Genomic DNA, 57,671 nt, shown 5'->3' with positions numbered 1-57,671 from the left:
TGACCTCCACTTCTCCCCTTCCCCAGGACCGGCAGAGCCTCGCAGAGGGTCTTCGGGCCGACGCCCTGATGGAAGAGGACGTCGCCTGGAGCCACGAGATCGACGGGGAGCGCGACGGCGACCAGTACGACCGCTCCGAGCGCGCGGCCCTGCGGCGCGTCGCCGGCCTCTCCACCGAGCTGGAGGACGTCACCGAGGTCGAGTACCGGCAGCTGCGCCTGGAGCGCGTGGTGCTGGTCGGCGTCTGGACGTCCGGCACGGTCCAGGAGGCCGACAACTCCCTCGCGGAGCTGGCCGCACTCGCCGAGACCGCCGGCGCCCTCGTCCTGGACGGCGTGACCCAGCGCCGCGACAAGCCCGACCCGGCCACGTACATCGGCTCCGGTAAGGCGCAGGAGCTGCGCGACATCGTCCTGGAGTCCGGCGCCGACACCGTCGTCTGCGACGGTGAGCTGAGCCCCGGCCAGCTCATCCACCTCGAGGACGTCGTCAAGGTCAAGGTGGTCGACCGCACCGCCCTGATCCTCGACATCTTCGCCCAGCACGCCAAGTCCCGCGAGGGCAAGGCGCAGGTGGCCCTGGCACAGATGCAGTACATGCTGCCGAGGCTGCGCGGCTGGGGCCAGTCGCTGTCCCGGCAGATGGGCGGCGGCGGCTCCGGTTCGTCCGGCGGTGGCATGGCCACCCGCGGTCCCGGTGAGACCAAGATCGAGACGGACCGCCGGCGGATCCGCGAGAAGATGGCGAAGATGCGCCGGGAGATCGCGGAGATGAAGACCGGCCGCGACATCAAGCGCCAGGAGCGCAAGCGCAACAAGGTGCCCTCGGTCGCCATCGCCGGCTACACCAACGCGGGCAAGTCCTCGCTGCTCAACCGCCTCACCGGCGCCGGAGTCCTGGTGGAGAACGCGCTGTTCGCCACCCTCGACCCCACCGTGCGCCGGGCCGAGACGCCCGGCGGGCGGCTCTACACCCTCGCCGACACCGTCGGCTTCGTGCGTCACCTGCCGCACCACCTCGTCGAGGCGTTCCGCTCCACCATGGAGGAGGTCGGCGACTCCGACCTGATCCTGCACGTGGTGGACGGCTCGCACCCGGCGCCGGAGGAGCAGCTGGCCGCCGTGCGCGAGGTGATCCGCGACGTGGGCGCGACCGACGTGCCCGAGATCGTCGTGATCAACAAGGCGGACGCGGCCGACCCGCTGGTCCTCCAGCGGCTGCTGCGCATCGAGAAGCACTCGATCGCCGTGTCCGCGCGGACCGGCAAGGGCATCGACGAGCTGCTCGAGCTCATCGACGCCAACCTGCCGCGCCCCGCGGTCGAGGTCGAGGCCCTCGTGCCGTACACGCACGGGGCGCTGACCGCCCGGATCCACTCCGACGGCGAGGTGATCTCCGAGGAGCACACCGCGGAGGGCACCCTGGTCAAGGCCCGGGTCCACGAGGAACTGGCCGCGGAGCTGCGGCAGTTCGTCCCGGCCGTCTGAGGTTTCCGTACGCGGAAGGGCCCGTCTCCCCCGGGGAGACGGGCCCTTCCGCGCGCCGGCGGGTCGCGTGCTCAGCGGGTCGCGGCGAACTTGCGGCTGACGGCGTCGTAGACGCCCTTCGCCTCCGGGCCCAGGTGCGGTCCGGCCAGCCAGCGGCTGTCGGACGGGCCGATGGAGGTGTTCGAGACGAGCACCGCCTTGCCGTCGGGGCCGGGGGCGAACCAGCCGCCGCCCGACGAACCGCCGGTCATCGTGCAGCCGATGCGGTACATCGTGGGCTGGGCGGCGTCCAGTGACAGCCGGCCCGGCTTGTCGATGCAGTCGTACATCATCTGGCCGTTGAAGGGCGGTGCGGCCGGGTAGCCCCAAGCCCCCATCGTGCGGATGGACTTCACCTGCGGGGCGTCGAAGTCCACGGCCAGCGCGGTGCCGACGGTCTCCTCCAGGGACTTGCCCGTGCCCCGCTCCGGCTTCACGTGCAGCACGGAGAAGTCGTACGGCGCGCCCGCTCCGCCGCTCTCGGAACCCTGGGTGATCCACTGGGTGGACGTCTGCGCCCAGTCCGCCCACCACACGCCGTAGGGCGCAACGTCCTGCGCCGGGGCGGTGTTGACCCGCGATGCGGGCAGGCCCTTGTCGTTGTAGGAGGGAACGAAGGCGATGTTGCGGTACCAGCCGCCCTTCTTGCCGGCGTGGACGCAGTGGCCCGCGGTCCACACGAGGTTGGACTTGCCCGGGTGGGCCGGATCCTTGACGACCGTCGCCGAGCAGACCATGTGGCCCTGCGGGCTGTCGAAGAAGACCTTGCCGACCGGGGCCGCGTGCTGCCGGTAGGGCTTCTGGACCTCCTTGGCCCGCACCGGGCGCGGCTCGGGGTCGGTGACACCCTGGTCGCCCTGTCCGACGCCGCCGGGCGCGGTGCCCGGGGCGTCCTTGAGCGTCTTGTCGCTCGCGTGGGCGTCCTTCATCGAACCGGGCTTCCAGTGGCCCTCGATGATGGGGTTGATGAAGTCGCGGGCCTCACGCAGCCACTGTTCCTTGTCCCACGTCTTCCAGGCGCCGCCCTTCCACTTGTCCAGGTCCTTGAGCGTGAGGCCCTTGGGAAGCTTGAGGGTGGTGTCGCCCTGCTGGGCGGCCGAGGCGCTGGGTTTGTCGCCGCCGGCCGCCTCGTCGTCGGACGGGCCGCAGGCCGCGGCCGTCAGCGCCAGCACGGACGCCACGGCGGCCGCGGCCAGGGCACGCGGTCCTCGCCGGCGGGCCAGGGACGGGCGTTGGGATGGCATGGAGTGGATTCCCCCGATCTGTGACACATGTACGGGCGCACGTCTGCTCGTTGGAGCGCACGGTTGACGAACTTGTCATGCACCGCCCCGGCGACGGGGCAGGGACACCCTACGCCGACGCCGCAGGGCGGGGCGGCGCGTCCGCCTCCCCGTGTGGCATACCGCACCTTCTCGTCGTCCGCCCGTGTTCCCCCGGCCCCGGCGTCGTTGGTACGTACGGGGGACCCTCGACGTTCGCCGGGGTTGCCTTGCGCTGCCGGTCCTGCGTGCCCCGTGGGCCTGTGGTGCCGGCCGGGGGTTCGGGGGTGTCCCCGGAGAAAACGCAGTATCAGGAGGAGGACACAGGACGTGCCCTTGACCCAGCCGTCGGCGGCGCTCCCGGCGACGCGCGGCGGTCCGCGCAGGGAGCGGGCCCGTGCGCACGCCCGCGCCCTGCCCATCGTGCCGGTGCGCGCCCGCGGACTGACGATCGAAGGGGCCGACGGGCGCCGCTACTTGGACTGCTTCCCCGGCGCCGGTTCCCTCGTGCTGGGCCACAACCACCCCGTGGCGCTGGAGGCCGTCCGCTCCGTCCTCGCCGCGCCCGGCCCGGGCCGTCCCGTGCACGACGCCTTCACCGACGAGCTGCGCGCCATGCTGCCCGGGCCGCTCGCCGCCCGGGCCCGCGTCCGGTTCTGCGCCCCGACCCGCGCCGCCGCCCTGACCGCCGCCCTGGAGCTCGCCCCCGGCGGGGAGACCGTCGAGGCGGTGCGCGACGAGGACGGGGTGCTCGTCACCGGCGCCGAACGGCTGCGCCGGGCGCGCGACGCGGCCGCCGCCCGGTCCGTCCCCCTGATCGCCGACGAGACCCGCACCGGGCCGGGGCGCACCGGGACGTTCTGGGGCATCGAGCACGGCGGCGTCGTCCCCGATGTGATGGCCCTGTCCGGCGCGGTCGGCGGCGGTCTGCCGCTGGCCCTCGTCGTCCACGGCGACGGGGTGCCCGCCGGCCCGCCGGAACCCTTCCGCGGCAACCGGCTCGCCCTCGCGGCCGGCGCCGCCACCCTGCGCCACCTCAGGGAGAACGGCCTGGCCGGCCGCGCCCGCGCGCTGGGCGCCCGCCTCCTGGCGCGGCTGCGCCGCGACGTGCTCGCCCACGAGGGCGTACGGGACGTGCGCGGCCTCGGGCTCGTCCTCGGCGTCGAGTTCGCCGACGCCGCGACGGCCGCCGCCGTGCGCCACGCCTGCCTGCGGCGCGGCCTGCTCGTCGGGCCCTGCGACGCCCGGCCCGCCGTGCTCCGCCTGCTGCCGCCCCTGACCATCACGGACGAACAGGCGGAGGCCGTGCTGGACCGGCTCTCCGACGCGATCGCCGCGGCCCCGCGCGGCGAACCGCCCACCGTCAGTACGCGGAAGGAGGCAGGCGCGGCCCCGGCCTGACGCCGGCGGCGCGGCGCCGCACCGCATGAAGGCATCCCTGTTGAAGGCACCCCTGACCACCGCCGCGACGGCCGCCGCCCGGGCCGTCGTCCCCCGCGGACGCGTCCCCGCCGACCGCCCCGGCGGGGACCCCCTCGACCACCCCGACCCCCGGGCCGCCGCCGACAGCGCCGCCCGTGACAACCTGCTGCGCTGCTGGGTCCACGAGCAGGACGTTCCCCGGCCCCGGGGCAACTGCCTGCAACTGCCGCTCCCCGCGTGCGGCACCGTGCTCCACGTCCCCGTCCGCTACTGGTCCGCGACCGGCGCCCACCGCTTCGGCGCCCCCACCCTGACGGGCGCCCCCGGTGACGCCCCCGTCCTCGACGCCGTCACGCTCGCCGCCCTGCTCGGCCACCAGGCCGCGCACGCCGTGTCCCGGGCGGGCCGCCCGGCGGGCGCCGCGAGCGCCGCCCTCGTCGTCCGCGTCGCCGACTCGGTGCGCCGCACCGCCTCCTTCCTCGGACACCGCCGCGCCCGCCCCGAAGACCCCGACGGCGCCGCCCTCTTCCTCCACGGCGAACAGTCCTCGCTCCTCGGGCACCCCCTGCACCCCGCGCCCAAGAGCCGCGAGGGACTCTCCGCCGCCGAGGCGCCGCACTGCTCGCCCGAGACCCGGGGCGGCTTCCCGCTCCACTGGCTCGCCGTCCACCGCTCCGTCCTCGTCACGGACTCGGCCTGGACCGAACGCGGCCGTCCCGTCGAGGCGGCGGCGCTCACCGCGCGGCTCCTCCCGCCCGGCGTGCGGCTGCCCGACGGGACCGTGCCGCTGCCGCTGCACCCCTGGCAGGCCCGCACCGTCCGGCACCACCCGGCCGTCGCACGCCTGCTGGACGACGGGCTGCTCCACGACCTGGGGCCCCGGGGCGAGGTCTGGCACCCCACCTCCTCGGTCCGCACCGTGCACCGCCCCGGCGCGCCCGCGATGCTCCGCCTCTCCCTGGACCTGGACGTCGCCGGATCCGGCCGGGAGCCGGTGCGCGCCGGCGCCCGCCGCGGCGTCGAGCTGCACCGGCTGCTGCGCAGCGGTCTGGCCGAGCGGTGGCGCGCGGCCTGCCCCGGCTTCGACGTGGTCCGCGACCCGGCCTGGCTCGCGGCCGACGCCCCGGACGGCACACCGGTGCCCGGCCTGGACGCCGTCGTCCGGCACAACCCGTTCGGCCCCGGCGACGACGCCGTCTGCCTGGCGGGCCTCACCGCGCTCCGCCCCTGGCCGGGCCGCGGGACGCCGGCCGGCCACCCCGCCGTGGCCTCGCGGCTCGCCGACGTCGTCGCCCGGCTCGCCCTGCGCACCGGCAGGCCGGAGCCCGTGGTCGCCGCGGAGTGGTTCCTGCGGTACCTGTCCGCGGTCGTCCGCCCCGTGCTGTGGCTGGACGGCGCGGCCGGCGTCGTCCTCGACGCCCACCAGCAGAACACCCTCGTCCTCCTGGACCCGGACGGCTGGCCGGCCGGCGGCCGGTACCGGGGCGGCCACCGCTTCCGGGAGGCGCGGCGGGCGGAGCTGGAGGCGCGGCTCCCGGGGATCGGCGGAGAGAGCGAGGCGTTCGTGCCCGACGCGAGCGCCGACGAGCGGCTCGCCCACCACCTGGGCCGCGACAACGTCCTCGGGCTGGTCGGGGCGCTGGGCGCCCAGCGGCTGCTGGACGAGCGGGTCGCGCTGGCCGCGTTCCGCCGGTTCCTCGCCCGGAGCGACACCGCCTCCTCCACGCTGCCCGGATTCCTGCTGGAGGCCCCCGCGCTCCGCTCCCCGGCGCTGCTGGCGGACGGGCCGGGGCACGTCATGGCCGCCAACCCCCTTGCCGTGCCGGGCGGATGAGCAGCCGGGCGGCAGGCCGGGGCGGGGCCGGTGTCGCGGAGGGGGCCCGCGATGTCGGTGCCGCCCCGTAGGGTGGAAGCGCTATGACTGCCACCTCCTCCCCGCCCCCACTGACCGATCTGCTGCACGCCGCCGTCACCGCGGTCGGCGGCACCGAGCGACCCGGTCAGGTCGCCATGGCCGAAGCCGTGGCCGAGGCCATCGACGGCACCTCCCACCTGCTCGTGCAGGCCGGCACCGGCACCGGCAAGTCCCTCGGCTACCTGGTGCCCGCCCTCGCCCACGGCGAGCGCGTGGTGGTCGCCACCGCGACGCTGGCGCTCCAGCGCCAGCTCGTCGAGCGCGACCTGCCCCGCACGGTGGACGCGCTGCACCCGCTGCTGCGCCGCCGCCCCGAGTTCGCCATGCTCAAGGGCCGGTCCAACTACCTGTGCCTGCACCGGCTCCACGAGGGCGTCCCGCAGGACGAGGAGGAGGGGCTCTTCGACCCGGTGGAGGCCGCGGCCCCCACCAGCCGCCTCGGCAAGGACCTGCTGCGGCTGCGCGACTGGGCGGACGAGACGGAGACCGGCGACCGCGACGACCTGACCCCCGGCGTCTCCGACCGGGCCTGGTCCCAGGTCTCGGTCACCTCGCGGGAGTGCCTGTCGGCCTCCAAGTGCGCCTACGGTGCCGAGTGCTTCGCGGAGGCGGCCCGCGAGCGCGCCAAGCTGGCCGACGTGGTGGTCACCAACCACGCGCTGCTGGCCATCGACGCCATCGAGGGCGCCCCGGTCCTGCCGGGCCACGAGGTGCTGATCGTCGACGAGGCCCATGAGCTGGTCTCCCGGGTGACCGGCGTCGCCACCGGCGAGCTCACCCCGGGCCAGGTCAACCGGGCCGTGCGGCGCACGGCCAAGCTGGTCGACGAGAAGGCGGCCGACGCGCTCCAGACCGCCTCGGAGAGCTTCGAGCGGCTGATGGAGCTGGCCCTGCCGGGCCGCCTGGAGGAGATCCCCGAGGACCTGGGGTACGCCCTGGCGGCCCTGCGGGACGCCGCGCGCACGGTGATCACGGCCATCGGGAACACCCGGGACAAGTCCGTCCAGGACGAGGACGCCGTCCGCAAGCAGGCCCTGGCCATGGTCGAGAACGTGCACGGCGTGGCCGAGCGCATCCTGGAGGGCTCGGAGTACGACGTCGTCTGGTACGAGCGGCACGACCGCTTCGGGGCGTCGCTCAGGGTCGCGCCGCTGTCCGTCTCGGGGCTGCTGCGCGAGAAGCTCTTCAACGAGCGCTCCGTGGTGCTCACTTCGGCCACGCTCAAGCTCGGCGGGGACTTCAACGGGGTCGGCGCCTCGCTGGGCCTGGCCCCCGAGGGCGTCGCGGGGGAGGACCTGCCGGAGTGGAAGGGCGTGGACGTCGGGTCCCCCTTCGACTACCGCAAGCAGGGCATCCTCTACGTCGCCAAGCACCTGGCCCAGCCCGGCAGGGAGGGCGGCCGGGCCGACATGCTCGACGAGCTCGCCGAGCTGATCGAGGCGGCCGGGGGCCGCACCCTCGGCCTCTTCTCCTCGATGCGGGCGGCGCAGGCTGCGGCCGAGGAGCTGCGCGGCCGGCTCGACCTGCCGATCCTCCTCCAAGGCGAGGAGACGCTCGGCGAGCTGATCAAGACCTTCGCCGGTGATGACCGTACGTGTCTGTTCGGCACGCTCTCCCTGTGGCAGGGCGTCGATGTGCCGGGGCCCAGCTGCCAGCTCGTGGTCATGGACCGGGTGCCCTTCCCTCGCCCCGACGACCCTCTGATGAGCGCCCGGCAGCGGGCGGTGGAGCAGGCCGGGGGCAACGGCTTCATGGCGGTCGCCGCGACCCACGCGGCCCTGCTGATGGCCCAGGGCGCCGGCCGGCTCGTCCGGGCCTCCGGCGACCGCGGCGTGGTCGCGGTGCTCGATCCGCGGCTGGAGAAGGCCCGTTACGGATCGTTCCTGCGCGCTTCCCTGCCGGATTTCTGGTACACGACGGACCGGAATCAGGTGCGTCGTTCGCTGGCCGCCATTGACGCTGCCGCTAAGGAGACGAAGAGCTGAGCCCCGGGCCGGGCGGCGGCCATTTCCTTTCGCAATGCGCCGGACGCATAACTCGGCGGGCAATGCGCGGTGGCCGGAACCGGCCGTGCCGGTGACGGGGCCGACGGGAATAGCGTTACGGGATTCGGCCGGTTGTCCCGGGTTTCGCGGGCCGCCCGGGTTTCGCGGGGCTTCCGGGACGTCGTGGGGCCGGGCGCGGCACCCGGTGCCGACGCGCCCGGCGAAGAAGCTGTTCGGGCGGCACGAGGCCCCGGAACCGGCGCAGAGGTCCCGGGGCCCGCCGCCGGCGGCGACGCGGCGCGTCACACCCGCCGCAGCACCGCCACGACCTTGCCGAGGATCGTGGCCTCGTCGCCGGGAATCGGCTGGTAGGCGGCGTTGTGCGGGAGGAGCCAGACGTGGCCGTCCTCGCGCCGGAAGCGCTTGACCGTGGCCTCCCCGTCGAGCATGGCGGCCACGATGTCGCCGTTCTCCGCGACGGGCTGGCGGCGGACGGTCACCCAGTCCCCGTCGCAGATGGCCGCCTCGATCATGGAGTCGCCGACCACCTTGAGGACGAACAGCTCGCCGTCGCCCACCAGCTGGCGGGGGAGGGGGAAGACGTCCTCGACGGACTCCTCGGCGAGGATCGGGCCGCCGGCCGCGATCCGGCCGACCAGGGGCACGTAGGAGGCGGCCGGTTTGCCGGTGGTGTCCGTGGGCTGGGAGCTGGGCTGGTCGGAGCCGCGCACCTCGTAGGCGCGGGGGCGGTGCGGGTCGCGGCGGAGGAAGCCCTTGCGCTCCAGCGCCATCAGCTGGTGCGCCACGGAGGAGGTGCTGGAGAGCCCGACGGCCTGCCCGATCTCGCGCATGGACGGTGGGTAGCCGCGCCGCTGGACGGAGTCCCGGATGACCTCGATCACGCGTCGCTGCCGGTCGGTGAGGCCGGAGCTGTCCGCGCGGATCCCCGGTGGGCGGCCGGGGAGCGAGCGGGCCGGCTTCTGCCCCTCGGCGTTCATGGCTGAATCGTTCATCGGGTGTGTCTGGTCGAGTCGGTTCTGGGAGCGGTCCTGGGCGGTGATGGTGGCGCTGTTTGCGGTGGTGGTCACGTCGGCCCCTCTCGAAATGTTCTCCCTAGCTGGACAACGGTAGTTGCTTTCGAAAGGTTGCGCCAAACACACGTTCGAGTGAAATATCGCCGATTCGCTGACGTGATCAGCTCGGAGGGTGTACGAGCGAAGATCAATTTCGCTCGTTCCTGTCTCCGTCCGGCACCGTTCCCGTGAATTCGGTCGCCGCGCCCGACGTTTTTCCCGCAATTCCGAGGGCCCGCCCGGGATCCGGTCCCGGGATCGCCGGGCCGGATATGTGGAGGCGGTGATCGACGGCGGACGGTGCCGCGGCCCGCCCTCCGCCGCGCGTGCGGGCCACCAGTGTGTCATCCACGGCCCCGTGGGGCCGCCACCGCGCCCCTCGCGTAGGCTCTCCAGCGGTTCCGCGCGGCGGCCGCCGCGCGACACGCGTCGGGCCCGCTTGGTCGCCGGACACCAGATCTAGTGGTTTGATGGCCTGCGCCGCCCACAAGTTGTGGTCGGTGACCGATCCCGGTCATCCCCACCCGTGGCCATCGCCTATGCTTGGGGACTGCTTCGAGGAGCCTGTCGCCAGGCCGGCCGAAGCCGCGGATCGTGCACAGTTTTCCCGAGGTTCCCGGGTCGGGCTCCTCGCGGGTCATCCGAGGGTGAAGAAGGAGGGTGGAGAGCCATGCACTGCCCCTTCTGCAGGCACCCCGACAGCAGGGTCGTCGACAGCCGGACCACGGACGACGGCTGCTCGATCCGGCGGCGCCGCCAGTGCCCCGACTGCTCCCGGCGGTTCACGACGGTCGAGACCGCGTCACTGATGGTGATCAAGCGCAGCGGGGTCACCGAACCCTTCAGCCGCACCAAGGTCATCTCCGGTGTGCGGAAGGCGTGTCAGGGACGGCCCGTGACGGAGGACGCCCTGGCCCTGCTCGGCCAGCGGGTCGAGGAGGCCGTGCGCGCCACCGGCAGCGCCGAGCTCACCACGCACGACGTCGGGCTGGCCATACTCGGCCCGCTCAAGGACCTCGACCTCGTGGCCTACCTGCGCTTCGCGTCCGTGTACCAGGCGTTCGACTCGCTCGAGGACTTCGAGGCCGCCGTCGCGGAACTGCGCGACAGCATCCCCGGCGCCACCGGCGGGACGGGCCGGGAGGGCCGGGACGGGCCCGCGCAGCACGCCGGCGGACGCGGCGGGGACCTCGAAGTCCCCGCGCCCGCCGCGGCCGTCGACTAGCGGCGACACATCAGACCTACCCGGTGCGCCCCGTGCGCACCCGGGTGAAAGACACACATCGCGCCATGGAAGAAATGTGCGCACAAGGGCGTTTTGCCCGGTAGAGGGAGGCGGCATGACAGAGACGACGAGCGGCCCGGCACGAGGTTCCCGCTCCAAGGGGAACAAGGGCGGCAAGGGTCTGCGCATCGAACGCGTCCACACCACCCCCGGCGTGCACCCGTACGACGAGGTGGTCTGGGAGCGTCGTGACGTCGTCATGACCAACTGGCGTGACGGCTCCATCAACTTCGAGCAGCGCGGCGTCGAGTTCCCCGACTTCTGGTCGGTGAACGCGGTCAACATCGTCACCAGCAAGTACTTCCGGGGCGCCGTCGGCTCCCCCGAGCGCGAGTCCGGTCTCAAGCAGCTGATCGACCGCGTGGTGAGCACCTACCGCAAGGCCGGTGAGGAGCACGGGTACTTCGCCTCCCCGGCGGACGCCGAGATCTTCGACCACGAGCTGACCTACGCCCTGCTGCACCAGGTCTTCAGCTTCAACTCGCCGGTCTGGTTCAACGTCGGCACCGCCCAGCCGCAGCAGGTCTCCGCCTGCTTCATCCTCTCCGTCGACGACTCCATGGAGTCGATCCTCGACTGGTACAAGGAAGAGGGGATGATCTTCAAGGGCGGCTCCGGCGCCGGCCTGAACCTCTCCCGCATCCGTTCCTCCAAGGAGCTGCTCTCCTCCGGCGGCAACGCCTCCGGCCCGGTCTCCTTCATGCGCGGCGCCGACGCGTCCGCCGGAACGATCAAGTCGGGCGGCGCCACCCGCCGCGCGGCCAAGATGGTCGTCCTCGACGTGGACCACCCGGACGTCGAGGCCTTCATCGACACCAAGGTGAAGGAGGAGGAGAAGGTCCGAGCCCTGCGCGACGCCGGGTTCGACATGGACCTGGGCGGCGACGACATCACCTCCGTCCAGTACCAGAACGCCAACAACTCCGTCCGCGTCAACGACGAGTTCATGAAGGCCGTCGAGACCGCGTCGAAGTTCGGGCTGCGCTCCCGCCTGTCCGGTGAGGTCATCGAGGAGGTCGACGCCAAGGCGCTCTTCCGCAAGATGGCCGAGGCCGCCTGGGCCTGCGCCGACCCCGGCATCCAGTACGACGACACCATCAACCACTGGCACACCTCGCCGGAGTCGGGCCGGATCACCGCGTCCAACCCGTGCAGCGAGTACATGCACCTGGACAACTCCTCGTGCAACCTCGCCTCCCTGAACCTGATGAAGTTCCTCCGCGCCGACGACCAGGGCCACCAGTCGTTCGACGCCGAGCGCTTCGCCAAGGTCGTCGAGCTGGTCATCACGGCGATGGACATCTCCATCTGCTTCGCCGACTTCCCGACCGAGAAGATCGGCGAGACCACCCGCGCCTTCCGCCAGCTGGGCATCGGCTACGCCAACCTCGGCGCCCTGCTGATGGCCACCGGCCACGCCTACGACAGCGAGGGCGGCCGGGCCCTGGCCGGCGCCATCACCTCGCTGATGACCGGCACTTCCTACCGCCGCTCGGCCGAGCTGGCCGCGATCGTCGGTCCGTACGACGGTTACGCCCGCAACGCCGAGGCCCACCAGCGCGTCATGAAGCAGCACGCGGACGCCAACGCGGCCGCCAAGCGCATGGACGACCTGGACAACCCGGTCTGGGCCGCGGCCACCGAGGCGTGGCAGGACGTCATCCGCCTCGGCGGGAAGAACGGCTTCCGCAACGCCCAGGCGTCGGTGCTGGCCCCGACCGGCACCATCGGCCTGATGATGGACTGCGACACCACGGGCGTCGAGCCGGACCTGGCCCTGGTCAAGTTCAAGAAGCTCGTCGGCGGCGGCTCGATGCAGATCGTGAACAACACGGTCCCCAAGGCCCTCAAGCGCCTCGGCTACCAGGCCGAGCAGGTCGAGGCGATCGTCGCCCACATCGCCGAGCACGGCAACGTGATCGACGCCCCGGGCCTGAAGCCCGAGCACTACGAGGTCTTCGACTGCGCCATGGGCGAGCGGGCGATCTCGGCCATGGGCCATGTGCGCATGATGGCCGCCGCGCAGCCCTTCCTCTCCGGCGCGATCTCCAAGACCGTGAACCTGCCCGAGACGGCCACCGTCGAGGAGGTCGAGGAGGTCTACTTCGAGGGCTGGAAGATGGGCCTGAAGGCCCTCGCGATCTACCGCGACAACTGCAAGGTCGGCCAGCCGCTCTCCGCCAAGAAGAAGGAGGAGGAGAAGAAGGCCGAGGTCGTTCCCGTCGCGGCGGAGAAGGTGGTCGAGTACCGCCCGGTCCGCAAGCGCCTCCCGAAGGGTCGTCCCGGCATCACCACCTCCTTCACGGTCGGCGGCGCCGAGGGCTACATGACCGCCAACTCCTACCCGGACGACGGTCTGGGCGAGGTCTTCCTGAAGATGTCCAAGCAGGGCTCGACCCTCGCGGGCATGATGGACGCCTTCTCCATCGCCGTCTCGGTGGGCCTGCAGTACGGCGTGCCGCTGGAGACCTACGTCTCGAAGTTCACCAACATGCGCTTCGAGCCGGCCGGCATGACCGACGACCCGGACGTGCGGATGGCGCAGTCGATCGTCGACTACATCTTCCGCCGCCTGGCGCTGGACTTCCTGCCGTTCGAGACCCGTTCGGCGCTCGGCATCCACTCCGCCGAGGAGCGTCAGCGCCACCTGGACACCGGTTCGTACGAGCCGGCCGACGAGGACATGGACGTCGAGGGCCTGGCCCAGTCCGCTCCGCGCCAGGTCGAGGCCCCGAAGGCCGAGGTCCAGGAGCGTCCCGCGGCCGCCGTCCCGGCCCCGAAGCAGCCCCACAACTCCACCGAACTGATGGAGATGCAGCTGGGGCTCAACGCCGACGCGCCGCTGTGCTTCTCCTGCGGCACGAAGATGCGCCGCGCGGGCAGCTGCTACCTGTGCGAGGGTTGCGGCTCGACCAGCGGCTGCAGCTGATCGCAGCCGGTCAGGGCGGTGGTGCCGGTTTCCGGCGCCACCGCCCTGCGGTGTTTTCGGGGGCGTTCCTCGTTTCCCCGGGGGTTCGTGGTCCGCTTGTGGTTCAGGACGGCCGGGACTCCGCGTACGACTGGAGCTCGATCAACGTCCCGTCGGGCGCCCGCAGATGACCGGTGCGCAGGCCGGCGCCCCACTCCGGGCGGTCCCGCGCCGGGGCCAGCACGGTGGCGCCGTGGCGGACGAGCACGGCGCAGGCGGCCTCGACGTCCTGCACCGGCAGGGCCAGCATCGCCGCGTCCTGGGCCGCGGCGGGGGAGGGCAGGCCGGCGGTGCCGATGACCTCGGTGATGGCGGAGCGCGTGAAGACGACCAGAAGGGCCTCGTCGCCGACGGCCCACTTGGCGTAGCCGTCCTCCGGAAGGATTTTGACGGGCGCTATGCCGAGCAGATCGCGGAGTGCCGCTTCCCAGAACCGGGTGGAGGTTTCGAAGTCTTCCACGAGCAGGCGCGGGTAAAGGACGTTCATGGGCCGAGGCTAGCAAGTGACCCCGGATACAAGCCATATGACATGGGTGACGCGGATTCGGGCGGGCGTGCGCGGAATGATCGAGTCCGTGTGGAATGGCGGGAGCGCCGGCCCGGGTACGCGCCTTATGTGTACAGGGCCGGGTGAGGGGCCGCGGCCGGACGCCCGGTGCCGTCGTCCCGGCCGCCGGGTGCGGGGGCGGACCGCCGCATCTCGGCGCACGCGAGTTTCCCCGTTCGTCTCGTGGGCGGTGGTACAGAAGACGGAGTCGGGTGTGCGAAGGACGCTCACGGGCTCGGTGCTGCCGGTTGTGCGCCCCGGGGGTTCGGCCGCCGAACGGTAAGCCGGGGAAGGGGAGTTGCGCGAGTTGTCGGCGGAGTGGTTCGGGAGCGGGCCGGCCTGCGGCGGCGCGGCGACGCCCGGCCGGGTGGACTCCTCGCGTACGTGATGCGCGCCACTGTGCGCACCGTACGATGGCCCGGTGCTGGTCAAGTGGATCCGCTGCACCGTGGTGGACCGCCGCGGTTTCGAACGGGGGCAGCGGAAATGGGCGGGATTGCTGGGCGAGCCGGGATTCCGGGGGCAGGGGGGAGGATGGAGCCGGGGCCGCCATGATGTGGCGCACCTCTTCAACTTCTGGGAGAGCCGGGCCTTTTACGACTCCTTCATGGCGCGCTCGCACGACAGGCTGGCGGCCGCGCAGGCCGGCACGTACAGGAATGCCCAAGTGCGGCTCTTCGAGCACCGTTTCGACGTCAAGGTGGGATTCAGTCCGCAATTCACCGACGCGGACGTGGTGCGGGTGGCCCACTGCCGGGTCCGCGCGGATCGGGAGGAACACTTCCGGCTGATGCAGGAGAAGGTCTGGAACCCGGCGATGGCGGGTTCTCCGGGAATGCTGCGCGGTTTGTTCGGCGAGGCGCCCGGCCCGGAATTCCTGGTGCTGTCGATGTGGGATTCCGGGGCCGAGCACGGCAAATACCGGGTGGAGCGGGTGGAGCGCCTGGCACTGCGGGCCCAGACCGAGGCGGACGTCGAGGCGATCACCGGCGACGTGGTCGGGATAGATCCCGCGTGGACGGTGTGAGGGGCGGGTTCCGTTCTTTTCGTGTCTTTTCGTGGTGTCGTCGTGCCGTTCGCTTTCGGGTTTCAGGGTGTCGTCTTCGGGTTTCAGGGCGTCGTGCCGTCCGGCGTCGTCGTGCCGTCCTGCTCCGGCGGTGTCGCCGTGAAGGCGCCCGCCCGGGTGGCCGCGAGTGCGGCCGCCACGGCCTGGTCGGCGGCGGCCTCGTCGAGGGGCTCCCGGGTGATGAACAGCCGGAAGAACAGCGGGGCGCTGACGGCCCGCGCCACGGCGCCCGCGTCGGTGCCGGTCGGGGCCTCGCCCCGCGCGACGGCGCGCTCGACGAGCGGGGCGCAGCGGCCGAAGCGTTCGTCGTAGAAGGCGCTGAGCGCGGTGGCGGCGCGCTCGGACTGGAAGGCGGCGGCGACGAAGGCGGCCGGTGCTGCCGCGGCGGCGGGGTCGGCGAAGGTGTCGAGCACTTCGCGGGCGAGGGCCGTCAGGTCGCCGTGGAGGGAGCCGGTGTCCGGCGGGGTCCAGGTGTCCTCGCCGGCCAGGTCCAGGGCGTCGGCCACCAGTCCCTCGACGCCGCCCCAGCGCCGGTAGAGGGTGGTCTTGTGGACGCCGGAGTGCTCGGCGACGTATTCGACGGTGAGGCCCGGGTAGCCGTACTCGACCAGTCCGGAGAGGACGGCGTCGCGGACGGCGGCGCGGGTACGCGCGGTGCGGCCGCCGGGCCGGACGGTGCCCGGCGTTCTCGGGGACTCGGCATCCGAAGTCAACTGCAACTCCCGTTGTGTTAGGCGGTGGAGTGTGCCATCCTGATCGTAACGCGACGGTGGTTGCGTTTGATTGCCGGGTCGTCGAGTGCGGACGGGGGAGGGCGCATGTTCGCTCGGCTGGTTCTGATGGTGCTGGCGCTGCTGCGGGGGACGGTGGCGCGGGAGGCGGTCGTGGCGCACGGTGTGGTCGCGCCGCACGGTGTGCGCGGTGCGGTCGTGGTGCAGGGGGTGAGGCCGGGCGTGATCGGCCGGTACGCCCTAGGGTGGCGCCATGGCACGGCCCCGGCGCATCGTCCTCCTCCGGCACGGAGAGTCGGAGGGCAATGTCGACGATTCCGTCTACGAGCGCGAGCCCGACCACGCGCTGAGCCTGACGCCCCTGGGCCGGCGCCAGGCCGAGGAGGCCGGGGTCCGGCTGCGCGAGCTCTTCGGCGACGAACGGGTCTCCGCGTACGTCTCGCCCTACCGCCGCACCCACCAGACCTTCCGGGCCCTGGGCCTCGACCCGCGCCGGGTCAGGGTCCGCGAGGAGCCGCGGCTGCGCGAACAGGACTGGGGGAACTGGCAGGACCGCGAGGACGTGCGCCGGCAGAAGGCCCGCCGGGACGCCTACGGCCACTTCTTCTACCGCTTCGCGCAGGGGGAGTCCGGGGCCGACGTCTACGACCGCGTCGGGTCCTTCCTGGAGAGCCTGTGGCGCAGCTTCGATGACCCGCGGCACCCGCCGAACGTCCTGCTGGTCACCCACGGGCTGACCATGAGGCTGTTCTGCATGCGCTGGCTGCACTGGTCCGTGGCGGAGTTCGAGAGCCTGTCCAACCCGGGCAACGGGGAGACCCGCGCCCTGCTGCCGGGGGACGACGGACGGTACTACCTGGACCGGCCGTTCGAGCGTTGGTGTACCCCAGAGTCGTATGGCTTCACCGATTAGAGTTCGCTGCGATGACCGCTGACCGATTCCACCGAGCCCTCGCGAGCCTGCGCGGGCTGGCCGTGGGCGACGCCCTCGGCTCCCAGTTCTTCGTCCCCGCCAACTACCCCTCCCTCCAGCGCCGCGAGGTGCCCCGAGCGCCCTGGCAGTGGACCGACGACACCGAGATGGCCTGCTCCGTGCTGGCCGTCCTCGCGGACCACGGGCGCGTCGACCAGGACGCCCTGGCACGGTCGTTCGCGGAGCACCACGACTTCGACCGGGGCTACGGTCCCACCGTGGGCCGCATGCTGCGGCTGATCAGGGAGGGCGGCGACTGGCGGGAGCTGGCGGCCTCGGTGTTCCAGGGGCAGGGGTCCTGGGGCAACGGCGCGGCCATGCGCATCGCCCCGCTGGGCGCCTGGTACGCGGACGACCCCGAGCAGGCCACCCACCAGGCCGAGATCTCGGCGTACACCACGCACCAGCACCGCGAGGCCGTGGCCGGCGCCATGGCCGTCGCCGCCGCCGCGGCGATCGCGGCCGAGGCGGACGGGGCGCCGGTCACCGGCGAGACGCTGCTGGACGGTGTGATCGCGCTCGTGCCGCGCAGCGCGGTGCAGGCCGGGCTGCGCCGCGCCCGCGACATGCTCGACTACGGCGACGCGAGCACCGTCGCCGCCGTTCTCGGCTGCGGCCGCCGGACCAGTGCCCACGACACGGTGCCGTTCGCCCTGTGGTCCGCCGCCCGCCATCTCGGCTCCTTCGAGGCCGGGTTCTGGACGACGGCGCTGGTGGGCGGCGATGTGGACACCACCTGCGCCATCGTCGGCGGAGTGGTCGCGGCGGCCGGCCGGGGCGCGCCGCCCGCCGCGTGGCTGCGCGACACGGAGGGGCTGCCCGGCTGGCTCCCGGACGCCCCGCGCTGACCGGGTCGTCCCAGAAGGCTGACCGGGTCGCTCCAGGAGGGGGCCGGGGAGCCGCGCGCGGCTCCCGGGGCGTACCCTTGCTGGCGCCATGCCCTACCAACCGCCCACCCACAGCGTCGAGCGCTCCCTGCGAGCGACGACGGGAGCCAAGGTCGTCGCCGGCGTCGACGAGGTCGGCCGGGGCGCCTGGGCCGGGCCGGTCACGGTGTGCGCGGCCGTCACGGGCCTGCGCCGGCCGCCGGAGGGGCTCACCGACTCCAAGCTGATCACCCCCAGGCGACGCCTCGTGCTCGCCCGGGAGCTGGAGTCCTGGGTCACCGCCTACGCCCTGGGCGAAGCCTCCCCCGAGGAGATCGACGCCCAGGGGATGACGGCGGCGCTCCGGCTGGCGGCCACCCGCGCGCTGGAGGCCCTGCCGGTGCGGCCGGACGCGGTCATCCTCGACGGCAAGCACGACTACCTCGGTGATCCCTGGAGGGTCCGCACGGTCATCAAGGGCGACCAGTCCTGCGTGGCCGTGGCCGCCGCGTCGGTGATCGCCAAGGTCCGGCGCGACATGCTGATGGCCGAACTGGGCGACGGACACGCCGACTTCGGGTTCCCGGACAACGCCGGGTACCCCTCGCCGGTGCACAAGGCCGCCCTGGAGCGGCTGGGGCCCACGCCGTACCACCGGTTGTCGTGGGCCTACCTCGACGCGCTGCCGCAATGGCAGCATCTCAAGCGGCCGCGCCTCGTCCCCGGAGGACCGGCGGCGGCCCGTGAGAACGCTTTGGAGGCCGGTGGCCAGCTCGGCTTCGACTTCTGACAGCCTTCTGATCGCCTTCCGGCCGCCAAAGCACCACCCGCCGACGCGACTCGCACCGGCGTTTGATAGACATCAATCCATGCCTCTCATCCCCGAGGAGCCTCAGATTCACGAGAGTGTCCCGGGTCCCCGCACTGTGCCGGCCGCCGGCCGCACCGCGCCGACCCCCCGACCCGTTCCTGGCCCCCGTCCGGCGGCTCCCCGCCCCGGCAACCCCGGTGCGCGCCCGGTGCCGGCGCCCCCGGACCGGCGCACCGCGCCCGGGCCGGAGGACGCCGCACCCGCCTCCGCCCCCGGTCCGCAGATCCAGCTGATCCCCGCCTCGGCGGAGGGCGCCCTGGACGCCGCGGACGAGGCCGTCGACCTGCTGCTCGACAGCGGCCGCGGCCCCGGCGAGATCCTGGTGCTCACCACCGGCGGCCCGCACCCCTGGGCCGCGCACGAGCTGTCCTTCGGCGAGGCGTCCTACTGGGCGCAGCACGACGCCGCGGACGACGTCTTCTACGCCGACGCCATGGCGGACCGGGCGGCCGCCCGGCCGGTCGTGGTCGTCGCCGTCAACGGCGGCGCGGACGCCGAGGTGACCCGGGCGCTGCCCGCGGCGCTGACGCGGGCCGGTGCCCTGCTGGTCGTCTGCGGCGACCCCCAGCGGGTCAACGCCCTGCTGTCCGTGGGCGTCTGACGGCCGGACCGCGCGGCGGCGCCCCCACGGGCACACGGTCCGCGGGGCGCTCTCGCGTGCCCTGGGGCGTGTCCGACGGGTCGGCGCGGGCCCTGCGACGCCCGGCGCGGTACCGCGCCGCGTGGTCGCATCACCCGAGTACGCCCGGTACGCGGGTGATGCTCCCCCAGCTGTCGCCGGGAGGTGCCCCCGGCACCGGACGCCGCAGGAGCCGCACCGATTCCATCGGACACGCCCCAGGACCGCACGCCGTCCGGCCGGCGCGTCACCGCGCCGCGGCGCGGCGGTGCACGACGTGCTCCGGGCAACCGGTGTCCAGGGGCACGGCGGGGCGCGCGGCCGTCCGCGGGCGCCGTCCGCTGCGGCCCTCGCCGAGGATCCGCCAGCCCGCTCCCGTCAGCGTGATGTACGCGCCGCAGCGCAGCCCGTGCAGGATGCAGGCGTCGCGCAGCCCCCACATCCAGGCGCCGTCCTCCTCGGTCCAACGACCGTCCCCCTCCCGGCAGTAGAGCAGTACGGCCGTCCGTACCGGCGAGCGTCTGCGCAGGTCGTGCGGGATCACCCGGCGCAACTGGGCGAGGAGTTCGTTGCGCAGCTCCCAGCCGTCGGGCGCGGTGGCCCCGCGGGTGAACGAGGCGCTGGCCGCCAGCCGTTCGTCGGGACCGAGGACGGCCACCACGGCCGTGAGGGGCGTCGGCAGGTGCCGGGCGTGCAGCCCGGTGACGACCTCACGGGGGTTGCGCAGCAAGGGAATTCCCGCGGCGGCCCACTCGGCGGGCTCGAGCAGCCGGCCGGGACGCGGAGCCGGTCCGGCGGACCGGGGCGGAGCGGGACCGAAGGCCATGGTTCTCCCTTCGTCTGCGCCCCCGGCGCGTCCGCACGGGGAATCGGCAACGAGGAGCAGGAGACGGCAGCCCGGCGGGCCGTGAAGGGGCGGGATCGGGAAGCCGGTTCAATTCTCGCGGCCCCGCCCGCCGTACGGCAACGATCAATTGACGCCACTGACCGGTATCCGGTGGTCCGCATCCGGCCTTCCGCCGCCCCCTCTCCCGGGCCGGCCAAGATGATTCGGGAACCGGACAGCCCGGCGGGACGGCCGACGGGCCGGGCCCGGCCGGTGGGCTCCGCGCACAGGACTGCCGCCCCGGGCCGCGGAACGGGGAGGGCCCTCCCGTCCCAACCTTCCCGTCCCCAGCAGAGGCGTTGGCCCTGACCTGCACAAACACGTCGATCAAGGAAGATCGCGGCCGAGCGCTCCGTGAGTGAATTGGCCTGTTGCCCGTGCCATCGGGTTGCATGGGGGCATGGACGATCTGGAGCTGCGCGCCGAAGCCGATGCCATCCTCGCCGAGCTCGTCGGCGCCCCCGAGGGCGCGGCGCGGCTGCGCGAGGACCAGTGGCAGGCGGTGGCGGCTCTCGTGCGGGAACGCCGGCGCGCCCTGGTGGTGCAGCGCACCGGCTGGGGCAAGTCGGCGGTGTACTTCGTCGCCACCGCTCTGCTGCGCCGCCGCGGCTCCGGTCCCACGGTGATCGTCTCGCCGCTGCTGGCGCTGATGCGCAACCAGGTCGACTCGGCGGCGCGGGCCGGCATCCGGGCGCGCACCATCAACTCGGCCAACCCGGAGGAGTGGGACACCATCCACGGGGAGATCGGGCAGGGCGCGATCGACGTTCTCCTGGTGAGCCCGGAACGGCTCAACTCCGTGGACTTCCGCGAGCAGGTGCTGCCCGGGCTCGCGGCCACGACCGGTCTGCTGGTGGTCGACGAGGCGCACTGCATCTCCGACTGGGGACACGACTTCCGCCCCGACTACCGCCGGCTGCGGGCGATGCTCGCCGAGCTGCCCGCCGGGGTGCCGGTGCTGGCCACCACCGCGACCGCCAACGCGCGCGTGACGGCCGACGTGGCCGAGCAACTGGGCACGGGCGCCGGTGAGGCCCTGGTGCTCCGCGGCCCGCTGGAGCGGGAGAGCCTCCGGCTGGGCGTGGTCCGGCTGCCGGACGCCGCGCACCGCCTGGGCTGGCTCGCCGAGCACCTGGACGAGCTGCCGGGGTCCGGGATCGTCTACGCCCTCACGGTGGCCGCCGCCGAGGAGGCCACCGCCTTCCTGCGGCAGCGCGGCTTCCGGGTGGCCTCCTACACGGGCCGCACGGAGAACGCGGACCGCCTGCAGGCCGAGGAGGACCTGCTCGCGAACCGGGTCAAGGCGCTCGTCGCGACGTCCGCGCTGGGCATGGGCTTCGACAAGCCGGACCTGGGCTTTGTCGTCCACCTCGGCTCGCCGTCCTCGCCGATCGCGTACTACCAGCAGGTCGGACGCGCGGGCCGCGGTGTGAAGCACGCCGACGTGCTGCTGCTGCCGGGCAAGGAGGACGAGGCCATCTGGCGCTACTTCGCCGACACCGCCTTCCCGCCCGAGGCACAGGTCCGGCAGGTCCTCTCGGCCCTCGCCGACGCGGGGAGGCCGTTGTCCGTGCCGGCCCTGGAGGCCGTGGTCGACCTGCGGCGCACCCGGCTGGAGACCATGCTCAAGGTGATCGACGTCGACGGCGCGGTCAAGCGGGTGAAGGGCGGCTGGATCTCCACGGGGGAGCCGTGGGTCTACGACGCCGAGCGGTACGCGTGGGTGGCGCGGCAGCGGGCGGCCGAGCAGCAGGCCATGCGCGACTACGTGAGCACGTCCGGATGCCGGATGGAGTTCCTGCGCCGGCAGCTGGACGACGAAGGGGCCGCGCCGTGCGGCCGCTGCGACAACTGCGCGGGAGCCTGGGCCGATTCCTCGGTCTCGGCGGAGACGCTGACGGGGGCGGCCAAGGAACTGGACCGCCCGGGCGTGGAGATCGAGCCGCGCCGCATGTGGCCGACGGGCATGCCCGCACTGGGCATCGACCTCAAGGGCCGCATCCCGGCCAAGGAGCAGTGCTCCACCGGGCGCGCCCTCGGGCGGCTCTCGGACATCGGCTGGGGCAACCGGCTGCGCCCGCTGCTGGACGGGAACGCGCCCGACGGGCCGGTCCCCGACGACGTCCTGCGGGCCGCGGTGGCGGTCCTCGCCGACTGGGCGCGCTCCCCGGGCGGCTGGGCGCCGAACGTTCCGGACGCCGCTCCCCGGCCGGTGGGCGTCGTCGCCGTGCCGTCCCTGACCCGTCCGCGGCTGGTCGGTTCGCTCGCCGAGGGCATCGCGTCCGTCGGCCGCCTCCCCTTCCTGGGCACCTTGACGTACACCGGCCCGGACGGCGCGCACGCGGCGCGGCGCAGCAACTCCGCCCAACGCCTCCGGGCGCTCACCGGTGCCTTCGCCGTCCCCGGGGAACTGGCCGCCGCCCTCGCAAGCACTCCCGGCCCCGTCCTGCTCGTGGACGACTTCACCGAATCCGGCTGGACCCTCGCGGTCGCCGCCCGGCTGCTCCGCAGGTCGGGTAGCGAGCGGGTCCTGCCGCTGGTCCTCGCCTCGGCGGGCTGAGCTCGGGGCGGGGTCCGGTCAGAAGTCCGTGGGGCGGCCGGTCAGATAGCCGCCCATGGAGGTGAAGTACTCCGCCGCGGGCAACTCCCGGCCGTCCTCGGTCCGTACGCGCGTGATGGCCAGGCCGTGGTTGCGGCCGGTGCGGGCGTCGGCTCCGGCGACGATCACCACGCCGTCGCCCTCGCGGTAGAAGACGCGGCCGGGCGTGCCGCCGTAGCGCCCCCGGGACACCACCGCGGCGAGGACCTCCAGCCGCCTGCCCTTGTGGAAGGTGAAGGCGCTGGGGTACGGCTCGGACTGGGCGCGGACCAGGCGTTCGAGGTCCTCGGCCGGCCAGGTCCAGTCGATGCGGATGTCCTCGACGGACCGCTTGTGGAAGAAGCTCGCCCGGGAACGGTCCTGGTGGATGAACTCCGTTTGCCCGGAGGCGATGAGGCCGAGTGCGCCGATGGTGACCGGGGCGATCAGGTCGACGGTCTTGTGGAAGAGGTCGGTGGCGGTGTCCGTCGGTCCGACCGGCACCGCTTCCTGCCGGACGATGTCGCCGGCGTCGAGTTCGTCGTTCATCATGTGCGCGGTCACGCCCACTTCGGATTCCCCGTTGATCAGGGCCCAGATCAGCGGGGAGAAGCCGGCGTACTTCGGCAGCAGCGAGTCGTGGATGTTCAGCGTGCCGTGGCGCGGGAGGCCGAAGATCCGCGGGGGGATCCACGTCCGCCAGTTGTTCGCCACGATGATGTCCGGATCGGCCTCCTTGAGGCGCTCGAACAGCTCGTCGTCGTCAGGGCGGTTGCGGATCAGCACCGGGACGTCGTGTGCTTCGGCGAGGTCGGCTACGGAGTCGCTCCAGATCTTCTCGTAGGCGTGTTCGCTCCTGGGGTGCGTCACGACCAGCGCCACGTCGTGCTCGGAGTCCAGGAGGGCTCGCAGGGTGCGGTGCCCCCAGGTCTGGTAACCGAACATGACGACCCGCATGGGGTTCCTCCTCAACGGCAGGGATGGACCGAGAGGAAGTAAAGCAAGGCTTACCTTACTTTGCAATGGGTGTACGCGGAGCCCCAGTTGACCGGCTCCGGCGTCCGTACCCGATCCGACCCATCGACAGTTCCGTAGTATTAGCTTAGGCTTACCTAAGTTTCAGTGGGTCGCTCCGTCGGCGTGCCCATCTTCCGCAGTTTCCCCGCGCCTGACAGGCGGCTTCCCCGCACGATGGGAGTGACATGTCACGGGTACTTCCTGACGACGCACCACCGGTCCATGACCTCATCGGCATCGGCTTCGGACCGTCCAACGTGGCCATGGCGATCGCGATCGGCGAGCACAACGCACGCGTCGGCAGGCGGGAGACGGTCACCGCTCGCTTCTTCGAGCAGCAGCCGCGCTTCGGCTGGCACCGCGGCATGCTGATCGACGACGCGACCATGCAGGTGTCCTTCCTCAAGGACCTGGTGACGCTCCGGAACCCGGCGAGCGAGTTCAGCTTCCTGTGCTACCTGAAGAGCAAGGGGCGGCTGATCGACTTCATCAACCACAAGAACCTCTTCCCGCTGCGGGTCGAGTTCCACGACTACTTCGAGTGGGCCGCGGCCAAGGTCGACGGCATGGTCTCCTACGGCCACGAGGTCGTCGGCGTCACGCCCGTCGTCCGCGACGGAGCCGTGGAGTACCTGGACGTGACGGTCCGGTCGGGGGAGGGGCTCGAGGTCCACCGCGCCCGCAACCTCGTCATCGGCACCGGGCTGCGCCCGGTGATGCCGGAGGGCGTGGAGCGCGGCGACCGCGTCTGGCACAACTCCGAACTGCTGAAGAAGGTCGACGGATTGGAGGGCGCCCCGCCCTCCCGGTTCGTCGTCGTGGGCGCCGGGCAGAGCGCCGCCGAGAACGTCGCCTACCTGCACCACCGCTTCCCGCGGGCCGAGATCTGCGCGGTCTTCTCCCGCTACGGCTACAGCCCAGCCGACGACAGCGGCTTCGCCAACCGGATCTTCGACCCCGAAGCCGTCGACGAGTACTTCGCGGCGCCCGAGAACGTCAAGAACCGGCTGATGGACTACCACGGCAACACCAACTACTCCGTGGTGGACATCGACTTGATCGACGACCTGTACCGGCAGATGTACCGGGAGAAGGTCCTCGGCACCGAGCGGCTGCGCTTCCTCAACGTGTCCCGGCTCGCCGGCGTCGAGGAGACGCCGGACAAGGTCCGCGCCACCGTGAAGTACCTCGTCACGGGCGAGGAGACCCTCCTGGACGCCGACGTCGTGGTGTTCGCCACCGGCTACAGCCCCGCCGACCCCCTCGGCCTCCTCGGCGAGGTCGCGGACCACTGCCTGCGCGACGACGAGGGCCGCGTCCGCGTCGAACGCGACTACCGCGTCGCGACGGACCCCGGCCTGCGCTGCGGCATCTACCTGCAGGGCGGCACGGAGCACACGCACGGCATCACGTCGTCGCTGCTGTCCAACACCGCGATCCGGGTGGGCGAGATCCTGGACTCGCTGCTCGACCGGGGCGTCAAGGCCGCCTCCGACGAGGCCCGGCCGGTCACCGGCGGAACCGGCACCACCGCCCGTTAGGGATGGCGTGAGCCCGCCCGTTCCTGTTTCCTGGCATGAGGCCTTCCCGGCATGAGGCGCTCAACCGGCCATGCGCCACCGGCAGATCGAAGGAACAGCGTAAGTCGACATGCGCACGACCACAGTTGAGCGCCCCGCGCCCCGGGGCGGCACGGAAGCCCGCCGGCGGCGGGTGGTGGGTTTGGGCACGCTTGTGGCGGTCCTCGTGATCGCGGGGGTGGCGTCGCTGGCCGTCGGCGCGCGCGCGTTGAGCCCCGCCGAGGTGTGGCACGGGCTGTTCGCGGGGCCGGAGTCCGACCAGGGGCTCAACGAGATCAGACTCATCGTGCAGACCGTACGGGTGCCCCGGACGGTGCTCGCGATCGTGGCGGGCATCGCCCTGGGGGCCGGCGGGGCGCTGATCCAGGGGTACACGCGCAACCCGATCGCCGACACGGGCCTGTTGGGGGTGAACGCCGGCGCCTCGTTCGCCGTGGTGACGGCGATCACCGTGTTCGGGTTCGCCGACCCGTTCCAGTACGTCTGGTTCGCCTTCCTGGGAGCGGCGGTCGCCGGCGTCGTCGTCTTCGGGCTCGCGAGCATCGGCCGGGGAGCCGGCAATCCGCTGACGCTCGCGCTGGCCGGGCAAGGGGTCACGGTGTTCCTCGCGGCGATGACCAAGGCGGTCGCGCTGTCGGACCAGAAGTCGCTGAACGCGCTGCGGGTCTGGGACTCGGGTTCCGTGGACGGCGTGAAGTTCGACGTCATCTGGCCGATGACCGCGTTCATCGCGGCCGGGCTGGTGCTGGCGCTGACCACGCTGCCCGCCCTCAACCTGCTCAACCTGGGCGACGACGTGGCGCGGGGGCTCGGGGTGAACGTCGCGCTGAGCCGGACCGTCGGCATCGCCGCCGTCACCCTGCTGGCGGGCGCGGCGACGGCGGCGTGCGGCCCGATCGCGTTCCTCGGGCTCATGGTGGCCCACCTGGCCCGCCATCTGACCGGGCCGGACTATCGCTGGCTGGTGCCGTACGCGGGGCTGCTCGGCGCCGTCGTCCTCCTGGTCTGCGACATCGTGGGGCGCCTGGTGGCGCGGCCGGGCGAGCTGGACGCGGGGGTCGTCGTCGCCCTCCTCGGCGCCCCGTTCTTCGCGGTTCTGGTGTGGCGAGGGAAGTTCAGGAGCGCATGAACGGGACAGACGTGAGGCGATCGTTGGCGCCGGGCGTGCGGCTCGGCCGCGTGTCGTTCGTATGGCGGCCCTGGATGGTGTCGGTCACGCTGCTGCTGGCGGCGGCGACCTTCCTGGTGTTCTGCCTGTCCGTCGGCGTCGGGGAGTTCCCCGTCGGCCTGTCCCGGGTGATCGCCACGATCCTCGGCCGGGGCGAGCCGGCCGACGAGTTCGTGATCATGGATCTGCGGATGCCGCGAGCCCTGGCCGGGCTCGTCGTGGGGATCGCGCTGGGGGTGTCCGGGGCGATCACGCAGTCCGTCGCGCGCAACCCGCTGGCCAGCCCGGACATCCTGGGGATCACCGGGGGCGCCAGCGCGGTCGCGGTGTTCCTGGTGACGGTGTCGGGCGGGACCGCCGCGGCGGTCGTCAGCGCCGTGGGCCTGTCAGCGGCGGCGCTGTTGGGCGGTCTCGGCACGGGGCTGCTGGTGTACTTCCTGGCGTGGCGGCGCGGGGTCGACGGCTTCCGGCTCATCCTCATCGGCATCTCGGTGAGCGCCGTGATGGAGGCGATCACGACCTGGCTGCTGGTCACGGCCGACATCAGGGACGTGGCCCGGGCCCAGGCGTGGCTGGTCGGCTCGCTGGACAACCGGTCGTGGGACGAGGTCGGGGTGGCGCTCTGGTGCACGCTCGCCCTCATGGTGGTCGTGGCGGGTGCCGCGTTCCAGTTCAAGCCGATGCACCTCGGCGACGACGTCGCCGCGGGCCTGGGCGTCCGGTACGCGAGGGTGCGGGCGGTCCTGCTCCTGTGCGCGGTGCTGCTGGCCGCCGTGGCGGTGAGCGCGGCGGGCCCGGTCCCGTTCGTCGCGCTGGTGGCGCCGCAGGTGGCGATGCGTCTGACGCGGCATCCGACGCCTCCGGTGGTGGCCTCGGGCCTGGTGGGGGCGCTGCTGCTGATCGGCGCGGACCTGGCCGCGCGCACGGCGCTGCCGGTCGGCCTCCCGGTCGGCGTCGTCACCGCGGTGATCGGCGGCCCCTTCCTCGTCTACCTGCTGGTACGGGCAAACCTCAGGTAGTTGACAACACGTTGGATCCATATAAGGGGGGCACCATGGCCGCTCAGCACATCACCGGGGCCGAATCCGGGGGCAAGTACGCCGCACGGCTGGCGGCCAGGGGCGTCACGGTCGGATACGGCGGCCGGACCGTCATCGACGGACTCGACGTGGCGATACCGCCGGGGGTGATCACCACGATCATCGGCCCCAACGGCTGCGGTAAATCAACCCTGTTGCGCACCCTGACACGGCTGCTCAAGCCCGCCAGCGGGACGGTCGTGCTGGACGGCGAGGACATCGCCCGGCTCAGGACCCGGGACGTGGCGAAGAAGCTCGGCCTGCTGCCGCAGGCGCCGGTCGCGCCGGAGGGGCTGACCGTGGCCGACCTGGTCGCCAGGGGGCGTCATCCGCACCAGAGCTGGCTGCGACAGTGGTCGTCGGACGACGCCGGCGTCGTGGAGCGCGCGCTGGCCATGACCGGGGTGTCCGAACTGGCCGACCGCCCGGTCGACTCGCTGTCCGGCGGGCAGCGCCAGCGCGTCTGGATCTCGATGACCCTGGCCCAGGGCACCGACCTGCTGCTCCTGGACGAGCCGACCACCTACCTGGACCTGGCGCACGCGATCGACGTGCTCGACCTGGTGGACGACCTGCACGAGTCGGGCCGCACCGTGGTGATGGTGCTGCACGACCTCAACCTCGCCACGCGGTACAGCGACAACCTCATCGTGATGCGGGCGGGGTCGGTCCTGGCGCAGGGGCACCCGAGCGACGTGATCACCGCCGAGCTGCTGCACGAGGCGTTCGGCCTGCGCGCCGCGGTCATCGACGACCCGGTGGGCGACCGGCCGCTCATCGTGCCGATCGGGCGGGCCCATGTCGACCTGGACCGGGTTCCGGCGAAGGTCCCATCCCCGCCCACCACTTATGCAAGTTAGGCTAGGCTTACCTTACTTTCTGAGGGTATGGTTTGGCTGCCCTGAACCGGGGTGCAGCGGACAGCGCGACAGCAAGGGGATCCGGATGCTCCTCCATCGAACGATGCTTCAGAAGCCGTGGCGGCGGTTGGCGGCGGCATTGTCCGCCGCGGCCCTCGGCGCCGGCCTCCTCGCGGGATGCGGTTCCGAATCGGCGGACAAGACGAGCGACGACGCCCCGGCGGCCTCCGCCGGCGCGTTCCCGGTCACGGTGGAGCACGCGTTCGGGTCCACGAAGGTCCCCAAGGCCCCCAAGCGGGTCGTCTCCGTGGGCTACACCGACGACCAGGCCATCCTGGCGCTCGGCGTCAAGCCGGTCGGCATGGTCGACCAGTACCCGAACCCGGCGGGCACGTCCCCCGACGTCAACACCCAGTGGCCCTGGGTGAAGGACAAGTGGGGCGACGCCCGCCCCGAGGTCGTCATGAAGAACGGCGACGCGGGCCCCAACTACGAGAAGATCGCCTCCCTGCGGCCGGACCTGATCATCGCGGTCTACTCCGAGATCGACAAGGCCGGCTACGACAAGCTCACCAGGATCGCCCCGACCGTGGCCCGCACCAAGGGCGAGAAGGAGCCGTTCAGCGCTCCCTGGCAGGACAACGCGGTGCACATCGCCAAGGCGCTCGGCAAGGAGAGCGAGGGCACCAAGCTGGTGCGGGGCATCCAGGACAAGCTCGCCGCGGCCCGCAAGGCGCACCCGCAGTTCGCGAAGCAGACCGCCGTCACCCTGTCCTGGTACAAGAACTCGGTCGCGCCGTTCACCACCACCGACGTGCGCGGACGGCTGGTGACGGGCATCGGCTTCAAGGGCCAGACGAAGATCGACGAGATCGCGGGCGGCAAGTTCTTCACCGTGCTGTCCCCCGAGCGCATCGACCTGGTCGACGTCGACCGCGTCTTCGTCGTCAACGACAAGGCGGACCAGGAAGCGCTGAAGAAGTTCAAGCTCTTCACCAACCTGAACGCGGTCAAGAACGGCAAGGTGTCGTACCTGCTGGACAGCGAGGGCCCGGCGGTCGGCGCGGCCATGTCCCAGAGCACCCTGCTGTCCCTGCCGTACGCGATCGACGAGCTCGTCAAGGCGGCCAAGTAGGCACGACCGGGCCAAAGTTGGCGACCAATCTGTCCGTCCCCGATCTGACTGGGCCTCTGTGTGAGCACTGTTGACACACCCGTCGCCCCGGCGACCCTCCGCACGACGACCGGCCGCGAGGCCGCCCGATGGGTCTCGGCGCACTGCCGCGAGGCGCCGTGGCCGGTGGCCGCCGCCGTGCTCACCACGGTGGCCGGGGCGGCGCTCCAGGTGCTCCCGGTGCTCCTCCTCGGCCGGGTGGTCGACGGGGTGGCCGGGGGCGAATCGCGCTCGGTCCTGGTCACGATCGGGATCTGGACGGTGGCCGCCGCGCTGCTCGGCGCGGCGGCCACCGCGATGTCGACGTACCTGATCGGCCGGGTGGGCGCGGATCTGCTCGCGCGGCTGCGGGAGGGCGCCGTCCGGGCGGTGCTGGGGATGCCGAGCGCGCGGATCGAGCAGGTCGGCCGGGGGGACGTGCTGTCCCGGGTCGGCGACGACGTGGCCGTGCTGTCCAAGGGCATAAGGACCGCCGTCCCCACCGTGTTCTCGGCGGGGGTGCTGGTCGCCATCGCCACGGTCGGCATGTTCGGCCTGGACTGGCGGCTCGGCCTGGCGGGCGCCGGCGCGCTGCCCGCGTACGCGCTGGCCCTGCGCTGGTACCTCCCCCGGTCCGCCCCGCTCTACCGTGAGCAGCGGGCCGCCCAGGCCGACCGCGCGCAGGCGCTGATCAGCGGCCTGAACGGGATCGACACGGTCCGCGCGTACCGCCTGGAGGACGCCGTCCGGGAGGAGGTCACCCGGGAGTCGTGGCGGGTGCGCGAGCTCGGCATCGAGGTGTTCCGGTTCTTCGGGCGGTTCGTCGGCCGGGAGAACCGCGCCGAGTTCATCGGCCTCGTCCTGATCCTCGGGGTGGGGTACGCCCTGTTGGAGGCCGACGCCGCCAGCCTCGGCGAGGTGTCGGCGGCCCCGCTGATGTTCCACCGGCTGTTCACCCCGCTGGGCGCCATCATGTTCACCTTCGACGAGGCGCAGAAGTCGGGCGCCAGCCTGACCCGTCTCGTCGGGGTGCTGAAGGAGCCCGCGGAGGACCGGCTGGTGGGCGACGCCCCCGTCGCGCCGGCGGACGCCGCGCCGTACCCGGTGACGGTGGAGGGGCTGACGTTCCGCTATCCCGGCACCGACGAGCCGGTGCTGAGGGATGTCGACCTGACCATTCCGGCCGGGGGTTCGCTCGCCCTGGTGGGGGCGACGGGTGCGGGCAAGACGACCCTGGCCGCGCTGATCGCGGGCATCGGGACCCCGCAGGCCGGTTCGGTGCGCGTCGGGCCGCACGATCTCGCCGGTCTGGACGAGGCCGGGGCGCGGGCCCTGGTGAGCATCCTGACGCAGGAGACGCACGTGTTCTCCGGCACGCTCGCCGACGACCTGCGCCTCGCCGCGCCGGGAGCGACCGACGCCGAACTGGCCGGCGCCTTGCGCACGGTCGGCGCCGACGGCTGGGCCGAGGCGCTGCCCGACGGGCTGGACACCCCGGTCGGCGAGGGCGGCGAGCGCCTGGACGGCACCAAGGTGGCCCAGATCGCCCTGGCGCGGCTGGTGTTGGGCCGTGCGCCGGTGGTGGTGCTCGACGAGTCGACCGCGGAGGCGGGCAGCGAGGGCGCCGCCGGGCTGGAGCGGGCCGTGCTGGCCGCGTGCTCGGGCCGGACCACGCTGTTCGTGGCGCACCGGCTGACGCAGGCGATGGCGGCGGACCGGATCGCGGTGCTGGACCGGGGGCGCGTGGTGGAGCAGGGAACCCACGAGGAGTTGGTGGCCCTGGGCGGTCGGTACGCGCGGCTGTGGCGAGCCTGGCGAGAGGGTAGTTAGGCGACCCTTAGTTAGGTTAGGCTAACTTTCATACTTGGAAGGGATGCTGAGTCTTCGATGTCTTCGACGATGGAACCGAGCCCTCGCCTCGCACTGCTTTCCCCCACGCGCCTGGCCGGAATACGCCGCCGGATCGGCGACTATTCCGACAGCTCCATCGCCGAAGCGTGCGCCACAGGGCTGTCCTACTGGGCGACGGGCCGCAGCCCCGACGGCCTGGACCTCACTCCCGGCACGCTGTTCGCCGACGTCCTCGGGTGGATCGACAACGGCGGCTCCGGGCCCGCCGGTTGGGAGACCGGCGCGGACGGCCGGAGCATCACCGTCCCCGAGGGCGTCGTCCTGGCCGAGGCGCAGCTCGCGCTGGACGACCTGGCCGACTTCCCGGACCGGCCCATCGGCACCGTCGGCCCGTCCGACGCGGCGGCGCGGCTCGAAGCCCTGGCCGAGTGGAACGACACCGGGGCCGACCGGGTCCGCCCGACCGTCGTGGAGATGTTCCGCGAGCGGGCGCGGACCCGGCCGGACGCCGTCGCCGTCGCCGACGAGCACCGCACGCTGACCTACCGTCAGGCGGACGAGCTCTCCGCCCAGTTGGCCCACCACCTGATCGAACGCGGACTCACCGCCGAACAGGTCGTCGGCATCTCGCTCGGCCGCTCCGCCGACATGGTGATCGGACTGCTCGGCGTGCTCCGGGCCGGGGGCGCGTTCGTGCCGCTCGACCCGCAGTGGCCCGACGGGCGCCGGGCTGTCGTCGTCGAGGACGCCCGGGCCGTCCTGCAGCTCAACGCGTCGGGCGAACACGCCCCGGGCGAACCGGAGGCCGTGGCCGTCGACCTCGGTGACTGGCGGTTCGGCTCCCACCCCGTCGAGGGCCCCGACGTCACCGTCCCCGGCGCCGCCCTGGCGTACGTCATCTTCACCTCAGGCTCGACCGGGCGCCCCAAGGGCGCGATGATCCGGCACGAGGCGATCAGCGAGCGCCTGCTGTGGCAGGCCGACGAGATCCTGGGCTTCGGCCACGACGACGCGTCGCTGTTCAAGGCGCCGCTGTCCTTCGACATATCCATCAACGAGATATTCCTGCCGCTGGTGTCCGGAGGCCGGCTGGTGGTCCTGCGGCCCGGCGGCGAGCGCGACCCGCACCACCTGCTGGGCGTGATCGCCGAACAGCGGGTCACCTTCACGTACTTGGTGTCGTCCATGCTGGACGTCCTGCTGGAGATCGCGGGCGACTCCGGGCGCCTCGACAGCCTGCGGCACGTGTGGTGCGGCGGCGAGGTGCTGACCCCCGAGCTGTACGAGCGGTTCCGCGCACGGCTCGACATCCCCATGTACCACGGCTACGGCCCGGCCGAGACGACGATCGGCGTCTCGCACGTCGTCTACCGGGGCGCGGCGGAACGCCTGTCGACGTCGATCGGCAGGGCCAACCCCAACACCCAGCTGTACGTCCTCGACGACGAACTGCGCCCGGTCCCGGTCGGGGTCGGCGGCGAGCTGTACGTGGGCGGGTTCCTCCTGGGACGCGGGTACGCGGGCGCGCCCGGCCTGACGGCCTCCCGGTTCGTGGCGAACCCCTTCGCCGGGGACGGCTCGCGGCTCTACCGGACCGGTGACCTAGCGCGGTTCGCCCCGGACGGTTCGCTCGACTTCCTCGGCCGGGCCGACAACCAGATCAAGATCCGCGGCATGCGGCTGGAGACCGAGGACGTCGAGGCCGGTCTCGCGGAGCACCCCGGCGTACGGCACGCCTGCGTCGTCGCGAAGAAGAACGCGGCGGGCGGCGCCTACCTGGTCGGGTACGTGATCCCGGCCGCCGGGCGCGAGGACCTGCGGGCGGACGAGGTCAGGACGTGGGCCGCCGCGCACATGGTCGAGTACATGGTGCCCGCCCACGTCGTCGTGATGACGGAGTTCCCGCTCACCGCCAACGGCAAGCTCGACCGGCGCGCGCTGCCCGAACCCGCGGTCGGCACGGGCGCGTCCGTCCCGCCCGCCACCGGGAACGAGCGCGCGGTGTGCGCGGCGGTCGCGGCCCTGCTGCAGCTGGACGAGGTCGGGGCCGACCAGGACTTCTTCCAGCTGGGCGGGGACAGCATCCTGGCCATCTCCCTGCTGAGCGCGCTGCGCGACGCGGGACTCCACGTCACGGCCCGGCAGATCTTCACCCACAGCGTCCTGGGGGCGCTGGCCGCGGTGGCGGGCCGGGAGGACGTCTCCGGCGCGGACCACGGCGACGTACCGACCGGATCCGTCGTGGGATCGCCCATCGTGCAGTGGCTCGGCGAAACCACGGACGCGATCGACGGCTTCGTGCAGTCGGTGGTGCTGAACACCCCCGAGGCCCTCACCGCCGACGCGCTCGACGCGATCCTCGCCGCCGTGACCGGCCGGCACGCCATGCTGCGCGCCAGGCTCGTGCGCGGCGACCGCTGGGGCTTCGACATCCCGGCGGCGGACGGGGCCGCCGCCCGGTGGCAGGAGAGCGACCGGCCGCTCGACGAGTGCGTCGCGCTCGCCACCGGCGGACTCGACCCGGCGGACGGCGTGATGCTGCGCGCCGTCTGGCGCCGCGCGGCCCGCCAACTGGTCGTGGTCGTCCACCACGTGGTGATCGACGGGGTGTCCTGGCGGGTCCTGATGGAGGACCTGGCCACGGCGTGGCGGCAGTTCGCCTCCGGCGCGCCCATCGAGCTGCCCCCGGTGGGCACGTCGTTCCGGCGCTGGACGCAGCTGCTGGAGCGCGCGGCGTTCGACGCCGACCGCGCCCACTACGGGCAGCCGCTGCCGGGAGCGGACCGGCCGGTGGGCAGGCGCGCGCTGTCCGACGGCGACACCGTCGCGCGGGAGCGGGTCCGGACCGTCACGGCCGGCCCCGAGGTCACGGCCGCGCTGCTGGGCGAGATCCCCGCGAAGTTCCACGCGGGCGTCAACGACGTGCTGCTGACCGCGCTCGCCGTCACCCTCGCCCGGTGGCGCCGCGGCCTCGGGCAGGACCAGACGTTCGCGCACATCGAACTGGAGGGCCATGGCCGCGAAGGGCGGTTCGTGGCGGACAGCGCCGGCTTCGAGCCGGAACTGTCGCGGACCGTCGGCTGGTTCACCACCCTGTTCCCGGTGACCGTGGACCCCGGCGCCCCTGGTGAAGAAGCCGCCGGCTTCACCGCGCCCGCATACCTGGCCGCCGCCCTCAAGGCGGTCAAGGACGACCTCGCCCGGGTGCCGGGCAACGGCCTCTCCTACGGCGCCCTGCGATACCTGGCCGGTGCCGCGTTCGACGCGCCGGCGCCGCAGGTGCTGTTCAACTACCTGGGCCGCTTCGACGCGGGCGCGTCCGGCGACTGGCAACTCACCGGGCCGACCGGCCAGCTGGGCGAGAAGCGCGACCCGGGGATGCGCCTGCCGCGCGCCCTGGAGTTCAACGCGATCGCCGAACCCGCCGCCCCGGCCGGCGAGTACGAGCTGGTCACCACCATCTCCTGGCCCGACGGGATGTTCACCGAAGAGGACGTCACGACGCTCGGCGCGTACTTCCGGGAAGCCCTCGCCGGCCTCGCCGCGCTCGACGAAGGCGGCCACTCGCCCGGCGACTTCCCCCTGGTGCCGCTCACGCAGGCCGACGTCGACGCCCTGGACGGCCCGGCGCTGCGGGACGTCCTGCCGCTGACCCCGTTGCAGGAGGGCCTGTACTTCCACTCGGTCTTCGACGGCGACTCCGCGGGCACCTACGTCGAGCAGCAACTGCTGGCGCTGGACGGCGAGGTGGACGCCGGCCGGCTCGCGGCGGCGGCCACCCGGCTGCTCACGCTGTACCCCAACCTGGCCGCGCGCTTCACGGCCCTCGCCGACGGCCGGGTGGTCTCCGTCCTGGAGAGCGGCGCCGAGGCGCCCTTCACCACGCTGGACCGCCCCGGCATCACCGACGACGAGATCCGCGCCCACGCCGAGCGCGACCGCCGCGCCGGATTCGACCTGGCCACCGGCCCGCTGATGCGGTACACACTGATCCGCGCGGGCTCCGGCCGGAACGTCCTGGTGCAGACCGTGCACCACATCATCGCCGACGGCTGGTCGGTGCCGCCGATGCTCCGCGCGCTGCTGGCCGAGTACCACGCGCCGGGGACCGTGTACCCGCTCGGCGGTTTCCCCGACTACGTGCACTGGCTCGCCGGACGCGACGACGACGAGAGCGACCGGGTGTGGCGCGAGGAACTCGCCGGGCTGCCCGGCCCCTCGCTGGTCGCCGAGGGCCACACCCCGTCCGACCGGTTCGCCGACACCGCCGTGGAGACCGGGGACGACATCGACGCGGCCGTCCGCTCGGCCGGCGTGCCGCTGAGCGTGGCCGTGCACAGCGCCTGGGCGGTGACGCTGGGCGGCATCCTGCACGGCAGGGACGTGGTGTTCGGCTCCACGGTGTCCGGGCGCGACGCGGAGGTGCCCGGCATCGAGGACATGGTGGGCCTGTTCATCAACACCGTTCCCGTGCGCGCCCGGTGGACCGGTGCCACCACGGCGCACGACCTGCTCGCCTCGGTGCGCGAGCACCAGAGCGCCGTGCTGCCGCACCAGCACGTCTCGCTGGCGAGGACCGGCCGCCTGGCCGGCGCCGGCTCCCTGTTCGACACCCTGGTGGTGTTCGACGTCGCGACCGACGTGGACGGTCTGCGGAGGCCCGGCGACACACTGGTCGTCACCGGCATCGTCAACGAGGGCGCCCCGCACTACCCGTTGACGCTGGTGGTGGAGCGCACAGCCGACGCCCGTCCGCGCTTCAACCTCATCTACGACGGCGAACTGCTGCGGGAGACGAGCGCCCGGGCGATCCTGGACACGTTCGCCTCGGCCCTCACCGGCCTGCTCACCCGGCCGGACGCCCTGGTCGACGACCTGACGCCCGGGAACGACCGGCTTCCGCACTGTGTGTTCCCGGGGGGCCGCCCCCCGGGAACACACAGTGCCCCGACGACCCTGGGCGCGCTCTTCGACGCCGCGGCGCACCGCGACCCGGCCGCCACCGCCGTCACGCAATGCGGCCTCGACGGCCGTACCCGGTCACTGACCTACGGCGAACTGGCGGACGCGAAGAACCAGTTGGCCTCGGCCCTGCGCGCGGCCGGTGTCGCCCCCGGCCAACGGGTCGCCGTCGCCGTCCCGCGCTCCCTGGAGCAGGTCGTCGCCCTGGTCGCGACCGTCACCGCCGGCGGCGCGTACGTACCGCTGGACCTGGCGTACCCGGACGAGCGCCTGGAGTACATCCTCGCCGACGCCGCCCCCCAGGCCGTCCTCGTCGACCGCGAACAGCGGGACCGCTTCACCGGGCTCCTGGCCCGCGTGGGCGTCCCGGCCCGCGTCCTCGTCCAGGGGGACGAACCGCAGCGGGACACCACCGTGCCCGCGCCCGCGACCGGCCGGCACGACCCCGCGTACGTGATCTACACCTCCGGATCCACCGGCCGGCCCAAGGGCGTCGTCGTCCCGCACTCCAGTGTGGTGACCCTGCTCGCCAACACGCGGCAGGACATGGACTTCGGCCCGCACGATGTGTGGGTCCAGTTCCACTCCTTCTCCTTCGACTTCGCGGTCTGGGAACTGTGGGGCGCGCTGGCGCACGGCGGTGAACTGCTGGTGCCGGAGTACGCGCTGACCCGCTCCCCGGCCGACTTCCACCGGCTGGTCCGCGAGCGCGGAGTGACCGTGCTCAACCAGACCCCGTCGGCGTTCTACCAGTTCGCCGAGGCCGACCGGCACGCCGGCGAGCCGCTCCCGGCACTGCGCCGGATCATCTTCGGAGGCGAGGCGCTGGACCCCGGACGGCTGCGCGGCTGGGTCGGGCGGCACGGCACCCGCTCGCCCGAGCTGGTCAACATGTACGGCATCACCGAGACCACCGTCCACGTCACCCACCGGGTGCTGACCGACGAGGACTTCGGACCCGGGGACGACGCCAGCCCGATCGGCGGTCCGATCCCCGGCCTGGTCACCCACCTGCTCGACGACCGCCTCCGGCCGGTGCCGCCGGGCCGGGTGGGCGCCATCTACGTCGCCGGCGACCAGGTGTCGCTCGGCTACCTCGGCAGGCCGGGGCTCACCGCGTCCCGGTTCGTGGCGAACCCGTTCGCCGGCGACGGCTCCCGGATGTACCACACCGGCGACCTCGCCCGCCGCACGCTCGACGGCGAGCTGGAGTTCACCGGGCGCGCCGACGACCAGGTGCAGCTCAAGGGCTTCCGTATCGAGCTCGGCGAAGTGGAGTCCGCGGTCAGGGCACTCGACGGCGTCGTCGACGCGGCCGTCACCGTGGCCGACAGCGGCGACCACCTCGTCGCGCACGTCGTGGGCCGGGTGCCCGGCGACCTCGCCGGCCTCCTGTCCGCGAAGCTGCCCGTGCACATGGTGCCGGGCCGGGTGCTGACGGTCGACGCCCTGCCGCTGACGGTCAACGGCAAGCTGGACCGCAAGGCCCTGGCCGAGCGCGCCGCACAGGACGACAACAACACCCCGGCGGCCGCGAGTGGTTCCGCGCTCGCCGCGCTGGTCGGCGTCTTCACCGAGGCGCTGCCCGGCTCCGCCGTCGACGGCGACACCGACTTCTTCCGGGCCGGAGGCGACAGCATCGTCGCCATCACCGTGATCAACCGGGCCCGGGCGCTCGGCCTGTCGATCTCGCCCCGGGACGTGTTCCTGCTGAGGACGCCGCGCCTGCTCGCCGAGCACCTGGGTACGCGCACGGCGCAGGCCGCCACGCCCGCACCCGCCCGCCGCGAGGACGGACCGGTGACACCGACGCCGATCATCCTGCGCCAACGCGAACTGGGCGGATCGCTCGCCCGGTTCGCCCAGGCCAGGACACTGACGGCCCCCGAGGGCACCGGCCTCGCCGACGCCGCGCGCGCCGCGGACGCCGTCGTGGCCGCGCACCCGGCCCTCCGGCTGCGGCTGCGCGTCGAGCACGGCGTGTGGACCCTGCGCACCGAAGCCGCCCGGCAGGTCACCGTCGTCCCGGCGGACGCGGCCGACGCGACGGCCGCCGCGAACGAGGCCGCCGGACGGCTCGATCCCGGATCCGGGGACGTCGTCGCGTTCTCATGGCTGGAGGCGAGCCGGACCCTGGTGGTCACCGTGCACCACCTCGCCGTCGACTCGGTGTCCTGGCTGGTCCTCCTGGACGACCTGGCCACCGCCCTGCGCGGGGAGGCCCTGGCGCCGCCGACCACCTCCTACGCCGAGTACGCCGAAGCACTGGCACTCCAGGCCGCCCAGGACGCCGGCGACCTCGGGCACTGGGTCACCACACTCCGAGCACCCGCGCTGCTGACCGCGGTCGAGGGGCCGCGCGAGACCACGGTCGCCCTCGCGCCCGACGTGAGCGACCGCGTGACGCGTACCGCCCCCGTCGCGCTCGGCGTCGGGCTCACCGAGCTGCTGTGCGGCGCGCTGCGCACCGCGCTGACCCACATCCAGCCGTCGCCCACCGACCTCGCGATCGAGCTGGAGCGGCACGGCCGGGTCCCCGTCCTCGAGGACCACGACTACACCCGCACGGTCGGCTGGTTCACCTCCATCGCGCCCGTACGGCTCACCGCGCACACCGACCCCGTCGCCGCGGCGCGCGAGGTCGCCGAACGCCAGCCGGACGAGCGCGGGCACGTCGCCTACGGCCGGCTCAGGTACCTCAACCCGCAGACGGCCCCGCTGCTGACCGCCCGCCCGCAGGTGCTGTTCAACTACCTCGGCCGGGGCAGCGAGTCACAGGCGGTGCACATCACCGGCGGCGGCCAGGGCAGCCCGTACGCCGTCGAGGTCAACGCGTGGCTCGACGACGCCACCGGCGGCCTGCGGGCGGCCTTCACCCTCGCCGAGGGCATTCCCGACGAGATCACCGAGCACTGGCGGAACGCGCTGGAACACATCGCGGACGCCGCCGCGGGGGCCGAGCGCACGGCACCGGTCACCCCGCTCCAGCGGGGCCTGTACTTCCAGGCCCAGATGGCGGGTCCGGCCGGACACTACGTCGCGCAGAGCTGGTTCGCCTTCGACCGGCGCCTGGACGCCGACGCGCTGTCCGAGGCGATGGCGTACGTGATCGCGCGGCACCCGGTCGTGGGCGCCGGCTTCACCGCCGACGGCGACGGAAACCCCGTCCAGGTCCTCAAGGCGGGCCGGCGCGTAGGCGTCCGCACGGTCGCCCTGGCGACGGACGCGGACGTGGACGAACTGCGCGCCCTCGACCGCGCCACGGGCTTCGACCCGGGTGAACCGCCGCTGATCCGGCTGACCGTGGTGCGCCTGCCCGGCGGCCGCGACGGCCTGCTGCTCAGCTACCACCTGCTGCTGTGGGACGGCTGGTCCCGCGAGATCGTGCTGCGGGACCTGTTCGACGCCTATCAGGCCGTCCTCGCGGGCGAGTTGCCCGCCCCGGTCCCGGCCACGCCGGGCTTCGAGGACCACGCCCGGGCGCTCGCCGCCAAGGACCCCGCCGGGTCCGAACGCTTCTGGGCCGGGCACCTCGCGGGCCTGTCCGGCCCGACCCTGCTCGCCGGACCGTCGCCGTCCCTCCCGGACGACCTGCCGCACGCGCTCGTCCACACGCTCTCCGCCGAGCAGTCGGACCTCCTGCGGGACACGGCCAAGGCGCACGGCGTCACGCTGAACTCGGTGCTGACCGGCGCGTTCGGCCTCCTCCTCGGCGCACGCACGGGCCGCGGTGACGCCGTGTTCGGCGTGACCGTCTCCGGCCGGGACGGCGAGGGGCTGGACGGCGTCGTCGGCGTGCTGCTCAACACCGTGCCCATGTGGACGCGGGCCCGGCCGGGCGACACCGTCCGGGAGTACCTGTCGGCCGTGCAGGCCGCCAGGGTCGAGGCGATGGAGCACGAGCACCTCGGCCTCGGCGAGATCCAGCGGGCCGCCGGGCACGACACCCTGTTCGACAACCTCTTCGTGCTCCAGAACTTCCTGGACATGGACGCGTTCGCCGAGATGAACGCCCGGCACGGCATCACCTCGGTGAAGGCCGACGACTCCACCCACTACCCGTTCACCTGGGTCGTCACGCCCGGCGACCGGATCGCCGTCAAGCTGGAACACCGCGACGACGACACCGCGGGCGCCCGTCGTCTCCTCGACGACTACCTGCGCGTGCTCGACGGCCTCGCCCGGTCCACCGGCCCGCTCGGCGCGCTGCCGGGCCTCGGGCGGGCCCCCGAGCCCGCCGGACGCACGGACATCGGCACGGACACCGTCGTCGACCGGTTCGACCGGGCGGCGGACCGCGATCCGCGGCGGGTCGCGCTCGTCGCCCACGGCAGGACCATGACCTTCGCCGAACTCCAAGGCCGCAGCCGGACGGTGGCGGGCGTGCTCGCCCGGCGGGGCCTCGGCCCCGGGACGACCGTGGGCCTCGCGATCCCGCGCTCCCTCGACTCGATCGTGGCGCTGTTCGCCGTGCTGCGCGTCGGCGCCGCGTACGTGCCGCTGGAGCTGGACCACCCGGACGAGCGGATCGCCGCGATCGTCGCGGACGCCCGCCCGGACGTGATCCTCACGGTGAGCGCCGTATCGCCCCGGCTGACCGGCGACCTGATCGAGCTGGACCGACCCCTGCCCGAGGCCGGGCCGTTCGTGACGTTCACGCCGGACGACCCCGACCGCCTGCGGCACCCCGCGTACACGATCTACACCTCCGGCTCGACCGGAAAGCCCAAGGGCGTGGTGACCGAGTACGCCGGGCTCACCAACATGCTGATCAACCATCAGCGCCGCGTCTTCGAGCCGGTCCTCGCGGAGCACGACCACCGCGTCTTCCGCATAGCCCACACCGTGTCGTTCGCGTTCGACATGTCGTGGGAGGAACTGCTGTGGCTCGCCGACGGCCACGAAGTGCACATCTGCGACGAGGAACTGCGCCGCGACGCGCCCGGACTGGTCGAATACTGCCTCGATCACGGCATCGACGTCATCAACGTGACCCCGACCTACGCGCAGCAACTGGTGGCCCAGGGCCTGCTCGACAACCCGGCCCGGCGCCCCGCGCTGGTGCTTCTCGGCGGCGAGGCCGTCACCCCGGCCCTGTGGCGGCGCCTCGCCGCGACGGAGGGGACAGCCGGCTACAACCTGTACGGACCCACCGAGTACACCATCAACACCCTCGGCGTCGGCACCTTCGAGTGCCAGGACCCGGTGGTGGGCAGGCCCATCGACAACACGGACGTGTACGTGCTGGATCCGTGGCTGCGGCCCCTGCCGGACGGCGTTCCCGGTGAGCTGTACGTGTCGGGCATCGGCATCGCGCGCGGCTACCTCGGACAGCCCGCCCAGACCGCGCACCGCTTTGTCGCGTGCCCGTTCGGCGCGCCCGGCGAGCGCATGTACCGCACCGGCGACCTGGTGCTCCGGCGGCCCGACGGCAACCTGACGTACCTGGGCCGCACCGACCAGCAGGTCAAGATCCGGGGGCACCGGGTCGAACTCGGCGAGGTCGAGGCCGCGTTCGCCGCGCACCCGGCGGTGCGGTTCGCCGCCGCGGTCGCCCAGCCCGACCCGCAGGCCGACGGCGCGTACCGGCTCGCCGCCTACCTCGTCCTCGACGGCGCCGGCCTGGCGGCGGTCGCCGCCGAAGCGGTCGCCGGGCTGCCGGACTTCCTGCGCCCGACGCACTACGCCCAGGTCGACAGCATTCCGTTGACGGTGAACGGGAAAGCCGACATCAAGGCGCTTCCGGAGGCCAGGCCGCTGGGAGCGCTGACGACGGCGGGGGAGCGCGGCCCGGAGACGGAGACCGAGGCCGTGGTGTGCGAGTTCTTCGCCGAGGCACTGGACCTCGACGACGACGAGGTGAGCGCGGTGAGCGACTTCGTGTCCCTCGGAGGACACTCCATGCTGGCGGTGCGGCTGATCGGGCTGCTCCGCCGGGAGTACGGTCCCGTGGTCACGATCCGTGACCTGTTCACCCTGCGAACCCCGGAAGCGATTGCCCGCCATCTCGATGACAACTCCTGACACGCAGCGGTCGATGACAACTCCTGACACGCAGCGGCCCCGACCGGGGTCCGACATCCTCCGGACCGCACTGCGCCGCAACGTCGGCGCCATGGTCTGGGGCACCGTCCTCATGGGCCTGTACCAGGCCGGGGAGACGGCCTTCCCCATCGCGCTCGGCATGATCGTCGAGCACACGCTGCGGGACGACCGGAGCCTCGGCTCGCTCGGCCTGTCGATCGGCGCGCTGGCCGTGATCATCACGACCGTGTCGCTGTCGTGGCGGTTCGGGATGCGCATCCTGCAGAAGGCCAACACGACCGAGGCGCACCGCTGGCGGGTGAAGGTCGCGGCCTGCGGACTCCAGCCGGTGGCCAGGGACGTCGACCTCAAGTCCGGCGAGGTGCTGACCATCGCCACCGAGGACGCCGACCAGACCGCCGACATCATCGAGGTGGTGCCGCTGCTGGTCAGCTCGCTGGTCGCGGTGCTGGTCGCGGCGGTCGCGCTGGGCCTGGCCGATCTCCGGCTCGGCGCCCTGGTGATCGCGGGAACCGTCGCGATCCTGACGGTCCTGAGCGTGATGTCCAGGCGGATCGGTTCCAGCACCCGCGAGCAGCAGGCCCGGGTGGCACGGGCGGGTGCGAAGGTCGCCGACCTGATCACCGGCCTGCGCCCGCTGCACGGCTTCGGCGGCAACCACGCGGCGTTCCGGTCCTACCGGAAGGTCAGCACGGAGGCGAGGCGCCAGTCGATCACCGTCGCCAAGGTGAACGGCGTGTACGCGGGCACCGCGCTGGCCCTCAACGCGGCCCTCGCCGCCGCCGTGACCCTGACGGCCGGCTGGCTGGCGTTCGACGGCCGGATCACCATCGGGGAACTCGTCATGGCCGTCGGACTCGGGCAGTTCATCATGGAACCGCTCAAGCTGTTCTCGGAGATGCCCAAGTACGTGATGGTCGCGCGGGCTTCGGCCGAGCGGATGGCGCTGGTGCTGGCCGCGCCGCCGGTGGCGACCCCGGGGCCGGGGCGCCCGGCCGCGGGCGGTGACCTCGAGGTCGACTGCGTCCGGTACGGGTCCCTGAGCAGGCTGAAGTTCCGGGTGGCCGCGGGCGAGTTCGTGGCCGTCGCCGTCTACCAGCCGCGCGCGGCGGCCGACCTCGCGTCGATCCTGGCCGTGAACGTCCCGCCCCACGCGTACGAGGGGGTGGTGCGGGTCGGCGGGCAGGAGATCGCGGACCTGTCGGTCGGGGCGGTCCGCGAGCACATGCTGGTGAACCCGTACGACGGGGAGATCTTCGCGGGCACCCTCCGTACGAACATCGACCCGTCGGGCACCAGCCGGACGGTCCCCGAGGCCGTTGAGGCGTCCATGCTGACCGACGTCGTCGCCCTCCACCGCGAGGGACTCGACTACGGTGTCCGCGACCGCGGCGCGAACCTCTCCGGAGGACAGCGCCAACGGCTGTCCCTGGCCCGCGCCCTGGCCGCCGACACCGACGTCCTCGTCCTGCACGACCCGACGACGGCCGTCGACGCGGTCACCGAACAGCTCATCGCGCGCAACGTCGCGCGGCTGCGCCGGGGGCGCACCACTGTCGTGATCACCAGCAGTCCGGCCCTCCTGGACGCCGCCGACCGCGTCCTCGTCCTGGACGACGGCGTCGTCACCGCCGAGGACACCCATCGGAACCTGCTGGCCACGGACGAGGAGTACTGCCGGGCGGTGGCGCGGTGACCTGATCTGTCCGACCCCGGTGATCCGCCGGGGCCGTTCAGGCGAGCGCCCAGGCGACGTCCCTGAGCAGGGCGTGCCGCCAGCCCGCCCGGTCGTGGTCCGACGCCGACCGCGAGACCCGCACGGTCGCACCGGCCTGTTCGGTCAGGGTCTCGGCCAGTTCGCAGTGGGGGAGCATCCGCGTCTCGTGTTCCCCCACGTCGAACGCCACCCGCAGACCGGAGAGGTCGGGGCGCTCCCGCAGGCGCGCGGCGACGGCGCCGCCGACCGGGCCGCCCAACGGGTCCGCCAGGCCCGGGGCGTCGGGTGTCCACCAGAACGACGGCGACTGGCAGGCGACGCGGGACACCAGGTCCGGGAACTCCAGTGCCGCGTACATCGCGCTCAGCCCGCCGAGGCTCTGGCCGGCGACCACCAGCCGGTCCCGGTCGGCGGGCACGCCGGACTCCGCCACCAGCGGCAGCAGTTCGTCCCGGACCGCCTCCCACAGCTCCGGCCTGCACGCGAACTCGGCCTCCCGGTCCCGGGCGGGAAGGAAGACGAGCGTGACGGCGGGCATCCCGCCACTGGCGACGGCCGAGTCGAACGCGGTCATGGCCGGGTGCAGGTGCAGCCAGTCGTCCCCGTCGAGCAGCAGGACCACCGGTCCGCCGCCGCCCGCCGGGTGGACCCGCACGGTGCGCCGCCCGCCGAGCCGTTCGCTGGTCCAGCGGAGCCGGGTGCGGGGGACGGGCAGGACGTCCGCGGCGCCGACGGCGGGCCAGTGCGGCTGGGCCGGGGCGTCCGGGGTCGCGGCGATGGACCGGTCGCCGCCCGCGCCGACCGGGTTGAACGGGTCGGCGTACGCCGCGTCGTCCGCGAGGAACCGGTAGGTCACCCGCAGCCGCGCGGGCATCCGTACTTCGGCGTACCAGCAGTCCGTGTCGTCCCATCGGCGCAGGGGTACCGGCTCCGACCAGCTCTCGAAGTCGATGCTCGCCGGGCCGGTGCTCGCCGGGGGCCTGCGCCACAGGAACAAGGTCACCCAACCGCCGTCACCGGCAGGGACCGGCACGGGTGTCCGTGCCGCCGCCCAGAACTCGTCGGTGCCGGGCCTGCCGGGCAGTCCGAACCCGGCGAAGGCGTTCTCCAGACGCATGAACGTCTCCTTGTGGGGAGGGAAGGGGAAAGGCTAAGCTCGCCCCTGATTAGGTGAGCCTAACCTAACCATGAACCGCGTTGCGTGAATACCGCACACTCACCGGCCTGTTGGGCCCGAGGAGGAGCTGACACATGAGCACCAACCCCTTCGACGACCCCGAAGGCCGTTTCCTGGTCCTGGTGAACGGCGAGGGGCAGCACTCGCTCTGGCCGTCCTTCGCCGAGGTGCCCGGGGGATGGACGGTCGCCCTCGGCGAGAACACCCGTGAGGCGTGCCTGGAGTTCGTCGAGACCCACTGGACCGATCTGCGCCCCCGATCCCTCGCGGCGTCCATGGACGCCTGACCGCGGCGGGCCGGAGACGCCGCCGATGCTCAGCGCCAGACTGACGAACGCGCGCTTCCTCACCATGGATCCGGACCACCCCGTCGCCCACGACCTGGGCATCTGGCGCGGCCGGATCGCGGGCCTGGACGAGGCCGTGACCTCCCTGCCCGCCCGCGAGGTGATCGACCTCCAAGGCGCCACCGTGCTGCCCGGGTTCGTCGACGCCCATGTGCACCTGGCCTGGACCGGGCTCAAGGAGGACACCCCGAGCATCGCGGGCCTCACACGGATCGACGACGTGCTCGCCGTGGTGGAGCAAGCCGCCGGCCGGCAGGGCCCGCCCGGCTCCTGGGTGAACGTCGTCGGCTACGACCAGCGCGCCCTGGGCCGCCACTTGACCGCCGCCGAGCTGGACGAGGCCGGCCACGGGCGCAAGGTGTACCTGCAGCACGACTCCGGTCACGGCTGCGTCGTCAACTCCGCCGTCCTCTCCCTGCTCCCCGCCGGCACCCCGCACGAGAACGGCTTCCTCGCCGAGGGCGCGATGGGCGCCGTCCGCGCGCTGCGCCCGCCGTACTCCCAGAAGGAGTTGGCCCGGGCGATCGGGCGCGCCGCCCGGACCTGTCTCGCCGAGGGCGTCACCGCCTGCGCCGAGGCGGGCATCGGCGGCACCCTCTTCGGCCACAGCCCGGTCGAGCTGGGTGCCTACCAACTTGCCCGCGAGGACGGTCTCCTGCCGCTGCGCGTGCAGCTCATGGTGTCCGCGGACCGGCTGCGCCGGGTCGCCGCGCACGAGGCCGACGGCATCCCCCGGGCCTTCGGTCTCGGCCTGCGCACCGGGTTCGGCGACGACCGCCTCTCCGTGGGCGCGCTGAAGGTCTACACGGACGGCGGCATGATGGCCCGGACCGCCGCGCTCGGCAGCCCGTACGAAGGGCTGGACCACGCGGGCCAGTTGCAGGACGACCCGGACGTCCTCGCGGAGACGATCGTGGACGGCCACCTCGCCGGATGGCAGCTCGCCGTCCACGCGATCGGCGACCGCGCGGCCGACCTGGCCCTGGACGCCCTGGAACGGGCCCAGCGACTCCGGCCGCGCCCCGGCGCCCGGCACCGCATCGAGCACGCCGGCCTCATCCGCCCCGACCAACTCCCGCGCTTCGCGCGGCTCGGCGTCAGCGCGGTCGTCCAGCCCAATTTCCTGCGCTGCTTCGGCGACGACTACGCGGCGGTCATGGGCGAGGAACGGGCCCCGTGGCTCTACCGCGGCAGGGCGTTCCTGGACCACGGCATCCCCCTCGTCGGCAGCTCCGACCGGCCCGTCGCGGACGGATCCCCGCTGCGCGCCGTCCAGTTCATGGTCGAGCGCGCCTCCGGATCCGGCCGCGCGATCGGCCCGGACGAGGGCATCACCGTCGACGAGGCCCTGCGCGCCTATACCGTCGCCGGCGCCTTCGCCTGCCACTGGGAGGACGGCCTGGGAAGCCTCACCCCGGGCAAGCTCGCCGACCTGGTCGTGCTCGGGGACGACCCCCGGCGCGTCGACACGTCGCGCATCGGGGACATCGAGGTGGTGGCCACCTACGTCGACGGCCGCGACACCGGCTTCGTTGCTCATGGCCCCATGCAACACGAGGCCACTGACAACGCCCGTGCGAAGAGGTGAAGAAGGGCCCTGTATCCACAGGGATTCGTAGGACAATATTCGCGATATCCACAGGCCTGGTGGGCATCCGCGCACCTGCGGGACGCTCGGGCCATGGCCCACCACAACGAATCAGCCGGCCCCTCGCCCCTGCCGTCCTCCGACTGGGGACCGCCGGCGGAAACCCACGTCACCCTGCGCACCCCGGCCGAACTGGCCGACGCGCTCCCGTACTTGCTCGGCTTCCACCCCGACGACAGCATCGTCATGATGGCGCTCCACGGCGAACGCAAGCGCTTCGGCGGCCGGCTCAGGCTCGGCATCCCGGCGGACCCCAGGGAATGGCCGTTCGTCTCCGAGCAACTCGCCCGCACCCTCGTCGCGGCGAGCACGAAGCGGGGCACCGCACCGGACGGCATCGTGCTCTACCTCTGCCAGGACCCCGCCGAAGGGGAGACCGGCCAGGCTGTCATGGAGCGGCTGCGGCCGCTCGCCCACCGCCTGCGGATCGCCTGCGGCGGCCTCGACGTGCCGGTGTTCGAGGCGCTGTGCCTGTCCGACGGCCGCTTCTGGTCGTACTGCTGCTCCGACGCCCGCTGCTGCCCGCCCGACGGCACGCCCCTGAAGATGCCCGGCACCTCGGTCATGGCCGCCGCCGCGGCCTACGCCGGAATGCGGGTCGGCGGATCCCTGCGCGAGATGGAGGCCCGCCTCGCACCGCTCGGCGGACAGCCCGCCGAAGAACAGCGGCGTGCCCTGGACGCCGCCGCGGCCGAGCTCGTCCCGCGCATGCTCGGCGCCGAGGCCGAGACGGTGCGGCAGGAGACGCTGGACCTGGCCGAGCTGGTGCTGCGCCGCTTCGACGGCACCCCGCCCACCGGCGCGCGGGCGGAAGCCGACACGCGGGACGACGGCCTGGTCTCCGCCGACGAGGCGGCGGCGATCGTCCTCGGCCTCCAGGACCGCGTCGCCCGGGACCGCGCCGCCGAGTGGATGGAGGGCCCGCTGCTGCCCGCCACCCTGCGGCTGTGGCGCGCGCTCGCCCGCCGCTGCGTCCCGCCCTATACGGAGCACGCCGCCGCGCCCCTGACCCTGGCGGGCTGGGTCGCCTGGGCCGGCGGCGAGAGCGCCGAGGCGAAGATCACCCTCGGCCGCGCGCTGACCGCCGACCCCGACTACCTCTTCGCCCAGCTCCTCCACCACGCCTGCAACGAGGGCCTCGACCCGGAGTCCCTGCGCGACTGCCTGCGCCGGGAACGGGCGGACCGGGCCGTCCTCGACGCCGCCCGCGCCGCCGCGGAGGGCCGCGCGCGGCCGGGCGCGGAACCCGGGACCGGCGGTGGACCGGGCCGGCCGGCCGCGCCCCGCCTCCGGCGCCGCAAGCCGCAGGGCGACACCGTCCGACCGGCCCCGGCGCGGGGCACGGCCGCGGCGGGCGGGCCGGAAGGGAAGCCGCGTGCCCGCCGGCAGCAGGGGCGGCGCGCGGCCCGCGACCGAAGGTGACCGGGGACACGTCCGGGCCCCGTGACCTCGACGGCACCCGTGCCGTTCACCTGAGTGGCCCTCATTCGTCATCCCGGCCCGTGACCTCCACAGGGAGCGCAGACCCGTGCAAGGCACCGCCACCCACACCCCGTCCGTCCCCCGCCCGGCGGCGCCCCAGCGCCCCGGCCCCGCCCGCCCCCCGGGCCCGCAGCCGGTGCACGCGGCACTGATCTGTGTCGCCCTGCCCGCACTCGCGATCTCCGGCGAGCAGGGACAGCTCACCGGCCAGGGCCTCGACGGCTTCTACCGGAACGGGCGGCGCCTGCTGGCGCGGTGCCTGATCAGAGTGGACGGCGTCGAACCGGTGCCGCTCCAGGGACGGCTGACGGACGCGGGCCGGGCCCGCTTCGTGGGCGCGGTGCGCACCGCCGTGGACGAGGGACCCGACCCGGCCGTCACCGTGGAACGGCTCCGCGACGCCGAGGGCGTCGAGCGCATCACGCTGCGCAGCGCCGCCGGCCGCGAGGCCAGGCTCGGGGTCGAGGTGTCCCTCGGGACCGACCTCGCCGAGCTGGGCGCCGTCGCCACCGGCGCCGCCGCCCCCGAGCTCCCCGCCGCCGTGCACGCCTCCGGCCTGCGCTGGTCGGCTCCCGGCCTGGACGCGGTGGTGACGGCCGACCCGGCGCCGGACGACGCCCTGGCCTCCGCCGGACTGCTGTGCTGGGAGATACGACTGCCCCCCGGCGGTACGCGGAGCATCGAGCTCCGGGTCCGGCCGGAGACACCCGGCAGGCCCCTCCCCGCCCCCGGCCCCTCGGCCCGTGGCGGCGCGCCCTGGGGCGACGCCCAGGCGGAGGGCGACGACGCCCGTGCCGCCGCCTTGTTCGCCACCTCCCTCGACGATCTGCGCGCCCTCCTCGTGCGCGACCGGCAGATCCCCGGCGACGTCCATCTCGCCGCCGGCGTCCCCTGGCGCTGCGGCCGCCTCGCCCCCGCCGAGGCCCTGTGGGCGGCACGGATGACGCTGCCCCTCGGGGCGCGGCTGGCCGCGGGCACGCTGCGCACCCTGGCCCGCACCCAGCTCCCGGGCCCCGGGCCCGACCGTGGCCGCATCCCCGGGGCGCTGCGGCACGCCGGAGCCCACCTGCCCCCGGGGTGCACCGGCGTCGAAGCGACGCTCCTGTTTCCCGCCGTGCTCGCCGAGGCGTGGCGCTGGGGGCTGCCCGGCCAGGAGCTGGAGCCGCTGCTCCCGGCAGCGGAGCGGTGCCTGGCCTGGCTGCGCGCGGCGGCCGACGAGGGAGGCTACCTCGCCGACCCCCACCCCGGCGGGCCGTACCGCTGCGAGGTCCAGGCCCACGCCCACCGGGCGGCCCTGCTCGGCGCCGACCTGCTGGAGGCCCACGGCCGCCCCGGAGCACAAGAGTGGCGGGACTGGGCCGCGGACCTCCGGCGCCGCTTCCGCGACGACTTCTGGGTCGAGGACCGCGGCGGCGGCCGTCCGGCGGCGGCCCTCGCCCCCGACGGGCGGCCGGTACCGCATCTGGGGTGCGCCGCCGCCCACCTGCTCGACACCGGCCTGAGCGCGGCGGGCGCCTTCGCGCCCGGACTGCTGGACCGCGTGCGCACCGAGCAGCTCGCCCGGCTCCTCGGCGGCCCGCCCCTCGACTCCGGGTGGGGCCTGCGCAGCCTCGGCACGAAGGAGCCCGGCCACAACCCGTTCGGGCACCGCGGCGGAGCCGTGCGCGTCCACGAGACGGCCGTGGCCGTGGCGGGGCTCGCGGCCGCCGGCTTCGAGCGGGAGGCGGGTGCCCTGGCGCGCGGGGTGCTCGACGCCGCCGAGACCTTCGGCCACCGGCTGCCGGAGATGTACGCGGGCGAGCAGCGCACCGCCGGAGGCGCTCCACTGCCGCATCCGGCGGCCTGCCGCCCCGCGGCCGTGGCCGCCGCGGGCGCGGTCCAGCTGCTGACCGCCTTCGCCGGAGTGCGGCCGGACGTCCCGGCCGGCGGAGTGACGGTCCGCCCGCCCAGCTCGGCACCGCTCGGCGCCCTGCGGTTCACGGGACTGAGCGTGGCCGGGCGGCCGTTCGCGGTGCGGGTCAGCAGGCTCGGGCTCGGCATGGTCGAGGAGGCCGCCGACGGTCTCCAGCTGGGGGTGTGAACGCGTGCGCACCGAACTCCCCGGAGACCCGCCCCCGATCCCGGCCGCCATTGGACAAGAACCTGATTATCGTCAGGCAGACGACTATGATCGCGTCATGCCCTACGACCCGTCGGCCTTCCCGCCCTTCGCCGTCACCGTCGACCTGGTCGTGCTCACCGTACGCCGCCACGCCCTGTGCGCCCTGGCCGTACGCCGTGGCGAGCCCCCGTTCCAGGGCCGGTGGGCGCTGCCGGGCGGGTTCGTCCGGGGCGACGAGGACCTGGCTACGGCCGCCGCCCGCGAGCTGGCCGAGGAGACCGGGCTGCACGTCCACGACCCGGCCTGCCCGGCCCCCGACAACGCCGCGCACCTCGAACAGCTCGCCACCTACGGCGACCCCCGGCGCGACCCCCGCATGCGCGTGGTCAGCGTGGCCCACCTCGCGCTCGCCCCCGACCTGCCGGCCCCGCGCGCCGGGGGCGACGCGCACAGCGTGCGCTGGGCCCCCGTGGGGGACCTGCTGGGGCAGGAGGGCGAGGAGGCCGCCCCGCTCGCCTTTGACCACGCCCGCATCCTCGCCGACGGGGTGGAGCGCGCCCGCTCCAAGATCGAGTACTCCTCCCTGGCCACCGCCTTCTGCCCCCAGGAGTTCACCGTCGGGGAGCTGCGCCGGGTCTACGAGGCGGTCTGGGGCGTGGCCCTCGACCCGCGCAACTTCCACCGCAAGGTCACCGGCACCCCGGGCTTCCTGGTGCCCACCGGCGGTACGACGACGCGTCAGGGCGGCCGCCCGGCGCAGCTCTTCCGCGCCGGCGGGGCCACCCTGCTGAACCCGCCCATGCTGCGCCCCGAGGCGTAGCGCCCGCCCCGGCGGGCAGGACACGACCCTCCGGCACACGCTGCGTTCCGCAGCAAATAGGACATATCGGGTTACCGTGCTGCGGAACGTCCCGCGTTCCCGCGCACCCCACGTCGCCCGCGCGGGATGCCCACGCCCCGCGAGGGAAGTCATGATCCAGGCCATCGGACTGACCAGCGTCCCCCGTCGCAACCGACCCCCCGCCGTCGACGACCTCACCTTCGAGGCCCTCCCGGGGCGCATCACCGTCCTCCTCGGCGAGTCCGGGGCGGGCAAGACCAGCGCCCTGCGCCTGATGCTCCGCCTCGACCCCGGCCGCGGCATCGCGCTCTTCCGGGGCCGCAGCCTCGACCGCGTCGCCCACCCGGTCCGCGAGGTCGGCGTCCTGCTCGGCGACGTCCCCGGCCACCCCGCCCGCACCGCCCGCGGTCACCTGCGCATGCTCGGCGCGGCCGCCGGCGTCCCGCCCGACCGTGCCGACGAGGTGCTGGACGTGGTCGGCCTCGGCGGCCTCGCCGACCAGCGCATCGGCGACTTCTCCCACGGCATGGACCGCCGCCTCGGCCTCGCCGCGGCGCTGCTCGGCGACCCCCACACCCTCGTGCTCGACGAACCGGCCGCCGGCCTGTCCCCCCGCGAGACCTCCTGGCTGCACGGCCTCCTGCGCGGCTACGCGGACCAGGGCGGCGCCGTCCTCCTCACCTCGTCCTCGCCCGGAGAGGCTGCGCGCCTGGGCGACCAGGTCGTCACCATCCACCGCGGCCGCCTGGTCGCCGACCAGGAGGCCAGCGTCTTCGCCCGGGCCCGGCTGCGGCCCAAGGTCGCCGTCCAGTCGCCGTCGGCCGCCCGGCTCGCGCACGTCATCGCCGCGGAGTCCGATACCGCCGATCCGTCCCCCGACACCCCTCCCGTCGAGGTCGTGCACGACGGCGGCAGCACCCTCTCCGTCTACGGCCGCAGCTGCGCCGCGGTCGGCGAGACCGCCCACCGGCACGGCATCCTGGTGCACCGGCTCACCGAGGAGACCGACACCGCCCCCCTGCCTCTGCCGCAACGCGTCGACGGACACGTGGCCGACGGCGACCCGGGCTCCGACCCCGCCGAGGAGCGGCGGACGCAGCAGGGCCCGCTCGCCCGCGTCCAGCCGCCCCTCCCCGCCCCCGGCCCGGTCTGGCCCCTCCGCTACGAGCTGCGCCGTACCGCCGGCGTGCGGACGGGCTGGATCGTGGCGGCCTCCTCGCTCCTGCTCTCGCTGGTGGCCTCCGTGCTCCTGGCCCGCGCCGGGGCGCCGGTCCTCAGCCTTCTCGCGGGCTGGCCCGCCCCGCTCCCGCTGCCCCCCGCCGCCCTCGGCGCGGGAGTGCTCGGGGCGCTCGCTTTCGGCCAGGAGTTCCGCTACCCGGCCCTGGCCCCCGACGTGGGCAGTGTGCCGCGCCGCCTGGCCCTGCTGGGCGGCAAGCTCGTCGTCACGGCGGCCGCCGCCCTGCTGCTGGCGTTCTCCTCGGTCGCCCTGGGCGCCGGAGCGGTGCGGCTGCTCTTCGGCGGCACGGTGACCGTCCTCCCGGCGGCCTGGGGCACGGCCCTCGTCGGCTGGGCCGCGCTCACGCTCGGCTGCGCCTGGGCCGGCCTCCTCGCGGCGGGCCTGTTCCGTTCGACGGTCCTGGGGCTGATGGCGGTCCTGGTGGTCCCGGCGCTGGTGGTGCCGGTGGTGAGCGCCGTCCTGGCCCGGCCCGCCGCCCGGTCTCTGGCGGGACTCCCCGAGCGGCTGCGTTCCACGGCCCTGCTGCAGTGGCCGGCCGGCCTCGACGAGGGGCTCTCGACGGCGCTGCGAGTGATCGCGCAACCCGTCGGCTGGGCGCTGATCCTCTCGCTCACCGGGTTGCTCGCGGCGTACGTCCTCACGCTGCTGCGCGGGCGGCCGCGGTGAGGCTGTGCTAATGCGGAAGAGGGGCCGCCCGGCGCGCCGCGCGAGTGCGGCGCCGACGCAGAGTGACAATCCGTTCGTCGGGCGAGAGGGAAAGATGTTCGTCATGAGCCGTGGATATGCCCCGGGGAACCCTCCCCCCGACGCGTCCCAAGAGCTCACGACAGTTGCTCTGTGTACTTGCTCAACTCCGGAGGGTGCCCGGATGTGTCCGTTTGGGCGTCAATTGTGAGGTAATGGGCGATCACCCTTTCGTGTGCTTTTCACCAAAGACCTCAAGGCCCGTCGACCCGTCGCCGACAAAGGAAGCGTGAGTACCCTTGCGCACACCATGATGACCGCGGCTCGCCCCGCCGACTCCGGCCTGACGGGCCCGGGCGAGCTCGACCGATACTCCTACGCAGAGGCCCCCGGGGCCGACCGCGGCTCCGCGCACGCCTGGGACGGCGACGCGGAGCTGGGTCGCGCCGGGCGCCGGGCGGCCGGCAGCCGCGGCCGGGGGCTGCACGGCCAGCTCGTCCAGCAGCTCGGGCAGATGATCGTCTCCGGCGACCTGGGCGCCGACCGCCCGCTCGTCCCGGAGGAGATCGGGCAGCGCTTCGAAGTCTCCCGCACCGTCGTCCGCGAGTCGCTGCGCGTCCTCGAGGCCAAGGGCCTGGTCAGCGCCCGTCCCAACGTCGGCACCCGGGTCCGTCCGGTCAGCGACTGGAACCTGCTCGACCCGGACATCATCGAATGGCGGGCCTTCGGCCCCCAGCGCGACGACCAGCGCCGGGAGCTGTGCGAACTGCGCTGGATCATCGAGCCCCTCGCCGCCCGGCTGGCCGCGGGGCACGGCCGCGAGGACGTCCAGCAGAGGCTCGCCGACATGGCGGAGATCATGGGGCACGCCCTGGCGCAGGGTGACTCGCTCACCTTCTCCCGCGCGGACGCCGAGTTCCACACCCTGCTCCTCCAGGTCGCCGGCAACCGCATGCTGGAGCACCTCTCCGGCATCGTCTCCGCCGCCCTGCATGTCTCGGGCGCGTCGGCCGGAGGCTGCGACCGCCCCACCGACACCGGAGTGGGGCACCACCTGCGGATCGTCGACGCCGTCGGTGCCGGCGACGCCGCCGCCGCCGAGTCGGCGATGCGCCAGCTCCTCGTCTCCCACCCGGAGGTCGAGCGCGTGGTGCCCGCCCCGCGCGAGCACTGACCGCGGGGGCGGGGCCGTACGGACAGGGAGGTACGCGCGGGACTGCTCGTCCGCCCCGCGCGTACGGTCGCGCACGCCGGGCCGGACGGCCGTCGCGGGCGCGAGAGCGGTGAACGCGTCGCCGATCTTGGGGTGAGCTGCGGGGAGGTGCAGCAATTCGCCCGGTTCAATGGGTTTTCGCCCTGTATGTGGTGTGACTCGGGCCACGGGGATTGGGCGTAACGCTCCTTGAGGCAGCGCGATGACTAAAGAGGTGGTGGCCGCGGAGGGAATACAAGCCTCGTTAGAGGCGCTGTGTTGCACCGCACTATCGCCCGCGCCGTCGGTTCATCCCTTGCCGGCGGTCGTCGGCTCCGGTCCGCAGCGGACGGAGCCGGAAGCCGTTTCCATCGTTCCGAGAGGTTGTTCGTGTCGGCCAGCACATCCCGTACGCTCCCGCCGGAGATCGCCGAATCCGAGTCTCTGATGGCGCTCATCGAGCAGGGAAAGGCCGAGGGGCAGATCGCCGGCGACGACGTGCGTCGGGCCTTCGAGGCTGACCAGATTCCGCCAACCCAGTGGAAGAACGTCCTGCGCAGCCTCAACCAGGTCCTCGACGAGGAGGGTGTGACGCTGATGGTCAGCGCGGCAGAGGCGCCCAAGCGCACCCGCAAGAGCGTCGCAGCGAAGAGCCCGGCGAAGCGCACCGCCACCAAGGCCGTCTCCTCCAAGACGGTGACGTCCCGGACGTCCACCGCGGCCGCCTCCTCCGCGGCGGGCGGTTACGGGGACGAGGCGGGCGACGAGGCCGTGGCGCCCGTGAAGAAGGCCGCCGCCAAGAAGACGGCCGCGAAGAAGACGGTGGCCAAGAAGGCCACGGCCAAGAAGGCGACGGCCAAGAAGGCCACCGCCAAGAAGGACTCCGACGAGCTGCTCGAGGACGAGCTGGTCGAGGAGACCCCGCTCGCTGGCAAGGGCGAAGAGGAGGAGGAGACCGGCGAGAGCAAGGGCTTCGTCCTGTCCGACGAGGACGAGGACGACGCTCCCGCGCAGCAGGTCGCGGTGGCGGGCGCCACCGCCGACCCGGTCAAGGACTACCTCAAGCAGATCGGCAAGGTCCCCCTCCTCAACGCCGAGCAGGAGGTGGAGCTCGCCAAGCGCATCGAGGCCGGTCTCTTCGCCGAGGACAAGCTGGCGAACGCCGACAAGCTCGCCCCCAAGCTCAAGCGCGAGCTGGAGATCATCGCCGAGGACGGGCGCCGCGCCAAGAACCACCTGCTGGAGGCCAACCTCCGTCTGGTCGTCTCCCTGGCCAAGCGTTACACCGGCCGCGGCATGCTCTTCCTGGACCTCATCCAGGAGGGCAACCTCGGTCTGATCCGCGCGGTCGAGAAGTTCGACTACACCAAGGGCTACAAGTTCTCCACGTACGCGACCTGGTGGATCCGTCAGGCGATCACCCGCGCGATGGCCGACCAGGCCCGCACCATCCGCATCCCGGTGCACATGGTCGAGGTCATCAACAAGCTCGCCCGCGTGCAGCGCCAGATGCTCCAGGACCTGGGCCGCGAGCCCACCCCGGAGGAGCTGGCCAAGGAGCTCGACATGACCCCGGAGAAGGTCATCGAGGTCCAGAAGTACGGCCGCGAGCCGATCTCCCTCCACACCCCGCTGGGCGAGGACGGCGACAGCGAGTTCGGTGACCTCATCGAGGACTCCGAGGCGGTCGTCCCGGCCGACGCGGTCAGCTTCACCCTCCTCCAGGAGCAGCTGCACTCGGTCCTGGACACCCTGAGCGAGCGCGAGGCCGGCGTGGTCTCCATGCGCTTCGGCCTCACCGACGGCCAGCCCAAGACCCTCGACGAGATCGGCAAGGTCTACGGCGTGACGCGCGAGCGCATCCGTCAGATCGAGTCGAAGACGATGTCCAAGCTGCGCCACCCGTCGCGCTCCCAGGTGCTGCGGGACTACCTGGACTGAGCAGCTGCTTAAGAAGCGCCCCTGACCATTGAGTTTTCCGGTCGGGGGCGCTTCACTCTCTGAGCACAGCGCGACTAACCCAGATATCGCGCCGTCACGCTCGGGGGACCCGTGGACACGGACAGCATGCTCGCCCTGCTCGACTCCTGGATTCTTCACCTCGCTGCCGAGAGGAAGAGCTCTCAGACGATCAAGACATACGGCGACGGTGTCCGTCGCTTCGCCGTCTGGTGCGACGGCAACGGCGTACCTCCCCAGCTCGACAAGAAGACTGTCAACGCCTTTGTGGCCGCGCTCCTCGAAGCGGGATCCGAGCCCGCCACGGCCAGGTCCCGGCAGCTCGCCCTCCGCCGATTCTCGGTGTGGCTCGTGGAGGAGGGCGAGATAGACACCGACCAGCTCGCCGGGCTGAAGGCCCCCAAGCTGGATAGCAAGGTTGTCCCTGAACTATCCGAAGATCAGCTCAAGGCCCTCATCAAGGCATGCCAGGGCAAAGAGTTCTGGCACCGCCGCGACGAGGCGATCGTCCGCCTCATGATCGAAACGGGTGCCCGTGCCGGCGAGGTCGTCGCCATGGAGACCGAAGACGTGGATCTGAAAGCGGGATCGGCCACCATCAGGCGCGGGAAGGGCGGCAAGGGGCGCGTGGTGCCGCTCAGCCCCCAGACCTGCCGCTCGATCGACCGCTACTTGCGGGTACGAAGGAGCCACCGGCTTGCCGACACGCCGGCCCTGTGGCTCGGTGACCGAGGGAAGAACCTCGGCTACCACGGGCTGTACTGCACGCTGACGTACCGCGCCGAAGCCGCCAGCATCCCGGACTTCCACCCGCACGTCCTCAGACATACGGCAGCGGGTCGCTGGCTGGAGAAGGGCGGCTCCGAGGGCGGCCTGATGGCGGTCGCGGGCTGGTCCCGCCGCGACATGATCGACCGATACACCAAAGCCTCGTCGCAGAAGCGGGCGGCAGACGAGGCCCGGCGCCTGAACCTCGGCGACCTCTAGAGAGAGCGACC

At 73.3% G+C, this 57,671-nt stretch carries 36 protein-coding genes (1 of these 36 only partly in view); 29 read left to right on the top strand and 7 right to left on the bottom strand.

From position 1 onward, the window contains the following. Positions 1-1,487 carry the 3' portion of a GTPase HflX gene (hflX, locus tag I5Q34_RS31170; protein WP_199895802.1) on the top strand. The gene continues 1 nt to the left of window position 1, outside the view, so the window shows 1,487 of its 1,488 coding nt (coding positions 2-1,488); its start codon straddles the left edge of the window (only 2 of its three bases are visible, at positions 1-2); the stop codon is at positions 1,485-1,487. Positions 1,488-1,558: 71 nt separating this feature from the next. Here hflX and I5Q34_RS31165 read toward each other — a convergent pair whose 3' ends face one another. Continuing rightward, positions 1,559-2,770, bottom strand: a complete 1,212-nt coding sequence (locus I5Q34_RS31165; RefSeq protein ID WP_199895801.1) for a serine protease — start codon at positions 2,768-2,770, stop codon at positions 1,559-1,561. 348 nt (positions 2,771-3,118) lie between these two features. On the opposite strand from I5Q34_RS31165, the gene I5Q34_RS31160 reads away from it, so the two are divergent. The 3 genes from I5Q34_RS31160 (at position 3,119) to I5Q34_RS31150 (ending at position 8,110) form a co-directional block, all read left to right on the top strand. Next, positions 3,119-4,189, top strand: a complete 1,071-nt coding sequence (locus I5Q34_RS31160; RefSeq protein ID WP_199895800.1) for an aminotransferase class III-fold pyridoxal phosphate-dependent enzyme — start codon at positions 3,119-3,121, stop codon at positions 4,187-4,189. Positions 4,190-4,229: 40 nt separating this feature from the next. Continuing rightward, positions 4,230-6,044 (top strand): IucA/IucC family siderophore biosynthesis protein, encoded by a 1,815-nt coding sequence (locus I5Q34_RS31155; protein ID WP_234429707.1) that lies wholly within the window; start codon positions 4,230-4,232, stop codon positions 6,042-6,044. An 83-nt stretch (positions 6,045-6,127) separates the two neighbouring features. Then, entirely contained in the window at positions 6,128-8,110 is a 1,983-nt protein-coding gene (locus I5Q34_RS31150; RefSeq protein ID WP_199895798.1) for an ATP-dependent DNA helicase, read from the top strand. 302 nt (positions 8,111-8,412) lie between these two features. Here the strand turns inward: I5Q34_RS31150 and lexA are convergent, their stop codons facing one another. Continuing rightward, complete coding sequence (lexA, locus tag I5Q34_RS31145; RefSeq protein ID WP_199895797.1) at positions 8,413-9,198, bottom strand: transcriptional repressor LexA; 786 nt, start codon at positions 9,196-9,198, stop codon at positions 8,413-8,415. A gap of 655 nt (positions 9,199-9,853) precedes the next feature. On the opposite strand from lexA, the gene nrdR reads away from it, so the two are divergent. Beyond that, on the top strand, positions 9,854-10,408 hold the full coding sequence (gene nrdR / locus I5Q34_RS31140) for a transcriptional regulator NrdR (RefSeq protein WP_199895796.1): 555 nt from the start codon (positions 9,854-9,856) through the stop codon (positions 10,406-10,408). 115 nt (positions 10,409-10,523) lie between these two features. Next, the gene (locus I5Q34_RS31135) at positions 10,524-13,397 is read left to right on the top strand and encodes a vitamin B12-dependent ribonucleotide reductase (protein ID WP_199895795.1); all 2,874 of its coding nucleotides are present in this window, start codon (positions 10,524-10,526) and stop codon (positions 13,395-13,397) included. 103 nt (positions 13,398-13,500) lie between these two features. On the opposite strand, the gene I5Q34_RS31130 is transcribed toward I5Q34_RS31135, so the two are convergent. Continuing rightward, a complete protein-coding gene (locus I5Q34_RS31130) occupies positions 13,501-13,923 on the bottom strand; it encodes a VOC family protein (protein ID WP_199895794.1) in 423 nt (140 codons plus the stop codon). 481 nt (positions 13,924-14,404) lie between these two features. On the opposite strand from I5Q34_RS31130, the gene I5Q34_RS31125 reads away from it, so the two are divergent. Then, the gene (locus I5Q34_RS31125) at positions 14,405-15,010 is read left to right on the top strand and encodes a YdbC family protein (protein WP_199895793.1); all 606 of its coding nucleotides are present in this window, start codon (positions 14,405-14,407) and stop codon (positions 15,008-15,010) included. A gap of 83 nt (positions 15,011-15,093) precedes the next feature. Here I5Q34_RS31125 and I5Q34_RS31120 read toward each other — a convergent pair whose 3' ends face one another. After that, positions 15,094-15,768: a TetR/AcrR family transcriptional regulator C-terminal ligand-binding domain-containing protein gene (locus I5Q34_RS31120; protein ID WP_374193075.1), complete on the bottom strand. Its 675-nt coding sequence runs from the start codon at positions 15,766-15,768 to the stop codon at positions 15,094-15,096. Between the two features lie 265 nt (positions 15,769-16,033). On the opposite strand from I5Q34_RS31120, the gene I5Q34_RS31115 reads away from it, so the two are divergent. The 4 genes from I5Q34_RS31115 to I5Q34_RS31100 all read left to right on the top strand — a co-directional run bounded on the left by I5Q34_RS31115 (position 16,034) and on the right by I5Q34_RS31100 (position 19,091). Next, a complete protein-coding gene (locus tag I5Q34_RS31115; RefSeq protein WP_199895791.1) occupies positions 16,034-16,693 on the top strand; it encodes a phosphoglycerate mutase family protein in 660 nt (219 codons plus the stop codon). Positions 16,694-16,704: 11 nt separating this feature from the next. Next, positions 16,705-17,601 carry an ADP-ribosylglycohydrolase family protein gene (locus I5Q34_RS31110; protein WP_199895790.1) on the top strand — a complete coding sequence of 299 codons (897 nt, stop codon included), beginning with the start codon at positions 16,705-16,707 and terminating at the stop codon, positions 17,599-17,601. An 88-nt stretch (positions 17,602-17,689) separates the two neighbouring features. Then, a complete protein-coding gene (locus I5Q34_RS31105) occupies positions 17,690-18,409 on the top strand; it encodes a ribonuclease HII (protein WP_199895789.1) in 720 nt (239 codons plus the stop codon). A 79-nt stretch (positions 18,410-18,488) separates the two neighbouring features. Continuing rightward, positions 18,489-19,091, top strand: a complete 603-nt coding sequence (locus I5Q34_RS31100) for a hypothetical protein (protein WP_199895788.1) — start codon at positions 18,489-18,491, stop codon at positions 19,089-19,091. Between the two features lie 265 nt (positions 19,092-19,356). Here the strand turns inward: I5Q34_RS31100 and I5Q34_RS31095 are convergent, their stop codons facing one another. Beyond that, entirely contained in the window at positions 19,357-19,935 is a 579-nt protein-coding gene (locus I5Q34_RS31095) for a hypothetical protein (RefSeq protein WP_199895787.1), read from the bottom strand. 460 nt (positions 19,936-20,395) lie between these two features. Here I5Q34_RS31095 and I5Q34_RS31090 point away from each other — a divergent pair, with 460 nt between their 5' ends. Next, positions 20,396-22,555, top strand: coding sequence for a RecQ family ATP-dependent DNA helicase (locus tag I5Q34_RS31090; protein WP_199895786.1), 2,160 nt, complete (start codon positions 20,396-20,398; stop codon positions 22,553-22,555). 18 nt (positions 22,556-22,573) lie between these two features. Here I5Q34_RS31090 and I5Q34_RS31085 read toward each other — a convergent pair whose 3' ends face one another. Next, a complete protein-coding gene (locus I5Q34_RS31085) occupies positions 22,574-23,530 on the bottom strand; it encodes a methionyl-tRNA formyltransferase (protein WP_199895785.1) in 957 nt (318 codons plus the stop codon). Between the two features lie 245 nt (positions 23,531-23,775). Here I5Q34_RS31085 and I5Q34_RS31080 point away from each other — a divergent pair, with 245 nt between their 5' ends. The 8 genes from I5Q34_RS31080 to I5Q34_RS31045 all read left to right on the top strand — a co-directional run bounded on the left by I5Q34_RS31080 (position 23,776) and on the right by I5Q34_RS31045 (position 43,984). Next, positions 23,776-25,131, top strand: coding sequence for a lysine N(6)-hydroxylase/L-ornithine N(5)-oxygenase family protein (locus tag I5Q34_RS31080; RefSeq protein WP_199895784.1), 1,356 nt, complete (start codon positions 23,776-23,778; stop codon positions 25,129-25,131). Positions 25,132-25,240: 109 nt separating this feature from the next. Then, positions 25,241-26,299: an iron ABC transporter permease gene (locus tag I5Q34_RS31075; RefSeq protein WP_199895783.1), complete on the top strand. Its 1,059-nt coding sequence runs from the start codon at positions 25,241-25,243 to the stop codon at positions 26,297-26,299. Beyond that, positions 26,296-27,357 (top strand): iron chelate uptake ABC transporter family permease subunit, encoded by a 1,062-nt coding sequence (locus tag I5Q34_RS31070; protein WP_199895782.1) that lies wholly within the window; start codon positions 26,296-26,298, stop codon positions 27,355-27,357. The genes I5Q34_RS31075 and I5Q34_RS31070 overlap by 4 nt, the downstream gene beginning before the upstream one ends. Before the next feature lie 35 nt (positions 27,358-27,392). After that, positions 27,393-28,277, top strand: a complete 885-nt coding sequence (locus I5Q34_RS31065) for an ABC transporter ATP-binding protein (protein WP_199895781.1) — start codon at positions 27,393-27,395, stop codon at positions 28,275-28,277. Between the two features lie 85 nt (positions 28,278-28,362). After that, positions 28,363-29,412: an iron-siderophore ABC transporter substrate-binding protein gene (locus I5Q34_RS31060; protein WP_199895780.1), complete on the top strand. Its 1,050-nt coding sequence runs from the start codon at positions 28,363-28,365 to the stop codon at positions 29,410-29,412. Between the two features lie 60 nt (positions 29,413-29,472). After that, on the top strand, positions 29,473-31,260 hold the full coding sequence (locus I5Q34_RS31055; protein ID WP_199895779.1) for an ABC transporter ATP-binding protein: 1,788 nt from the start codon (positions 29,473-29,475) through the stop codon (positions 31,258-31,260). Between the two features lie 69 nt (positions 31,261-31,329). Beyond that, entirely contained in the window at positions 31,330-42,267 is a 10,938-nt protein-coding gene (locus tag I5Q34_RS31050; RefSeq protein ID WP_199895778.1) for a non-ribosomal peptide synthetase, read from the top strand. A 13-nt stretch (positions 42,268-42,280) separates the two neighbouring features. After that, entirely contained in the window at positions 42,281-43,984 is a 1,704-nt protein-coding gene (locus tag I5Q34_RS31045) for an ABC transporter ATP-binding protein (protein ID WP_199895777.1), read from the top strand. A gap of 37 nt (positions 43,985-44,021) precedes the next feature. On the opposite strand, the gene I5Q34_RS31040 is transcribed toward I5Q34_RS31045, so the two are convergent. After that, positions 44,022-45,122 (bottom strand): alpha/beta hydrolase-fold protein, encoded by a 1,101-nt coding sequence (locus I5Q34_RS31040; RefSeq protein WP_199895776.1) that lies wholly within the window; start codon positions 45,120-45,122, stop codon positions 44,022-44,024. Positions 45,123-45,256: 134 nt separating this feature from the next. Here I5Q34_RS31040 and I5Q34_RS31035 point away from each other — a divergent pair, with 134 nt between their 5' ends. From I5Q34_RS31035 to I5Q34_RS30995, 9 genes are all read left to right on the top strand, one after another. Next, positions 45,257-45,469 (top strand): MbtH family protein, encoded by a 213-nt coding sequence (locus tag I5Q34_RS31035; protein ID WP_199895775.1) that lies wholly within the window; start codon positions 45,257-45,259, stop codon positions 45,467-45,469. Positions 45,470-45,494: 25 nt separating this feature from the next. Beyond that, positions 45,495-47,117 carry an amidohydrolase gene (locus tag I5Q34_RS31030; RefSeq protein WP_199895774.1) on the top strand — a complete coding sequence of 541 codons (1,623 nt, stop codon included), beginning with the start codon at positions 45,495-45,497 and terminating at the stop codon, positions 47,115-47,117. A gap of 93 nt (positions 47,118-47,210) precedes the next feature. Continuing rightward, a complete protein-coding gene (locus I5Q34_RS31025; RefSeq protein WP_199895773.1) occupies positions 47,211-48,599 on the top strand; it encodes a DUF4192 domain-containing protein in 1,389 nt (462 codons plus the stop codon). Between the two features lie 106 nt (positions 48,600-48,705). Then, positions 48,706-50,739, top strand: a complete 2,034-nt coding sequence (locus tag I5Q34_RS31020; protein ID WP_199895772.1) for a glycogen debranching N-terminal domain-containing protein — start codon at positions 48,706-48,708, stop codon at positions 50,737-50,739. A 97-nt stretch (positions 50,740-50,836) separates the two neighbouring features. Next, complete coding sequence (locus I5Q34_RS31015) at positions 50,837-51,580, top strand: NUDIX domain-containing protein (protein WP_199895771.1); 744 nt, start codon at positions 50,837-50,839, stop codon at positions 51,578-51,580. Between the two features lie 151 nt (positions 51,581-51,731). Further along, positions 51,732-53,504: an ATP-binding cassette domain-containing protein gene (locus I5Q34_RS31010; protein ID WP_199895770.1), complete on the top strand. Its 1,773-nt coding sequence runs from the start codon at positions 51,732-51,734 to the stop codon at positions 53,502-53,504. A gap of 253 nt (positions 53,505-53,757) precedes the next feature. Beyond that, the gene (locus I5Q34_RS31005) at positions 53,758-54,696 is read left to right on the top strand and encodes a FadR/GntR family transcriptional regulator (RefSeq protein WP_277965627.1); all 939 of its coding nucleotides are present in this window, start codon (positions 53,758-53,760) and stop codon (positions 54,694-54,696) included. Positions 54,697-55,104: 408 nt separating this feature from the next. Beyond that, entirely contained in the window at positions 55,105-56,655 is a 1,551-nt protein-coding gene (locus I5Q34_RS31000; RefSeq protein ID WP_277965626.1) for an RNA polymerase sigma factor, read from the top strand. 111 nt (positions 56,656-56,766) lie between these two features. After that, the gene (locus tag I5Q34_RS30995) at positions 56,767-57,660 is read left to right on the top strand and encodes a tyrosine-type recombinase/integrase (RefSeq protein ID WP_199895767.1); all 894 of its coding nucleotides are present in this window, start codon (positions 56,767-56,769) and stop codon (positions 57,658-57,660) included. The last annotated feature ends 11 nt before the right edge of the window (positions 57,661-57,671 follow it).

Source organism: Streptomyces sp. AV19 (genome assembly GCF_015999245.1).
Classification (GTDB): domain Bacteria; phylum Actinomycetota; class Actinomycetes; order Streptomycetales; family Streptomycetaceae; genus Streptomyces.
The sequence above is the reverse complement of the archived record's forward strand: the minus strand, read 5'-3'. Positions and strand labels throughout refer to the sequence as shown.

Bases quoted from the DNA above. Each gene is read 5' to 3' on its own strand.
- I5Q34_RS31095 (WP_199895787.1), bottom strand. From the start codon at position 19,935: ATGGCCTTCGGTCCCGCTCCGCCCCGGTCCGCCGGACCGGCTCCGCGT.
- I5Q34_RS31165 (WP_199895801.1), bottom strand. From the start codon at position 2,770: ATGCCATCCCAACGCCCGTCCCTGGCCCGCCGGCGAGGACCGCGTGCC.
- I5Q34_RS31100 (WP_199895788.1), top strand. From the start codon at position 18,489: ATGCCTCTCATCCCCGAGGAGCCTCAGATTCACGAGAGTGTCCCGGGT.
- I5Q34_RS31080 (WP_199895784.1), top strand. From the start codon at position 23,776: ATGTCACGGGTACTTCCTGACGACGCACCACCGGTCCATGACCTCATC.
- I5Q34_RS31015 (WP_199895771.1), top strand. From the start codon at position 50,837: ATGCCCTACGACCCGTCGGCCTTCCCGCCCTTCGCCGTCACCGTCGAC.
- I5Q34_RS31085 (WP_199895785.1), bottom strand. From the start codon at position 23,530: ATGCGGGTCGTCATGTTCGGTTACCAGACCTGGGGGCACCGCACCCTG.
- I5Q34_RS31040 (WP_199895776.1), bottom strand. From the start codon at position 45,122: ATGCGTCTGGAGAACGCCTTCGCCGGGTTCGGACTGCCCGGCAGGCCC.
- I5Q34_RS31090 (WP_199895786.1), top strand. From the start codon at position 20,396: ATGGACGATCTGGAGCTGCGCGCCGAAGCCGATGCCATCCTCGCCGAG.
- I5Q34_RS31110 (WP_199895790.1), top strand. From the start codon at position 16,705: ATGACCGCTGACCGATTCCACCGAGCCCTCGCGAGCCTGCGCGGGCTG.
- I5Q34_RS31045 (WP_199895777.1), top strand. From the start codon at position 42,281: ATGACAACTCCTGACACGCAGCGGCCCCGACCGGGGTCCGACATCCTC.
- I5Q34_RS31010 (WP_199895770.1), top strand. From the start codon at position 51,732: ATGATCCAGGCCATCGGACTGACCAGCGTCCCCCGTCGCAACCGACCC.
- nrdR (WP_199895796.1), top strand. From the start codon at position 9,854: ATGCACTGCCCCTTCTGCAGGCACCCCGACAGCAGGGTCGTCGACAGC.
- I5Q34_RS31075 (WP_199895783.1), top strand. From the start codon at position 25,241: ATGCGCACGACCACAGTTGAGCGCCCCGCGCCCCGGGGCGGCACGGAA.
- I5Q34_RS31050 (WP_199895778.1), top strand. From the start codon at position 31,330: ATGGAACCGAGCCCTCGCCTCGCACTGCTTTCCCCCACGCGCCTGGCC.
- I5Q34_RS31025 (WP_199895773.1), top strand. From the start codon at position 47,211: ATGGCCCACCACAACGAATCAGCCGGCCCCTCGCCCCTGCCGTCCTCC.
- I5Q34_RS31065 (WP_199895781.1), top strand. From the start codon at position 27,393: ATGGCCGCTCAGCACATCACCGGGGCCGAATCCGGGGGCAAGTACGCC.
- I5Q34_RS31130 (WP_199895794.1), bottom strand. From the start codon at position 13,923: ATGAACGTCCTTTACCCGCGCCTGCTCGTGGAAGACTTCGAAACCTCC.
- I5Q34_RS31030 (WP_199895774.1), top strand. From the start codon at position 45,495: ATGCTCAGCGCCAGACTGACGAACGCGCGCTTCCTCACCATGGATCCG.
- I5Q34_RS31060 (WP_199895780.1), top strand. From the start codon at position 28,363: ATGCTCCTCCATCGAACGATGCTTCAGAAGCCGTGGCGGCGGTTGGCG.
- I5Q34_RS31150 (WP_199895798.1), top strand. From the start codon at position 6,128: ATGACTGCCACCTCCTCCCCGCCCCCACTGACCGATCTGCTGCACGCC.
- I5Q34_RS31115 (WP_199895791.1), top strand. From the start codon at position 16,034: ATGGCACGGCCCCGGCGCATCGTCCTCCTCCGGCACGGAGAGTCGGAG.
- I5Q34_RS31105 (WP_199895789.1), top strand. From the start codon at position 17,690: ATGCCCTACCAACCGCCCACCCACAGCGTCGAGCGCTCCCTGCGAGCG.
- I5Q34_RS31070 (WP_199895782.1), top strand. From the start codon at position 26,296: ATGAACGGGACAGACGTGAGGCGATCGTTGGCGCCGGGCGTGCGGCTC.
- I5Q34_RS31135 (WP_199895795.1), top strand. From the start codon at position 10,524: ATGACAGAGACGACGAGCGGCCCGGCACGAGGTTCCCGCTCCAAGGGG.
- I5Q34_RS31035 (WP_199895775.1), top strand. From the start codon at position 45,257: ATGAGCACCAACCCCTTCGACGACCCCGAAGGCCGTTTCCTGGTCCTG.